This window comes from Shewanella sp., from assembly GCF_048265805.1.
In the GTDB taxonomy this organism is placed as follows: domain Bacteria; phylum Pseudomonadota; class Gammaproteobacteria; order Enterobacterales; family Shewanellaceae; genus Shewanella.
Genome location: NZ_JBLXAT010000008.1, coordinates 1 through 57,671, shown reverse-complemented (window position 1 = coordinate 57,671; position 57,671 = coordinate 1). Strand labels below are relative to the sequence as shown.

The following is a 57,671-nucleotide window of genomic DNA, read 5'->3' as shown; positions in this document are numbered from 1 at the left end:
AAGTTTTGCAGCCATATTTTTGAGTTGTCTGCACTGCGGTGATGGTTATTCTCAGCAAAGCATTGCACAAAGCTGTGAATATCATCCACCGATCTATCGAGCATTAACGATACCTCGGCAATTGCCGCTGCTATTCCTCGGTCTTCCGCGGAGGCAAATGCCGCTTGCCATATCTCAATATCCGTTTTGAATTCCATCCAAATATCTTGGTAATACCAAGTCTCAAGTAGGTATACCAATATAGGAAATTCGCCTCTTAACGCTGCGGTTCTATTCATGGTGTGAAGCTCTCACAAAGCGTTGCGTCGCCGTTGTTTGTTATGTGTGGTTCCAACATAGGTTTTAAGCCAATTTAAACCGTTGCAAAAATGTCGAACACGAACAAGATTATTAGATACTTTAACGCTCCACCAACCAATTTTCTGGCAACTTTATCACCATGTTTTCATGATCATTCTCAGGTGCATTTTGGGCACCCGCATCTAACAGTTGCTGAGGCAGCTAACTGCGGGCATGCTGGAGCATGGCAAAGTTAGCTAACGAAGAAATGCATGAGCTTAAAAAATCTCCGTAGGGCGTGGCCTACAGCTTCATCTGCTACATTGCAGTGTTTGCAAAGGGCTAACCATTCGCGGCAAACTACGCCTTGCATCTGAAAGCCGTGTCACGCAGAGCACGCACGGGACTTATTCGCACCTTCCCTAGCACAACATTTTTCAAGAAAATTAACCGGTGTTTCTCAGCGTTTTCCAATGACAAATGGTGTAATCACCAAACTAGATAAAAATGCATAAAATATTGGCAATATTGCAACACTAAAACCAGCAACCACACTTTCTGTTTCAAAGGGCGTGTGGCTCATTATCAAAGTGATGCCAAACATCGCTGTTAACCCCGCACTTAACCTGCATCAGCTTTTAGGTAACTGAAATCGGCGTTGGCTAACTTAGCTTTTTCAATGAACACCATCAGCATATCGCCATCGTGCCAGAGAAAATCTAACGCTTCATCGGAAGTAATAGTGAGCAGCGACAGCCACTCGTCTGACGGCGTTGGGTCATACGCTAAGCTATAAAAAAATGGATAACCCAACAGGTAATTTTCACTGTAACCGTCAAGCTCGGCTAAGTCATATAAGGCGTCAGTGTCAAACGGCCAATCTTGGCGTAAGTCTTTTCGCCTTGGAATTTCTACCCCCGTGCTGAACTGCAATTTTTTCGCGGCGGTAATTTCGGCTTGTGGGTATAACGTCAGTTGATCAATGCTGGGGTAGTAATAAGCCAATACATAACCGTCATCCCCCCAGAAAATCTCGCCGTCTTCATCGTAAGCGTATAGCAAGACCAGCAGGCCTGACGTGGGCAGTAAGCCGCTGCTATCGTGCATTTCGGCAAAGTTTATCTGGCCTAAAAAGCGATATTCGCCGAGTTCGTGTGTTGGCCAAACAAAGCCTTTCGGCAGCATGGGTTGACCGCCGAAACGGCTTTCATGTGATTTGGGCGCCTCAGTGGCATATGTGATATCAACGCTGGGTTTACTGATCGCCGCTAAATAATCGGCATGCGGCGCTAGCTCGGCATCGTGTTCAATAAAATGTTTCAGTATTTCTGCTTTCATGCTGCTCTCCTTGGCGGCTGGGTCAGATGATTAATGACTAAATGCGGGCTTACCGCTGGTTTAAACGGTCACACGCCAATTGCTCTCATTCTCGTTACTGCGCATTGGCATCAGGCTGGCGACAAAAGGTGCATATCTTGCTGGCGAATGCGCGCTAACAACGGTTCAATGGTTGTTAATGATGCAAAATGCAGCCAGCAAGTATCATCATCCCCTTGCTCATAAACCGCATTAAATTCGGGTAACACCAACGTCAATTGCGGTTCGGTGACTGAACGCAGTAAACGTTCGACGACTAAGTCTGAACTTTTTGGCGCCTTAAACATTAACCGGCCACCACGGCGATATTTTGCTTGATAGCATGGCGTGCTAGTCACTAATAGCTGATAAAATTCACGCCATTGTTGCGTCATCGCCGCTTGTTCACTGGCTGAACGCTCAGTAAATTGCTGGTTAAACTCAGCTTGAGAGAGCCAATGGCTGAACGGGGTTACCGCCAATGTTTCCCACTCGTCAATGCTCACCTCACTGCGCGCAGCGAGTAGCGAAAATTGCATGCTGAGTTGCTGCTGAGTCTGCGGTGCAACATTACGAAATGTACGTTGTGGCTGTTGCTGCATAAATTTTATTCCCATTAAAACTGACTAATCACAGTGGGGAGCAATTTTGCTAGCCAGGGCATCTCTTTCTCATAGGATTGCAGCAGTTCCTTGCCGTCATTTAGACATACCGTCACTAACTCAATTAATGCGGCTCGTTCATCACCTTGTCGGTAAAAGACTTCGGCACGTCTCACGCGAGTATAGGGCTCTCGAGCACCATCTGGATATAACTGCACATCGCGAAACGCTTGCTCTGCATCATCCAATTTATTCTGCAGTAAATACAAATCGCCGATCGCTGTAATCACTTCAGTACCTTCTTTAAAGCGATCTTTGGGTTCCGGAATCAATGAGAACGCCGCTTTGTATTGACTGAGAGCTAGGTCATAATCATGTTCACTGGCAAACATGTCACCGTCTTTCAGTTTGTTTTTAAGCTGATGTTGCCATGGTGCTAATGTCATAAAAATTCCTGCATTAAAAGCTTAAACCGCATCTAGAGCGAATGACGCTTCATAAATCACAAACCGTTGCTCGCTGTAGTGCTGCAGTTGCCCGTCATCATCTTCATCCTGCCACTGCACGAGGTAGGCGCATTCAATAAAATTGGCTGGCAAGGTAATACCCAATTGCTGGCAGATCGACGCATCATTGTGTGGTGGCGCAATAAAACGATTGAGGTAGTCACGCTCAAAGAACACCGTGACTTCGCTCGACCATAAACTAGGGTAACCAAGTAGCATAGCGACCCAGGACTTGCCCTGTTCCTCGGCTGGCCGTGCCGCCACCAGATGCTGCGCCGCCTTGATGAGTTGTTCCACCGACACGCGCTGCTATTCAAGCTTGGCGGTTGGGCCTTCGACCAACCTATCTAAGGTGGCCAGTTTGAAGTTGATGTACTTTGGCTCACGCTCGGGATAATCATCGACAAAACTGTCGGCCCAGCGGGCAAGTGAACGCAGATGCCGTGCCGGATTACGCACTTTCTGCAACGGGCGATGAATGGATAATCTTCGCATTAATCTATTCCTTTAAGGGCAGAGACTTAGTCAAAGTGATAACGGATGCCGTAGCGACTCAGCAATAGCTGTTCATCGTGACGCTTTATCTCTTCACTTGGCGGGCGAACAAAGCGGTTATGGCCGATTTTTTGGCATTCACACGCGGGGCGATAGCCGTGCGGTTGTTCGCAAAAGACAATGTTGTGCCGCACGCGCTCGCCATAGGGAGTCAACGCTGGAAATTGCCCCCCCTTCTCAACCACTAGCCGTTTGATGGCTAACATGGTGCGATACACTGGCGATGAGGCGTCCATCTCGGCTAGCGCTTGCTGCACAATATAAGGAATGGTCACGCCGCGATCGCTCATTTGGTGCACATCAGCGCCCCGCTGCAAGCACAATAACGCGTTCTCAAACTGCACATGCAACATGTCAAATAATGGCGTTTGACCAAATTTATCGGTCACGTTGACATTGGCGCCGTAATCTAACAGCACCTCGATGGCGTTGGAGTCTTGGCGATCGGGCACATCAAATAGTAGCGGCGTGCCGTAGGCGTCATAGCTATTGGGATCGACCCCCGCATCAAACAGCGCTTTTAGCGCTATGGCTTGGCGTTGGCGCATCGCGACATAACCGATTGTCATGCCTTCAGGGTTTATTCGGCTGTATGGATTGGGACAAATATAGTGATAGGGATTGGCACCAAGTGCCATCAACTCGGCAACGGCAATGGGGTTGTTGGCCATTACGGCAAATGCCAACGGCGTGACCGAATCGCGGCCGCAGGCATCAATGTTTGGCAACTGTTGCGCCAACCGCCGAATTTTGGCGCGGTTGCGACCTTTAATTGCATTCGCTAACGTTAATAACTCGCCAGTAAAGAACTTATTGGCGTAAGGCTTGCGGCGCAGCAGCATGTTAATCACACCATCACGCGGCAACCATTGCCACAACAGTTTTAATAGCTCTACAACGCTGTAAAAGTAGTAACGCATGCCAATCGAATCCCTGATTGTATTTGAGCGCGGCATAAATTAATGGCGGTGCCTTACTGCAACTGGCCATACCTATATACAATAGTGCCTACGCGAAATCGCCGCTATCTTGCCATAATGCAGGCCAGATCGCCATAATATGTCAAGGTTTCTGCGGTAAATTACTTGAATAATCATCGGCATAACCGTAAATGTGAGAAAACCAGCACAAGGCTGGTTTTCTATATTCATTGTCGCGAGAAACTTTACAGCACCCGTTTACGCAGCGCGTTACCTAAGATGCCACCGGCAATCATCACTGCTAAGAAGATCCAGCCTGACAGCGAAAAGTGTGCAATGGGGGTATATAGCGCGCCCACATTACAGCCATTAGCTAAGCGGGTACCCACGCCCATCGACAAGCCCGCCAACGCCAGCAAACCGACTTCCATCAAAGACAAAGGTAAGCGGGAGAAGCCACTCAAAAACCGACCAGAAAGCAGTAAGGAAATTACCGCCCCTGCGATAATCCCCAAGTTTTGCACAGTTACCGCATGGCTGAAAAACGGCATAGTAAAGGCATTCACTGATTTATGCGCAAATGCCGCCACAGTTTCTGGCGCCATGCCGAAGGCAATCAATAAGCGCCCAAACCACAAACCAAACGGCGTTGATGCGCCCCAACCGCCGCCAGTGACGCCCATCAATAACACAAACATCACCACGATGACGCTAATGCCCGTCACAGGCTTCCAGCGACTGACAAACAGTGCCTGATAAGTCGCCGCGCTAAATAGCTTGTGCTCAGCCAGATCAATACTACTCGGTGCCAATTGTTCAGTTTCTGACGCCACGCCGATATAACGGCCACTGCTGCGGCGTTGGCGCTCAAAACGGATCGCCAACCAACTCACAATGGCGCCAAACAACGCAGTTAATAGCAATGCGCCGACATAGCCACCGAGCGGGTCCCAGCTAAATAAATCGGGTAAAAAGACGCCTCTGCTACTGCTCGCACTGGCGAACCAACTGTCGCGGATCCAGCTTTGGGTCGCCTGTAACGGGAAGGCGATATATACCCCCATGCCGAAGAAAAATAGTGCTAATGCTGGCCGTAGCAGATTATTAGAGAAATAGGTCAATACGCCAGAGGCGCAGCAGCCAGCAATCGACATACCAAAACCAAACATCAAACCGCCCACTAATAGCCCGGTGTTGATGGGATTAACCGACAACTTAAGTCCGCTATGATCGCCACCAATCATCAGCGCGCTACAGGCCAATGCGGTCAGGAAGAATAGTAACATCAGGTTACGCAGCAGTTTGGTTGAGCCAGCGCGATAAGCGCGGTTAACACTGCCGGCAAACCCGAGTGATGCGCGGCTCAGGGCATAACCTAGCCCTAAGCCAACGAGTAGACGAAAGAAAATGGCGCTATCAAGCCAAATGCCGCCGCTGATCACAACCAACAGCAACAACAGCAAACCGCTAATATGCTCTTTAGGATTCATTATGACTCCGGAAAACCTATCGCACGGCCCTGTGCAGGAAATAGAAAATAGGACAAAAATAAAGCGGCATAATGTAGCGAATATTCGAGTTATTTAAAATAACTTTGTTAGACAAATAAGGAATAACGAAGTAGCAATGGCACTGACGATAGACTGATGATAGACAGTTAAGCCGCTGTCATGCACTTAACTCAGCAACGGGCGGCGTTTACGGCAAGCGATAGCCCTTGTAGCTAAAACCAATTATGGTGCGCTGACCAACCAGCAAGATCTTTTGCCCGTCTTCGAGCTGCTGCCAATCGTCTTTATGAATGCCACATACCGCAGAGAACAAGCCATCAAACTCTTGCAGAAAAATCTCGCCGTTACAGCCTTTGTTGTAATACCCGCTGGGTTTGTGGTCGATGGTCACAATCACCGCCCGCTCTTCTGATGGCAGCAACATGTGCACTACCGATGGAACACCGTTACAAATGCCCATAAACATCAATAATGGGATGCCTACCAGCATGCCAAACACCAGTTTCCACATACTGCCAATGCGCGCCTGCATCTGCGCACGATAGTGACTTTTAGGGTTTAACAGGCCAGCGAGCACCAGCAGGATAAGCAGTAAACTCAAGCCACCAGCAACCCAATAGAGCTTATCAATCAACCAAGTATCAATCAGTACATTGACAAAAATCCCAATCAGACCACAGAACAAAATCACCAAAAAGAAGCTCGTGCCGATTTTGGCAAGCAGCGGCGTACCGGGAAGGAAAAATTCAAACTTTCGCTGACGTTTGGCCATCGACTGCACCACCTTGTACTGAGTTCAAATTACGCGGGATTTACTTTATCGGCAGAGCTGCGATGGCGAATATCGCGGCGATACTCAGCCAGAGACAGGCACTGCACCGTGGTGCAATGGCTATCAATAAGCTGCTTCACCGCGTCGTTGACCACCAACATACTGGGATGATGACGGTTCGCCACCAGTGGATAGGTTAATGCAACATCAGCAATAAGCTGCATATCATAGAGATAAAACGGCCTATCTGCTGGCCAGCTTGCCATAGGGAGCGGCGCCCAATCTGACTTCGCCAGATCCCACACGGCTTGCCGATGTAATGGCCACAGCACGCAATAGTTATCACTGGACTTTCCGGCAAACACACAGCGGATAGGCAATAACACCAGCGCGTCAGGGGCCAACTGTTGAATGGCGTTGGCTAATGGTAACTGCATCACCCATAACGGCATATTGACTGGCACAATGGCATCTACCTGCTGTTCCGCCGCAGTAAAATGTAAGGTTGGTGCGCGCCATTGGTAAGGATCATCAAGATGCTTGAGCACACTGGGCGCCTCACCAGAGCGCTTATCGTAAACGCCGATAACGGCATTGCTGCTATCAGTGATAAATGTGGGGTAATACAGCATTTGCAGTAAAAATCCTTTTGGCAACAAGCGGCACATATCCATAGTGCTGCCTTAGCTAAACAAAATGGCCGCATAGTAGCACGGCACTCGCCATCACAGCGAGCGCCGTGCTCAGTTACGCATAGTTAGCAAAATAGCGCTTACAAATACTTAACCCACTGCCGCTGAGTCCGACGTTTAAATGCCGCAATGGTTTTGCTGGGCCAATATAAGGCCAGCACTAACGCGACGCTAATCAACCAAACCTGCACAATACTGCTCACGCCAAACAACTCACCATGATTGGCGCCCCAAATCGCCTCGGCGATTTGATACAGCAACAGCAACAAATAAAGATGCAGTAGATAGAAGAACATCGGCGCGCCACCAAATTGCGTCAACACCTTAGCAGCCGCTTGACTCCAGGGTGAACTGAGCCGCTCCATCTGCCGCAAACCTAAAAACATCAGCCCCAGTGTTAGCAACAAAAACGCTAACGATGGCGGATATTTAGTCAGGTTCAGTAGCGACATAACGCTGATGAGCAGCGTGTCGCCCTGCTGCCAAGGCAGGGTTTCACCATAAATATTGCCACCGCGTAACACCGCAAATAGCGCCAAACTGCCAACGCCTAATCGCAGTAACCAGCTTTGACGGGTATCGCTATCCATCACCTTGCTGTACAGCGGCCCGGCAAGATAACCAAACACAATCACACCAATCCACGGCAATAGCGGATAGCTCACTTTCACATTAAGCGAACTATCACTGATGAGATAACCACGGTCGTGCAAAATAGTCCACGCACTGTAACCCCATTCATTCGGGGCAAACTGGATCGGTGTTAACGCGTTATGACCAAACACCAAACCAATGGCGATAACCACTAGACTCCAGCGCGGCAGATATTGCAGCAATGCCAGTGCCACCATACTTAAACCAATGGCCCACATCACTTGCAGATACAAGGTGTGGTAATTGCCCATCCAACTGAAGGTAATTAAGGTCACTTCCAGCGCGATCAAAAATAGACCGCGTTTCAGCAAAAAGCCTGGCAGCGGCCGCTGTCCTGTAGGACCACTATGTTGATACAACCAAGCTGACAACCCAGTTAAGAACACAAAAGTCGGCGCACATAAATGCGCCGCTAAGCGACTGAAATATAGCGCTGGCGGTGTGGTGTTGATATCCATCGGATCGCTCACCTGCTGGTGCAGGAAAAAGCGCTCGCGCACATGATCCAGCACCATAATCACCATCACCAAGCCGCGCATCATATCAATACTATTGATACGCTGGTTGATGTTAGAAGCCATACGTGACACTCAGTTTGAAGTTCCGCGGTGCGCCCGGATAGACCCACAAGGCGTTGTAGCTGCTATCCACATAATCTTTATCAAATAGATTGTTTGCATTGGCAGTAACGCTCAGCGCATCGGTCATCTGCCAGCGGACAAACGCGCCATAAACTTGGTACGCCGGTAAACGAAAGCTCAGATCGGCTGCATCCCCTAAACGATCATCAACAAAGCGATAGCTAACTCCCGCACGCAAACTGGCATCGCTGATATAAAAATCACGGCTCAACACCAAAGATACATTGTGGCGCGGAATGTTTACCAGTGGGCTGCCTTTTGGGATCGGTACGCCCCAATCGGCATTAACGCTGTCGCTGTCGGTGCCAGTATCCAAATAGCTGTAAGATAACTGGGTATCAAACCACGGCGCTTGATAACTGGCATCCAACTCTATGCCGCGGCTACGCGCACTTCCCAATGGTGCTGAGTATCCGACATTGATAGGATCTGACACCAAAATGTTGCTCTTATGCGCATTAAATAGCGCTAATGTGGCTTGCAGAGCATTCGTCGTCAGCTTACTGCCCACTTCAAATGAACGGCTTTCTTCAGAGCCAAATGGTTGCCCTTGAGCATCTGTGCCACTTAGTGGCAAAAAGCCTTCTGAGTAACTGCTGTAAAAACTCACATTGTCATTCAGTGAATACACCAAACCTAAACGCGGGCTAAAGCGGCTATCGTGGCGCGATGAATCAACCGTGCTCACCATCTCAAGGATCTCTTGATTGATCACATCCAAGCGGACACCGAGCAACGCTTGCCAATGCTCAGTGATATCGATTTGGTCTTGAATGTAACCACCAACCGCCCGTTGATGCTCGCGGTTATCATAGAGCGGGCTCACCTCCGGTAATGGCTGACTACCGTACTGCGGGTTGTTGATATCAATGTCATAACTGCCTTTACCACCGCGATAGCGTGATAACGCCGTTTTCAGTTCATAACGGTAAGCATCAACTCCAAACAATAGGTGATGCGTCAACGCGCCCGTGGCCAGTTTGCCGTTTAATTCCAGTCGCACCGAACTATCTTCTGAAGCATAATCGCGGTAACGCCGTTGGCGTGTCAGCGTCTCACCATCGTCAAACACCGACTGCCGCGAGGCGGATAACTCAGTATCTGATGAGTAACCACGCAACGTAGAGTGACGGTGACTAAAGCCACCGGTGAGCTGCCAATCACCGTTAATAAAATGTTCAAAGGTAATTTGATGACCGGCCGCGTAAATCGACGTTGGACCGTCACCCGGTTCACCAAGGTAGCGCGAATTCGGCACCGTATTGAAATCGTTATTGAGCACAACGACACCGCGATCAAACAGTTGATCACGTTTGATCCATTCAAACTCATATAACACTGAAGTATCGTCCGACACTTGCCAGCGAACGGATGGCGTAAATGTGCTTGACCGTTTAGTCACTTCATCACGATAGCTGTCGCTGTCGCTATAACTCCCGATAATTCGCGCCGCAATGTTATCAGTCACCGCGCCAGTAATATCGCCTTCAATGCGCTGATTATCAAAGCTACCCCACTCGGTTTTTAAATAGCCTTGAGTCACATTTTGCGGTTTCTTGGTGATGATATTAACCGACCCGCCCGGCTCTGAACGGCCATATAAGGCAGAACCTGGGCCTTTAAGTACCTCAATATAATCGATAGAGGTCGTATCACGCGGACCGCTATAACCACGGCCACCACTAAAACCATTAATCAAATAGCCCGCTGGCATATTTTCGTTACCGGGAAAACCACGCAGCGAAAAACTGTCCCACATGCCGCCACTGTTATTCTGCCGCGCTGCTGAGGCAGAAAAATCCATCGCATCTTGCAATGAACCAGCGCTGACATCTTTTAGCAACTGAGTATCTAAGGTGGTAATCGCTTGGGGCAACTTCGAGGCTGGCACATCTCCACGATAAGCTTGGCGATATTGAATCGTCAGCCGTTCAATCTCTTGGCTATCAGTTGTGGTAGTTGTTTTCGAGCTTTCTTCCGCAATAACGGGCAATTGCGCGCAGCTAAGCAGCAGCGCAGCATAGATTTTACTGTACTTCATTTAGGGTTATCCTACTGATAATTAATATTAAATTTTTAATGAAATCTCAGAGGATGGGCGGAGCTCGGGCATGGCGCTGGCGAATACGCGGCAATTGCGGTGCTTGAGGTACAAGCGACACAATCTGAGTAGAAGGCACTTCAACCAGATGAAGTGAGGGAAACTCCGTTGGCGCAGCGCCAGTCAAGTGACCCGCATGACACAACAAACAATGGCTGTGATCGTGTGGTACAATGCTTTCTTCCAGCGAATGGGCAGCAGTCGTCGCTTGGAATAGCGTTAGCCATAATCCAAGTACAATCCAGAGCCAACGATGACGGCTGTTTCTCAACTGCTGCATACGAAAGAAAACAAAATGAATGAAATTTATCTCGGCAGGCACCCTACTGTGACTTAGCGCAATAGTCCAGAGAATCTTAAATGTAAATAGTAACTAACTGCATTAACTGACGTTGAAATAAACAAAATAATTTCTTTCCCTACCATTGAAAAGTCACTCAACTGCCCCATATTGATTTGTAGGCAAGCAAGATTGCCTACAAGTTGAATTTTGTGTGGATAACAAACTAAAGGAGGTCATTATGAAATTACGTCCTTGGAATCCTGCCGAAGAATTCGACAGCTTATTCAATCGTTTTGGTTCACTGATGGACTGGTCTAGTCCGATACTTTCAGGCCAACGTAGCTGGTTACCAGCAACGGACATCAGTGAAGATGACAAACAGTATCTTCTAAAAGTTGAACTGCCAGAAATTGGCAAAGACGACATCAACCTCAGCATTGAAAATGGCTACTTGGTGCTGACTGGTGAGCGTAAACACGAACATACCGATGACAAGCAACACCTGTCTGAACGCTATTACGGCTCGTTTGTCCGCCGTTTCGCGCTACCAGAAAACGTCAAAGAAGAGGCTATCGACGCTAAGTTTGATAACGGCATGCTGTATTTAACCTTGCCAAAAACAGCTGAAGCGCCAAGCAACCGCCAAAAAATTGAAATCCATTAAGGCGGCAGCAATACCGAGTTCCAACCATTACGCCACCTGGAAACAGGTGGCTTTTTTTATGTGCACACCGCACAATATATAATCTATTTTCAGGTAGTTGCACGATTCTATTAACATTTGAATTACTTACCTGAATAATGACAGAACAGATAACTGGATATCTTTTTTTAGCCCTTTTCACCAGCTAAAAATATGGTAGATTGCTTGCAGTTCAACATCACTACTCCCTTCGGGGTTAAGTTATGGTTAAACAACCAACAGTACGGTTGGTTGTCCGTTTCCTGCTTTGTGGCGTTGCGTGCAACACCAATACAAAGCCCGAATTTTCAGAGTGCGCCTATGTCATCAAATACATTGAAGTATCGCTGTCTAACTGGCTCTCAACGTCGTTCTTTCCTTGGCTTGTCACTACTGACTATGGCTACCGCGGGCATGATGTTCGTGAGTCAACTTTCTCACGCCGCAGGCTTAAAGGCTGTTCCCGCTCCCGGAGAAGAATTCAGTTATGCATGGCTTAAGGGATACGCGAGTGAGTTAGCTAAAAATCCTTACCAAAGCCACAAAGGTGAAATCCCAAGCAGTTTGACCAAACTCGATTGGGATGAATATCAACAGATCCATTTCCGTAAAGATAAAGCGTTATGGAAAGACGACGATGACAGTAAGTTTCGTGCAGAGTTGTTCCACTTGGGCCTGTATTTCGATACTCCGATTCAAATCTACCAACTCAAAGATGGTAAGGTTGAAACCGTCAAATATAGCGGTTCACTGTTTGACTACGGTAAGTCAAAGCTGAAATCGAACAAGCTGCCTGATGATCTTGGTTTTGCAGGTTTCCGTATGCAATTCGACGGTGATTGGCAACGTGACGTGATCGCTTTCCTCGGCGCTAGCTATTTCCGCGCTGTGGGTGAAGAGATGCAATACGGCCTGTCTGCTCGTGGCTTAGCCATCGACACCGCCATGGAAAAACCGGAAGAGTTTCCTATCTTTACCGATTTCTGGATGGAAGCGCCAAAGCCGGGTGAAGATACCGCTACTGTATACGCGCTGATGGATTCACCAAGTGTATCGGGGGCTTACCGTTTTGATATCACACCGGGTAAGCGTTTGAAGATGCGTGTTGATGCCGCCGTGTATCCACGTAAAGCTGTTGAGCGCATGGGCGTTGCACCGCTGACCAGTATGTACATGATCGGCGAAAACGACCGTCGCACTAACTACGACTGGCGTCCAGAGATCCACGATTCTGACGGCTTAGCTATGCACACAGGTACTGGCGAATGGATTTGGCGTCCGCTGGGCAACCCTGAAAACCTGCGTTTCAATGCTTATAGCGATGAAAACCCGAAAGGTTTTGGTTTGATGCAGCGAGACCGTAACTTTGATCACTACCAAGATGACGGCGTATTCTATGAAAAACGCCCTCACCTGTGGATCGAACCAATCGGCGATTGGGGTAAAGGTTCAGTACAGCTAGTTGAGATCCCAACACTGGATGAAACCTTTGACAACATTGTGGCATTCTGGAACCCAGACGCACCAGTCAAACCAGGCCAAGAGTTGCTGTTCAGCTATAACATGTACTGGGGTGGCACCGTACCTTACGAAGTTGATCACGGTGAAGTGCATGACACTTATACAGGTATTGGCGGTGTTATCGGTAAAAAACGCCAGTATTACAGCAAACGTTTTGTGGTGGACTTTAACGGCGGCGAACTGGATAAACTGGACAAAGATGTGGAAGTTAAACCAGTGATCACCACCTCAGCAGGCCGTGTTGAAATCACCTCTGCTCGCCCGCTACATTCGATTGACGGCTACCGAGCCATGTTTGATTTGGTCCCCCCAGATGATTCGACAGATCCAATCAATATCCGTCTGTATCTGGAAGCCGATGGCAAGCCGTTGACAGAAACTTGGCTGTATCAATGGAATCCGCCAGCTAAAGATAAACGCGAACTGCATAACGCAGGTCACTTGAAATAAGTGTTCCGGTTATAAAAAACGCTGCCACGGCAGCGTTTTTTATGCGCTAAATCCAAGCGACAACGCAACAAACAATCGTAGCGAAACTGCGGTCTAATCGGCACGACAACTTAGTCCATACTGTTTATCTATCCCTATGATTTTAAGAAAATAAAATTCATCCTGTACCCATATTCAAAAATGACATAATATGTCTTCTTTTTTATCGCTGTCTTGGAAGGCAGCACACCTGTTTTTGCACCCAGCCCGATGAGTTCTATCGTCGGCACAGTGAAAAGGATTTTTAGCATGCGAAAAAGATGCACGTTAATCAGCACCAGTATGTTATTGCTCAGCGCCTGTGGCCAATCAGTTCCCCCCAATAACGCCACGAGCTGCTTTAACCCAGAACTCTATCAAGCGGGTAATCAATACCTCACCGTAATAATGGAAGACGGCAAGCCAAAAGCGCCCACGCTAGTCAAACTGACAAAAGATGATACTCAGCCCTACCCTGCGGGTAAGGAATCTCGATTGATGCATGTCGCAATGGCCAGTATTTCCACCGTACTAACCAACCGAGTTTTCAGCATTGACGCCGCTAACTATCGCTACGCGCTGCTCAGTGAAGATTACCAAATAGATACATTTACCACCAAAATGCGAGCGGATAAGCATACTGCATCGATTATTGATTTTAACTTCGACACGCCAAACCAATCGCACAGTCGTGATGTCAGCTACGACATTGAATACATTAACGCTGATGATGCAACTGCCAACCAAACGACGACTCAGCACTCAAAAGCGACCACCACGTTTGTTGGCATTGAATCGATTACGACTCCCGCAGGTGAATTTGATACTTGCCGTATACAGACAACGCTCACTGATGCCGAAGGCAAACATGGCCAGGAAACAACCACTTGGTATGCGCAGCAATTAGGAATTCCGGTCAAGATAACGTCCACAATTGACGAGCGCGCCCCGATGGAAACCGTGCTAATTCAAGCCACTATTAACGGTAAAACTTTTACGCCAACGCCTGCCGATATTACCAAGCTGCAGCTAGCCGATGCCTTAGCTTTTGCTAAATAACAAGGATTGACGCCATGAAAACGCTCTTAGTTCCCAGCCTCATCGCCAGCACGTTAGTGCTGGCGGGTTGCGGAGCGCCAGATCAATCAGCGATGAGCTGTTTTAACCCGAATATCTATCAAGATGGCAACGAGTATCTCATGGTGGAACTCGCTGATAATCAGCCCACAAACTATCTGTTTACCACACTGCAAACAGGTAACAAGCCACAAAGTACAGGCAAAGACCCACTGCCATTGGGAAAAGAGTTGCAGCGAACCTGGCTGGTTAAGAGTGGTGAAGAAGGGATGGCTATCAGCCAAACACTCGCGATAGATGCTGAGAATAAAAATTTTGCCTTACAAAGTGGTGAGCAGGATTTCTTATCTAGCAAAATCAAGCGTGAAGCGGACGGTGCACCACAACTCATCGACTTTAACTTTGCCAACAAAGGTCAGTCACGCAGCAGCAATTTCAGTTACCTCACTGAAAGCACCTTGGATAATGACCCACCGCAGCACGTCACCTTAGATTTCAAGCAAACGACCACCTTTCACGGTATTGAGTCGCTCACCACGCCTGCTGGCACATTTAGTACCTGCCATATGGAACTAAAAACGGAAGTGAAAAATGCCGAGTATGGCAAGCGACATCAGTTAACCGTCAACACGTGGTACGCCCAACAGCTGGGTATTCCCGTGCAGCTGTCCGTCCTGTTTGAAGCGGAACCATCGCCAGATCAATATCAGCTGATCCAAGCCAAAGTCGATGACAAGACCTTTATGCCCACTCAGGCCGACATCGAAAAATTACAACTAGCGGAAGCGCTAAATTTCGCCAAATCATCAGGTTCAACACTATGAAAACACGTCTAATTGCCACCATTATTTGCAGTCCATTACTACTTACAGCTTGCGGAGGGTCAGAAAACTCAACCACCGGCTGCTTTAACCCGGCACTTTATCAAGCAGGCAATACCTTCACCTATATCAACTACCGCGATAATGCCCCCTATGACGTGATAGAGGTCTCCTATAAACCGCTGGCTGATGCCCCACAAGTAGAAGAACATGGCGTATATAAAGATCTGCAAGGCAAAACAGAGCAGCAATATGTTAAAACACTCACTGTTGATAAAGCTCATCAGCAAATATTGCAGCACAGTAACCGCTTTAGCAAAGATAAAGTCGAGTTTTTAATCGAATACACCCCTGCTCAACCAGACGTGTTAGAGGCAAATGCCACCACTGCTACACCTGTTACTACCGATTATGAAATGCGGGCATACATGCCCAGCGATCCCGACAACACAGCCACTCATACGGAAGAGCATAAGGTGACCACGTTTATTGGCTACGAGCAACTCACCACACCTGCAGGGACTTTTTCTACCTGTCACTTCACTGACACCATTCGCCGCCACGATATAGACAGTGACACAACAAGCGTAACCACGTCGCACCGTTGGTACGATGATAAATTAGGCATGCAAGTTCAACTCGCCAATGAGCAACAAACACGTAAAAGAGTGTTGGTTCAGGCACAAGTCAACGGTGACACGGTTTCAGCACCTGACGCGCGGCTCCAGCAAGTGCATATTAAACCGATAAACAACAGCAATGGGGTGTGAGGATGAAGCAAAGCTTTCTTGCTGTCATCGCCCTGCCACTGCAGGCAAGTTGTGGCAAAAGCATTCCAGAAACCAGTGCGCTCAACTGCTTTAGCACTGAGTTTTATCAGGCAGGCAATAGTTTTACGCTAGGGGCTGTTTATCTTTGCTGATTGTTTTTGCAGCAGGCAGCGCGTGATTTAGGCAAGGCAGGTGATGAAGATAACAGCGAAGAACACTATTGGTATGCCAAAGAGCTTGGAATTCCCGTTAAAATGTCGTCAAATCATAACGCTAGCGAGTATCTACTGATCCAAGCCGATGTGTCAGGTCAGCAGTTCTCGGCGCCAGCAGCGATATTAAAACAGTTAAAGCTTAAGCCTAACTAAGCACCAACGGGCAAGCGAGCAAGGACGGAATGCATGAAATACCCTTTGATACCGCTGGCCGCGGTTGTTTTGCTATGCGGCTGTGGTCCATCAATTCCAGAAAGCAGTGCCCTGCAGTGCTACAATCCAAATTTCTACCAAGCGGGCAACCAGTTGACCCTAGCCACCTACATTGATGGACGAATGCAAAGTGTCCAACAATGGCAGATGAAAGCAGCACAGTATCAGGGCCAAGCTGCCATTGTTACCGAGCTATCCACCAATTCACTGCAGCACCCACAGCAATTTCAGCGCTGGGCATCGCGGTATAATCAAGTCGATGCTGAGCAATCGCAGTTTCTCGCATTAGCGGTTGAGTTTAATAATCAGCACGAGTTTGGGCCTGTTAGCCGAGTATTCAGCCCAGCCGTTCCTGAAAGCTTTAACTTTATTACTGCGGGTGATGCCGTAGACACCCGCTACCAAACCACCGAACACAGCTTAACGTTTGGGGTTGAATTTACCGAGACCCAGCAATATCGACGCACTACGCGTTTTATGGGGATGGAATCGATCACCACACCGGCAGGTAGTTTTGATACTTGCCACCTGCAGTACACCAAACAGCGGCTATCTGCCACAGACGATGACCAAGAGCAGCCAGCTAAGGTCGAAGATGCGTGGTATGCCAAACAAAGCGGTATCCCCGTCAAACTGGCCAACACCGATGGGGTCTACCAACTGTTGTTAGAAGCCAACGTCGCTGGCATGCAGGTTTCGTTAGCGCCTGACATCCGCAGGCAGTTTAGCCTGCCTAGCGCCGCCGCAGCGCAGTAATCAACAACAGGCCACACAAGTTGATGGCCTTTCTTATTCTTGTTTGGCAAAATACGCGCCGCGACTTAACCAACTGCCGCCAATCGCCAAGACGCAACGTTAGTATATCGTTGGTCACGTTAGTCGTTATCTCTGCCACATTTGTTCACCACAGACGCCAAACACCCCACCAGTATAAAAAACTATCAACCAACGAATGTTCAGCATATTTATTGTGCAAATATTATATCTAATATCAGTAAATTTTGAATAACCGCATTTTATGTGATGCTGATCAACTAATTTACTACTGATACTCATTATCATTTGCATTAACTTTTCTAGATGATGCATTTCGCTTCTTACGTGGTTACAAGAACATGAAAAAACAGATACTTTCTCCTATCGCTTTGGCTATTACTGCCGCAATATTCGCAACGCCTTCTTTCGCAGACCCTGCAAAAACTAAAATCGATGAAGTGATTGTCGTCACTGCCAGCGGCATGGAACAGAAATTGGTTGACGCACCTGCCTCGGTTTCAGTGATCAGTCATGAAGAGTTAGCCCAACGCAACTATCATGACTTAGCCGAAGCGCTGAGTGGTGTAGAAGGTGTCGATATTCGTAGCGGTACAGGTAAGACTGGCGGCTTGAATATCAGTATCCGCGGCATGCCAAGCAGCTACACATTGATTCTGGTGGATGGTGTACGTCAATCTGCCAGCTCAGATGCCACACCAAATGGCTTTGGCAGCATGAATACTGGTTTTATGCCACCACTGAACGCCATTGACCATATCGAAGTGATCCGTGGCCCAATGTCGACCCTGTATGGTTCAGACGCCATTGGTGGTGTAGTCAACATCATAACCAAGAAATATGCCGACCAATGGGCTGGTAGTGTCAACGTGAGTCACTCAGTTCAAGAAGATGATAAATGGGGCGATAGCACCAATGTGGGTTTCTATACCTCTGGACCGCTGATCAAGGATAAGCTGAGCATCACTCTGCGAGGTAATAGCCAGCATCGCCAAGGCACCAGTATGGAGTCACTGAGCGAAACTAGCGCCACGCGGACCCCCTTCCCTACCGAAAGTGATCGTTACACCTTAGGTAGCCGCCTGAACTATAAGATTAATGCCAATCATCACCTGTGGTTTGATGGTGAAGTCGCCCGTCAAAAGTTCAACAACGAAAATAGCCAACTCGGTCCAGTGGGTACATCAGGCGGTGGCTATGAAGATATGTTGCACTACGAGCAAAACAAATTCGTTGTGGGATATGATGCTGAATTTGATTTCGCGACTTGGAAATCTAACCTGCTGTATGCCACAACCGAAAACAAAGGTCGTGTCTTAACGGGAAAAAGCTTACCTGCAGACTTGGCCTACATGATCGGCGACGCACGTGAGTTGAAAAACCGTAACATCATATTCAACACTAAACTGATTGCAGGTCTTGGCCAAGACCATTTGCTGACAACCGGTTTCGAATACTGGAATGCACGCATGGAAGATGGCATCGTGTTGGCCACCAGTGGCGAAACCTTTGAGCAAGACAACTACTCTGTTTATGCCGAAGATCAGTGGCAAGCGCTTGCACCGCTGCAAATCACTTTTGGTGCGCGTTACGAGAAACATGACGACTTCAGTGGTCACGTCAGCCCACGCGTTTATGCAGTTTATGACGTGAATGAAAATTGGACCGTCAAAGGTGGTGTGAGCACTGGTTACAATACGCCGTCTTTGAGCCAAATTCACGATGGTGTGAGCGGAATTACCGGCAACGGTACGGTCAATACTGTGGGTAACCCAGAGCTAGAACCAGAAAAATCCACCAACTACGAAGCGGGCGTTTACTATGAAAACGCCAGTGAATTTAATGCCAACGTCACCTTCTTCTACAACAAGTACAAAGACGCTATCAATAGCTACGATATTGGAGAAAACACCACCTCGTTCCGTAACATTGGTCGTGCCCGAGTTGAAGGGGTTGAATTTGCTACCTCGTTCCCAGTATTGATTGATAACTTACGCTTTAACTTAAACTACACCTACAACGATACAGAGCAAGAAGGCGGCGAAAACGATGGTGCGCCATTCAACGCCACCGCTAAACATATGGCTAATGCGCGTTTGCAATGGCAAGTGACTGATGATTTCAGCGCCCGCATTTCTGCGGAATACCATGGTGAAATACCTCGTTACACTAGCTTGTATGACAACCTGACTAACACGCAGCAACTGGTCAGCGATGCGTTAGGCGCCAACATGAAATCATGGACAGTAATCGATTTGGGTGCAACGTATAAGTTCAGCGACAGCATTACTGTGAACGCCAATATCGACAACTTGTTTGATAAAGACTTCTCAGAAGTGCAACTGTACGGCTCAGGCCGCTCTACCGAATATGCGGGTGAATATTTCAGTACTTCACGGTCAACCACCGGTTACGTCAACCCAGGCCGTAACTACTGGGTATCATTAACTTACAGCTTTTAAGCTGAGTGAATGAGTTATAGAAAGCGGAGCCCCAAAAGCTCCGCTTTCTTGTTTCTGTTTCTGGCTTTGCTAACTGCGGTAACGCCTAAGCGTCGGACAGTGTGACGCATCAACGACCATCAAACATGCGGCCAATTCCACCTAAGACAGAGCCTTCTCCGCGATCGCTGCCCCCCATTGATGGTGCGTGGGCAATAATTCGATCAGCCATACGCGAGAACGGTAAACTTTGTAGCCACACAGTGCCATGCCCTTCTAACGTGGCTAAAAACAGCCCTTCACCGCCGAACAACATCGACTTTAATGACCCCGCACGTTGAATGTCATAATCAATACCTGCGGTAAAACCAACCAAACAGCCAGTATCGACCCGCAACTTTTCGCCACGCAGTTCTTTGCGGATTAAGGTGCCGCCCGCATGAATAAACGCCATCCCGTCACCTTGAAGGCTTTGTAAAATAAAGCCTTCACCACCGAAGAAGCCCGCTCCTAGGCGTTTATTAAATTTCATACTGATACGTGTGCCGAGTGCTGCAGCCAAAAAGCTGTCCTTTTGCAAAATAAGCTCGCCACCCACCTCATCCAAATCAATCGCCAAAATGGTGCCGGGATAAGGGGCGGCAAACGACACCCGCTGCTTGCTATGTCCGTGGTTGGAAAAGTGGGTCATAAACAAACTTTCGCCAGTCAGCATACGTTTACCCGCGCCCATCAGTGTCCCGAAGAATCCCGATTCAACCGCCGAACCATCGCCCATGCGCGCTTCAAATTGGATACCTGACTCCATGTACGTCATCGCCCCTGCTTCCGCAATCACGGTTTCGCCGGGATCTAACTCCACTTCGACCAACTGCATACTCTCGCCAATAATTTCATAATCAACTTCGTGACACTGTTTGCTCATGACAATTCCTCTTAGGCTAAGACGTTTATAACGGATTCAATACGGGGCGGGCTTAACGCTTCGTCTTCATTTTCTAACAATACCAAGCATGAGCCCCCCAGCCCAAATGTGGCTGTTACTGGCCGAATCGTTACCACTCGCCAGCCCTGCTCACGGTATTTATCAAGCTGTAAATTTAACGCTTCAAGGTTTAAACGTCCGGACCAAAAATGTTTCTTTCTAAACTCCACCACACGTTGCATCAATGGCTCCCTGCACACCTTTAGACATAATATGTCGCAATTTATGACATAAAATGTCGAACCGTGCAACAGGAAATTCCGAATGTTGATGGTGTCGGCGAAAAATGCTGCGGATGTGCCTATTGCGGACGACAGCCGCTTTTGATTATGCTCGCTTTTTCGCAGTTATCTTAGAAAATCATGCTGAACTACTCGTTGTTAAGTGTATTTATTCCCACCTTTTTATTGGTTTCTGCCACACCAGGCATGTGTATGACGCTCGCCATGACCTTAGGTATGCAGGTTGGCCTAAGGCGTACCTATTGGATGATGCTCGGCGAAGTCACCGGTGTTGCATTGGTCGCGTTAGCGGCCGCCTTAGGTGTTGCAGCGGTTATGGTGCAACACCCCGACGTATTTCAATTAGTTAAATGGCTGGGTGGGGCGTACCTTATCTGGATTGGTATCAGCATGTGGCGCGCCCCCGCGACACTCATGGCAGCGCAGCAACCGCGAGATGTCGGCAGAATCACACTGATGTCGCAGGGCTTTATTACCGCGATCGCCAATCCTAAGGGTTGGGCTTTTATGATTTCGTTATTGCCACCATTTATCGATAGCTCAATGCCGATAGCGCCACAGTTAACCAGTTTAATTGCCATTATCATGGTGTCGGAATTACTGTGCATGACAGCCTATGCCACAGGCGGTAAGGGGTTAAGGGCCGCACTGAGCCAAGGCAATAAAGTGGTTTGGCTTAACCGCATTTCGGGAGTGCTGATGATGCTCGTCGGTGTGTGGTTAGCGTTAGATTAGCGTTTTAAAAAAAGGAGAACTATTCATGGAAGTACAACAACTGCAATACCAAAGCATTGGGGTGGTTCATAGCCCGTTCACTCAACAAGCGGGCACACCGGTGCAACCGTCACATGATAATGCCACTCAGGGTATTATTGAGGTTGCACCGCAGTATCTGGATGCCCTGCTAGATTTGGATGGCTTTTCACACATTTGGGTGTTGTGCCATTTACATCAAGCCAAACCAGCCAAACTATCGGTAACGCCCTACCTTGATAATAAGCCGCATGGTTTGTTTGCGACCCGCGCACCGAGCCGCCCCAATCCGATTGGCATGTCGTTGTTACGGCTACAAAAGATAGAAGATAATCGCTTGTATGTCGTCGATTTAGATCTACTGGATGGCACCCCCGTGCTCGATATCAAGCCGTTTGTCAGTCAATTTGATAATCGTGAGCAAAGCCAATGTGGCTGGTTTGACACCGCAGCTGATCATGTTTCAACAGCGGATGATCGCTTTGTGTAGGTGAGTTTCGAGTTTCGAGTTTCGAGTTTCGCGTTTCGCGTTTCGCGTTTCGAGTTTCGCGTTTCGCAAAATTATCGCTGACGCGTTAACATACGTGGCTATTGATTGATAGCCTGTTCATCGCTCAGTGAGTGTTGGTTGGGTGTCGTCCCTGAAGTATGTTGGGCAAGATGATAACCATTGATCGCCGTACCGCTGTAGCTTTGCTTGTGGCAGGAGCTATGTTTATGCAAATTCTAGATGCCACTGTCATAACTACCGCCCTGCCTGCCATTGCAGCCGACTTTGCCACCGCGCCTGCGCACCTATCATTAGGCGTTTCAGCCTATCTGATTGCTATGACAGTGTTTATTCCTCTGAGCGGCTGGGCTACCGACCGTTTTGGCGCACGCTATGTATTTGCAGGGTCAATTATCGTATTTGCTGTGGCGTCGGTGCTGTGCGCCCTTTGCCAAGATCTGACCCAATTTACCCTCGCGCGTATTTTACAGGGCATGGGCGGAGCGATGATGGTGCCAGTTGGCCGTTTGGTGGTGCTACGCGACACGCCAAAATCGGAGATGGTGCGCGCTATCGCAATTCTGACATGGCCAGCGCTAGTAGCTCCGTTGATAGGACCCGTATTAGGCGGTTGGATTGCGAGTCACTGGAGTTGGCACTGGATATTTTTGCTTAACATACCGCTGAGTGTACTCGCGTTGTTAGCGGCGTGGCACCTCATCCCTAATACTGAGCGGTCTGATAAGGGATTTGATATCAAAGGCTTTGTACTCAGTGGCCTAGGTTTTGGGCAGGTAATGACCGGTATTGAGTTCAGTAGCCGCGATGATATTTCCTTGGGGCTAGCGCTGTTACTCATAGTAAGCGGTTTGCTGTTGTTGGCCCTGACGGTCAAACATCTGCGTCAAGCCGCGCAGCCACTATTTAATCTCGCGCCCATTGCCGTGCGCACATTTCGGGTATCGATTGTTGGCGGGTCACTGTTCCGTATCGCTATCTCGTCAGTGCCATTTCTGCTGCCGTTAATGTTTCAAGTGGCATTTGGCTTCAGCGCCGTAACTTCCGGCGCCCTGCTGTTGTGGTTATTCGCTGGCAACCTCGCCATGAAACCTGCAACAACGGCCATTATGAATCGCTTTGGCTTTAAAAACGTGTTGGTCATAAATGGTTTGATGGTGGTGCTCGGCTTTGTTGCCATGGCCTATATCAGCGCCGCCACACCAAAATGGCTGATTGCCACGTTGCTATTTATCAGTGGCATGAACCGCTCGATGCACTTTACGGCGATGAATACGATCGGCTTTGCCGATATACCTCAACCGCAAATGGCTAATGCCAATACCCTGCAAGCGGTGATTATGCAGATGAATTTTGGTGCAGGTATTGCGGTTGGTGCGCTGAGTTTGTCACTCGCAAGTTTATTGAACGGCAGCAGTAGCGCCACGGCATCAGCCGCAGATTTCGCCTTATCTATGTGGTTTATCGCTGGTATTGCGCTATTGGCAATTATTGATTGCGCCTGTCTACCCGCTAATGCCGGTGCTAGCGTGTTGAAACGGCGGCAAAAATAGCCGCCGATTAGCAGAAAAGATATTAAGCGCGAACTAATTTAACGGCCGTGCCATAGGCAAGCATCTCCGACATGCCTTGCATGATGGCGCTAGTGGTAAAGCGCACATTAATCACCGCATCGGCGCCCTGCGCCTTGGCGTTGTCGAGCATACGGTCAATGGCTACCTGCCGCGCTTCGGTAAGCATTTCGGTATAGCCGACAATCTCGCCACCGATGATGGTTTTTAACCCCGCCATAATATCGCGGCCGATATGTTTGCTACGTACCACATTGCCCGTAGCGATGCCAAGTGTTTCAGTTACATGAAAACCGGCAATTTCCGCGGTTGTTGATAGTTTCATTTACACCTCCATGACGATAATAAAAACCTTGTTAGCGTCTCACGCTCAGCAAGTTATTGGGCTTAATCTCATCGCTCACTTGCAGTGCGGGATCGATCGCCAGCAACTGCTGATAGATATCTGGACGAAACTGCTTTAATCGCGCGAAGCGACGCTGATGATTGGGTTCTAGCGATACACAGGCTCGTAAGATCTCCGCCGTGCCAGGAAATAGCTGACCATCGATATAACTTTTGTCGAGCGCGTAATCCAGCGCATCTGGGCCATAACGGTTACTGAATGGATCGACACGCGCTTGCAGTAACAGCTCAACCAGCTCTGGCGCTGATTCAAAAAACACGCTGTATAGATTGACGTTATTCTCATCCGTCTGGTGCAAGTCAAAGCCTTGTTCAATCATATCGCGCAACAGTGTGGCTGAAACACCATCAATGGCACGGATGCTGGATGGTGCCACAGGTTCGACACGACTATTCCAATAGGGTATCAACTCCGGATTATGGGGCAGTTGCATCAGCATAATGCTGGTATCTGCCGCATCCAACGAGGTATTTTGTAATAATTCCGCTAGCGCTGTAACGCTGTCTTGTTGAAGCATGGCTTGCCGAAGCTCACGATAATGCGATGGTTTCAGCGGCGTGTGCGCAAAACTTTCCCGGAAGATACTCACTGATTGCGGTTCTCGATTCTGTAGCGCATCGAGTAGTGCCTCCCCTTGATATTGCTCCTTCAAACGCTTGATTTGCTCGTTCGTTTGTTCAGGCGACCACAACAGTTCCGCACTCAAAAGGTCTGCATCGAGGCTGCGGCAGTGGGCAAAGTTATCAGCATACTGTTGTCGTAAAGCGCTACGCTCGGCAATAATGTCAGAGATGACCTCGTCTGACATCGTGGCTGGCTCAGCCAACGCTGGCATAGTGGCATGTTGGCTGAGCAGATAATTTTTAACCCGCTCATCGAGTGCCACCCAAGCAATATCAAATACACGTGAGCCCATTTTCTCGCCAGTTTCATCAGTAGTGCTGGCAATTTTGTAGCCGTTTTCCACTAAATACTGCACTGCGGCTAAGGTGTTATCAGCATCGTTCTCACCCCAACGGCGATGAGAAAGCGCTCGCTCAATTGGCCCCACGAGTCCGTCAATCTGTGTCGGTACTACGCCATGTTGTGCTAACAACGCTAGCAAGGGCACATCTAAGGTGTATGCCGCATAGTCAGCGATATTAAAAAAGGGCGTCGTGCTCATAAAGTTGGTCACTAATGGCTGAGCCGCAAGCTGCTCGGCAGGAATACGGTCTAACAACACGGCCAATTTATCTGGCGGAACACTGCCACGCAGCATCATGCTGACGAAATCACCGCTCGACAGCTGCACGTCGGCTAGCTGCTCATCAAACTGCTGCGTATCAAGTGACAAAAGCGGTTCAATTCGCTGTACCACCTGCTGAAATTTTTTATCTGCCACTTGCTCCATCTGCGCCATTAAACGCTCTTTTTCGGGCAGTGACTTAAAGTATTCCGAGAGTTGCGCATCGCTTTCATCCACCTCAGTGATTTCGTTGGCATACCCCAGCTCGTTGTACGCTTGAAAACGTTGGGCAAACATCAACTGACGTAAGTAAGTGCCCGATTCCTCGCTGGGAGTTTGTAGCACCAGTTGCTGCACCGAGGCACCATTGTTTAGCGCATCAATGAGCACTGTAAACAACTTGCCGGCAGTTGGATCCGGTATTTGCTGCTGTTGATCTAATGCCTGCCAACACTGCTCAGCTAATACTTTAGCGGTGGATGCTTGGGGAACAGCAACTCTGGGCTCAGCAGCCGCCAGCTGTTCATCTGGGAACGCTGTAGGAGAATGGCTAGTGATAGTCTGTTCGTTGGCGGCACTTGATGTAGGACGTTCATACCACCATAACCACGCTATTGCGCCTAGCACCATCACCGCAATACCGCCCCCTACTCGCTTATAGTTCAAGCGTTATCTCCTTAAATAATCTGCGTGACCTATGTTTAAACAATCCGATGCGACAGCTACATTGCACCATTTCCTCAATTTTCGCTAAGCGTGGTGCACAAGGTAAGGTGCGAGCAAGTCTTCGCGACACTCTGGATTTATTCGCACCTTACTTAGCTTTAACATCATAACCTTACCACTAACTGACAACCAAAATGTAACATTGAATATCGTTGTCATCGGCAAGACATAAATCTGTCACAAACACCGCTTTTGTCATATCGGCTTCACAAACCACTGCTAGTCTGCTACGGCGATAACTTGATGTTATACACCAAGTAAATTAACCATTCTGCGCTGTATGCTTATTGCTTTTTGAGGCGGCGAGTGCTTAGCTTGCCTTGTGACAAGCCAATGCTCGGCGGCGTTTCATGTACTCAGTATTCAAGGAATTTATCTGTGTCTCCATCGTCCGAAAAGTTTTCCATCGATAAAGAGCTATCGTGGTTATCGTTCAATGAAAGAGTATTGCAGGAAGCGGCTGATAATTCCGTGCCGTTAGTCGAGCGGGTACGTTTTTTGGGAATTTACTCCAGTAACATGGATGAATTTTTCCGCGTCAGGGTGGCCGCTGTGCGGCGTTCTATGTTGCTGTCAACACTGCAAGAAGGCCGTAACCTCAGTAAGCACTTGATGGCCAAGATCCAAACCAAGGTGGTCTTACTGCAGGAACGTTTTGACGCCATTTACAGCGAGCTGATGCGGGAGCTGGCACGGCGCAACATCTATCTGATCAATGAGCAGCAACTGAGTGATTTCCAAAGTCATTGGCTGCGCGCCTATTTTCGCGATCATCTTAAACGCCATATTGCACCGCTGATCATCCACAACAATACCGACCTGATCAAACACATCAATGATAACTCCACCTACTTGGTAGTGTGCTTATTTACGCCAGAGAGAAAACAGTATGCGCTGGTAGAAGTCCCGACAAAAAATGTTGAACGCTTTATTCAACTACCACCAGAAAAATCGAAACTCAAAAAACATCTTATTTTGCTCGATAACATCATCAGACACTGCGTTGATGAGTTGTTCGCACCATTTTTTGAATATGACCATATCGAAGCATTTTCGATGAAATTTACCCGAGATGCTGAATTCAATCTCACTGACGAGTTGGAACAAAGCCAACTGGAAAAGCTGACTATCGGCCTCAAGCAACGGTTAACAGCGGAACCCGTACGTCTCGTGTATGACCGTGAAATGCCTGAGCACATGCTGGCCATGTTGACGACCCATCTCAAAATCTCCAATACCGAGTGTATTATTCCCGGTGGCCGTTATCACAGCTTTAAAGATTTTATCGGTTTTCCTAACCCTGGTCGTAAGCACCTCGTAAATAAGAAGATTGAGGCGCTCGATTGCGCCATCTTTAAACACTTTCCGAATAAGTTCGATGCGATTCAGCACCGCGATATTCTGGTGCACTACCCGTACCATAAGTTCTCCCACTTTACCGAGTTAGTACGCCAAGCAGCGTACGATCCGAAAGTGCGCTTCATTAAGCTGAATATTTATCGCGTAGCAAAGAAGTCTCGCATTATTCAGTCACTGATAGACGCGGTGAAAAACGGCAAGCAGGTGACGGCCATTGTGGAGCTGCGGGCACGCTTCGATGAGATGAATAACATTGAGTGGAGTCGAGAATTGGCTGAGGCCGGCGTCACGGTGCATTACGGTATTCCAAGCTTAAAAGTGCATTCAAAACTGTGTTTGATTGGCCGTGAGGAGCCGCAAGGCATTCAGTTGTATGGTCATGTTGGCTCCGGCAACTTCAACGAGAGCACCGCCAAGGTCTATACCGATGTGTCGCTATTTACCGCTAACCAAGAGATTTGTAGCGAAATCGGTCAAGTATTCGAATTTATTCAACACCCCTATAAGCGCTTTGATTTTAAACACTTAATTGTATCGCCTGTGAATGTTCGCCCCGAGCTCGAACGGTTAATTGATGCCGAAATCGCCCAAGCGAATATTGGTAAAAAAGCCGCGATCACACTAAAACTTAATAACTTGGTTGATGAAGTGCTCATTCAGAAGCTGTATCAAGCCTCTGCGGCTGGCGTTAAAATTAAGCTACTGATCCGAGGCATGTGTTGCCTGCTACCCGATATTCCCGGTGTCAGCGACAACATTGCGGTATACAGTATCGTTGACCGTTTTTTAGAACATTCGCGCATTATGTTGTTTTACGCTGGCGGTGAAAATAAGCTGTTTCTCTGCTCTGCCGATTGGATGAGCCGCAATATCGACAACCGCGTGGAAGTCAGTGCCCCCGTGTATGACCCTGCGCTAAAAGCGTTATTGATGGATATCCTCGCGCTGCAGTTTGCGGACAATACCAAGGCGCGTATTATAAACAAAGAACAAGGTAACCTCTATAAATCTCGCGGCAACAAGCGCAAGGTGCGCTCGCAAATGGCGGTGTATCAATATCTAGCCAACGCTGAGAAGAAATTTCAACAACAGCTAATAAGCGCCACTTCTGCAGAAGAGAGCGTGTCAGGAGTGCAATCTTGAGCGATTCGTCAAAACACTTTGTTGCCGTAGATATGGGATCAAATAGCTTTCATTTGGTGATTGCCCGCGAGCAAGACGGCAGCATTCAGCTTCTGCACAAAGAGAAGCAGTTAGTGCAATTGGCGGATGGCTTAAATGACGACAACATCTTAAGTAGTGAAGCGATTGAGCGCGGTCTTGCTTGCCTGCGCGACTTTAAACAACGTTTTTCTGCCGTACCTGGGCCAAGAGTGCGCTTGGTAGCAACCCACACACTACGTGTGGCGAGAAATCGCGAGCAGTTTATTCGCGCCGCCTATGAGATCCTGCCCTACCCGATTGAAGTTGTGTCCGGACATGAAGAAGCACGTTTAATCTACAACGGCATTGTGCATAGTCAGGTGTTAGCCGCCAAAAACATTGTGATTGATATCGGTGGCGGCTCAACGGAAGTGGTTTTAGGTAATCGCACCAACGCTACACGGCTGTCTAGCCTTCGGTGTGGTTGTGTTAGCTACAATCAGAAGTTTTTTGCCGGAGGCGCACTCACTACGGAGGCCTTCAAACAAGCGATGTCTGCGGCAGATAAACAGTTTGCCTCACTCTCTAAAGAGTATTTTACTGGTGACTGGGAACTTACCTTAGGCAGCTCTGGTAGCGTCAAAGCGATCTGTGAAGCGATGCTACAGTTTCACGGTGATGAACTGATCACCTTGCCCCGCTTAAAGCAACTAAGGCAGCAGCTCATCAATTGGGGCCACGTCGACAACATAGTGCTCGACAACGTTGAGAAGAAACGCACCCATCTATTAGCGGCAGGTTTAGCTATTCTTACCAGCTTTTTCCGCCGTTTACCCATTAGCTCGCTCACCTTTGCCAACGGCGCGCTGCGTGAGGGGGTGTTGTATGAAATGGCAGGGATTGAAACCTACAGTGATATTCGTCAACGCACGGTAGACAGCTTAGCCCAGCTATATCACGTCGATTTACCTCATGCCGAGAAAGTACGCTTGACCCTGCTGCACCTGTTCAATGCAGTTGCCGAAACATGGCAACTGCAGCATTGGCAACGTACGCTCACCTACAGTGCGATATTGCATGAGATTGGCATTCATATTAATTCGCGAGCTCATCACAAACATGGTGCCTATATTATTGCCAACAGTGATTTACCGGGATTTGGTGAGGCGCAACAGCAGATGCTGGCGCTGCTGATTGGCAATCAGCGCAAAAAGCTCGATGTCGAGCGTATCAACCAATTAGAAGCGCCACTGAAGCTCACTACCGAGCGCTTGATCTGTTTAATTAGGTTGGCGGTATTATTAAATTTGGGCAGGGTTTCTGGCCGATTATCCATTGCCAAAGTCACGGCTGCCGCTAACGAGATATCGCTAACCTTTGCCGAGCCGCGCCATCGTTTTAGTCTATTTGTAAAAGATCTACAACGCGAACAGAGACAGTTAAACAGCTTAAATATTAAGCTCAACTTTAGTTTTATTTAACGCTAAAAAATATATTAGCGCCGCATTATTACCCATATCAGCAAGACGTTATTAAACAATAGCTACTTCCATAGAGGTAGTTATTACTTACATTAACATGCTTATTTAATAACCACGCATCTGCCAAATACTCACCATCATTCACAGTTCAATTGTGATTAACGTCACTAATTGCATAAATTGAAGTACAACAGCACATCATGAATTATATTCAAGCTAATATGAAAATCCTTTAAAACAAAAATTAGAACAACCATTACCAATACTAACTAAGCTTTTTGAAAAACATTAACTTACCTAGAAACAGCATCAAAACCATCTATTTGGCAACGGACAAGTCAATTCGCACTTATCGAAATTAGCTGTTAATAATCAAAAGATTAATCAAAACGCATAGTGTTTCAACTTGGTTAAAATATGAATAAAAACCCACAAAAAAAGAAACAAACACAAAACACCTAAACAATTTAAAACCATATTTATACATAATCAAATCAATTGTTAATCACTTTAATATAAACTCGCAACATACAATCGAATATTCAAACAGAACTTTATCTCTAGCATCAATGAAAAACCTATTCAATAAGTGAACGTACCCATCACTTAAGTATCAGCATGAGTGAACATTGCCACGTTGAAATTTAAACCTTGAGTGTTATATTCCTCTCTTTTCATTTTTACCTATCCAAGTTCAGGATATTTATAAATCAGGCAAACTGATTCAAATAATAATTATGAGGGAGAATATGCCGAGTAAATCTCGTCTAGCAGACGTAATTGCTGTGTCTTTATTAGGCACTGCAGCACTATCAACATCTGCAATTGCTGCTGATGAAGCAACAGCAAATAATAACCAACAGTCTTACGAACGAATTGAAGTCACTGGCTCACGTATTGCGCGTGAAAACGCTTATGCCCCGACACCAGTCACTATGGTCACTGGCGACGAACTATTAGGTAGCGGTGTCACCAACATTGGTGAAGCATTGAACCAACTGCCAGCGCTAGGCAGCACCATGTCACTGGCAAACTCCGGTGGCAGCTCAATTGGTACTGCTGGTCTGAACATTCTGGATCTGCGTAACTTAGGCACATCACGTACATTGGTACTGGTAAACGGTAAACGCCACGTATCAAGCCAAGCAGGTACTTCTGCAGTTGACGTAAACACCATTCCAAGTGCGTGGATTGAACGAGTAGAGATTATTACCGGTGGTGCCTCCGCCATTTATGGTGCTGACGCCGTAACGGGTGTGGTGAACTTCATTCTGAAGAAAAACATCACCGGTTTAGATATCAACGCCTCTATCGGTACTGCTGATGACTCTGATTTCAACAAAAAGCGGTTCTCGATCTCTTACGGCCAAGACATTGCTAATGGCCGTGGTAATGTGGCGTTTGCAGCGGAATACTCAGGTCAGAATGACCTGTGGGCAATGGACCGTGATGCGACTAAAACGTCATACGCCAGCATGGCCAATAATGCCCCTGGCCGCGTAGATGATAACAACCCAAATAACCCAGATTACATCCGTACTGCGAATTCTGGTTATTACACCATGGGCAACGATGGTCGTTTCAACTTAGATGGTTGGAAGCGCTTTAACCGCGACGGTTCATTCTCTCGTGTTGATTTAGGCAGCAATCAATACAGCAACTACTGTACTGATTGTGACTCTATTAACCTAAACCAATTCAACGAGCTGCAACCAAAATTTGACCGTTACAACCTGAACTTCAAGAGTAACTTCGACATTACTACCGAAGATAGCATCTACTTTGAAGCGAAATACTCTCGCACAGAAGCTACCAGTGAATTCCAACCTGCGTTCTTCTTTGGTGATCCAACCAATACTGTATCTATTGACAACGCATTCGTTACCCCTGAACTACGTGATTTGATGCAAGCACAAAACGTTGACTCATTGGTCGTTAACCGTTTCATGACCGATACTGGTCTACGTATTGAAGACGACACCCGTGAAACCCAACGCTATGTGCTGGGCGCTAAAGGCTTGATTGGCGATGATTGGGATTACGATGTCTACGCCATTTATGGTCAAACTGACCTAGAACGCACCAACAAAAATAACTTGATCTACGACAATTACACCAACGCACTGGACTCGGTACGCGATGCCGATGGTAATGCAGTATGCCGCAGCGAGGCCGCGCGCGCAGAAGGTTGTACCCCGATCAATATCTTCGGTTTTGGTGCACCTAGCCAAGCCGCGATTGACTACATCAATGTCGATCTCACTGGTACGTCTACCATCAAACAAACGGTTCTGAGTGGCAGCCTGTCTAACTCTGCGTTGTTTGAACTGCCAGCAGGTTACGTTGGCTTCTCGGCAGGTGTTGAATACCGCAAAGAAGAAAGCGAAACCAAAGAGCCAGATTTTGATAAAGAAACCTTCTTTAACGTCATGGGCAACGATGTGGGTTCATTCAATGTCAAAGAAGTGTTTGCTGAGCTATCGATTCCACTGCTGTCTGACTTGCCATTAATCCGCCAACTGGATTTGGACCTTGCGGGTCGTTATGCCGACTACAGCACCATTGGTGATGCCACTACTTGGAAAGCCGGTTTAAGCTGGGAAATTAACGACGAACTGCGTATGCGTAGTACCTATGCTCGTGCGATTCGTGCTCCTAACATCAGTGAACTCTATGGTGCCGCAAGCCAAAACTTTTTCCGTATCAACGACTCATGCCGTTTGGATAACCTCAACGATTTGGATGACTCCAGTACTCGTGCAGCTAACTGTGCCGCCTTGGGCGTACCAGCCAACTTTAACTCCAACTACGATGACAAGTCACTTGAAGGTGTAAGTAGCGGTAACCGCGATCTTGATCCTGAAAAATCTAAAAGTGTCACCTTGGGTTTGGTATATCAACCTAACTTTATCGATAACCTAGCCCTGACAGTAGACTACTGGAATATAACCATTGACGATGCCATCAGCAGCATTGCTGCCCAAGATATCGTCGACAAGTGTTTAGATTCAGAAACGGGTGTAAACAACCAATATTGTTCCTTGATCACTCGTGATCCTACCAGCCATCAAATCACCAATATCCAAGTACAATCATTAAACTTGGCTAAATTGGAAGCGGCGGGTGTAGATTTCGACTTAAGCTATTCGTTTGATATAGCGGGCGGGACGTTGAGCACTAATTTGATTGCGACAAAACTGATCCGTAATCGTGAATTTAGCTTCCAAGATGATGCAAGCAGTTACGAAGATTTGGCAGGAACGAAAGGCTTGCCTAGCTGGCAAGGTAACTTGCGCCTGAAATATGACCGTGATAACTGGGAAGCTACTTGGCGCACCCGTTATCTTGAAAAAGTTGATACATACAGTGCACAAGATTTTGCGCGTAATGCCAACCCAAGCAATCTGCTAGATTACGGCACTTACGTTATCAGTGAAATGGCTATCGGCTATAAATTCGATAACGGCTTAGGTATTAAATTTGGCATAGACAACGTGTTCGACAAGGCATTGCCTTACGGCACTATCGGTACCGATGAATATACCGCCATGTACGATAACGTTGGCCGTTACTTCTACACCTCTGCCAGCTTTAGCTTCTAATTTATGGCGTAAACGCTTGTGTTAAATAGCGCTGTGTAAACATCAAACACCAACCATGATCTTGTTATGGTTGGTGTTTTTTATTGCGTCATCGCCCTAACATAAATTTCCTGTTTGTCTAAGTGAATTGCCTAAAATAGCAGCAAACGTTTGAGCAATATCACATCTATCATTTACATCTTATTAACCATGAGGTTATTTTGAGTTATATCAAATAATTAAACGGTAAAGTTCATACAATAGCAGCTACAGTTGTTGACTCTGACTTAATTGAATCATGGATGGCATTATGTTTGATATTACACTGTTTGTTGGTGTTACCACCTTAGCGGTATTACATCTGGTGTTTGCTTGGAAAGCCTTGAACTCGACGTCAGTTATAGATCAGAAAACACGGTCAAGTTGGACGCTGTTGAGTTTTATCTTGGGGCCGGCAGGTTACTACTTTTATTTAGGCACCATTCCGTGCGAACTCATCGACGGCGAGTAGTTCAACATCGCCTATAGGCGCCGATGAACGCCGTTAAAATGAGGGCTTACGCCCGCTAACACATCCTGCCTTAATTCAGGTTTGCTGAATATATACCACTACAACGGTCATGTTTGCAGACAATATATGAACAATATTTGTCCGGCATGTTACAGCCCTATTCTCCTAAGGTATAAACCTTGAAAACTGGCGGGTCATGGCGTAAAAGTCTAGTTTTATAGTGTTTCATCGCCGAAACCCAACAAGGAATGTTGATTATGGAGATTACTAATGCCTGCAGTGCCCTTGCTACCATTCAAGTCGGAGTGGCACGCTCTGATGGCAGATTGTCCATCAACAGCAAGCAGTTAACCTTTGAACCGCTGAATAAACAGGTAGGATTTGGCCCCTATTGCCTCGAACGAGAACAAATTCGCAGCGTTCGACACAACATCCTTCGTGAACAAACCATTACCAATCAATTACAGAGCGCGCTCGAAATCGAGCTTAATAGTGGCGAGACCTACCAATTCATCATCGCCGATACTGATAAATGGCTCAGCCTACTGCAACCACGAGGTTGACCTTCTCCCACAATCATCTTTTCAATCACGCCATGACGTGCTCCCCGATTCATGTCAAGATAGTCGCCCGACCATTGTCGCAACATTTTTAAGGGCCAAGCACATGAAAACCATAGGTTTACTCGGAGGAATGAGCTGGGAAAGTACCCAACACTACTACCAACTGCTCAACGAAGGTATAAAACAACAGCTTGGCGGACTGCATTCTGCCAAAGTCGCAATGGTCAGTGTCGATTTTGCCCCCATTGCTGAGCTTGCAGCACCAAGACGATTGGCGGCAGCTTGGTCACATTTTGATAAACGCTGCGCAGCAAGTACAAGCGGCTGGTGCAGACGCGTTAGTCATTTGCACTAACACCATGCACAAATTAGCTGATGAGATTGAAGTGCAGCTAGCCATCCCGCTACTCCATATTGCCGATGCTACAGGCATCGAAATTCAACAACGAGGCTTCAAAAAGGTCGCTCTGCTTGGCACTGCGTTTACCATGGAGCAGCCATTTTATAAACAGCGGCTACAAGACAAATTCGGCATTGAGGTCATCGTCCCTGCCGCCGCGCAGCGGGATGAAATCCATCGTGTGATTTACCAAGAACTTTGTCTAGGTAACATCAACCCTGCTTCAAAACAGCGTTACCTACGGATAGTGGATCAACTCACGGCTGATGGTGCTGAGGCCATTATTCTTGGCTGTACCGAAATAGGCATGTTGATACAGCAGCAAGACCACAATACGCCTTTGTTGGATAGCACCGCGATTCACGCCGCCAGTGCGGTAGCGTTTGCGCTGAGCGAATAAAGGCCACCATTGCGATAACATTAAGGACGATAAGATGTTTGGTATTCATGATCTGCCGTTATTTATTCTGTCAGGTTTTCTACTTAATCTCGCCCCAGGGCCAGACTCACTGCTAATTATGGCCAAGACGGGAGCCCGCGGTTGGCGGGCTGGCAGCGTGACCGCTATCGGTATCTGTAGTGGCATGTTTGTGCACATTATTGCCGCCGCACTTGGCTTATCTGCGCTACTCGCTAGCTCGGCGTTGGCTTTTACTGTGATTAAGATTGCTGGCGGCGCTTACCTTATCTATATGGGGGTAAAAGCGTTACTGAGTAAGGCAGCTAGCGATGCATCGGCTCCTGCGGCAAACCTTGCGCAAAACTATCGACAAATGTATCTACAAGGGTTCATGACCAACGCACTTAACCCCAAAGTTGCGCTGTTTTTCTTAGCCTTTGTGCCACAGTTTATTGCGCACGACGCGAGCAATAAGGCACTCGCATTTATCGCCTTAGGGCTGATATTCTGTGTCAACAGCCTGATTTATTGCCATATTCTGGTAGGACTGACAGCAATTGCTCGCCAAAAAATCAAAAGTAATGGCAAAATTAGCACGATACTCAATAAAGTGCTCGGCACGCTGTTTATCTCGCTCGGTATTAAATTGGCGTTAGCCAGCCGCAGTTAGTCACAGTACAGCTTTAACTCAAGCAGCAATTCTTCGCGCATTTGCCTTTGCTGCCCAACCACAAACAGACTCATTAAGAGGCGTTTATGAAACTTTTACATGGGGTGATTGCCCTTTGTGCGGTATTTTTTCAACTATCAGCCGCTGCCCAAAATGGCCCAATTGTGCAAACTCAAGCGGGTCGAATTCAGGGCTTTAGCGAAAACAATGTCGATACCTTTCTTGGTATTCCCTACGCTAGACCGCCATTAGGCGAGTTGCGCTGGCAGCGTCCGTTGTCGGCCAAACCTTGGCGCGGCATCAAGCAAACGACCGAGTTTGGTCCGTCTTGTATGCAAGCGCCGGTGAAAGGCTTTATTCGTGAATTCAGCGAAGACTGTCTCACCATGAATATCTGGCGCCCCAACAATGCCAAAGGCCCATTGCCAGTGATGGTATGGATCCATGGTGGTGGTTTTGTGATGGACAGTGCCGCAACCGATGTTTATCACGGCCAAGAGTTCGCTAAGGCTGGGGTGATTTTGGTGAGCTTTGATTATCGTATGGGACGACTTGGCTTTTTTGCCCATTCGGCGTTAGAAGGCAACCTGTTCAAAGGTAACTATGGTCTGATGGATCAGATCAAAGCGCTGCGCTGGGTGCAAGACAATATTATCCAGTTTGGCGGCGACCCGCGTAATGTGACGGTGTTTGGTGAATCCGCTGGCGGCATGTCGGTGAATATTTTGCTTACCAGCCGTTTCGGACGAGATCTGTTTAACCGAGCCATTATCCAATCTGGCGGTGGTCGAGATGTCATGCTGGGGCTAGAAAGCTGGCAACAAGCAAAACAACAGGGCGAAACCTTTGCTAAGTCAGTCGGCATTGAAGGCTCCGATGAGGCGGCATTAGCCAAATTACGCGCCCTCCCCGCTGACCAACTAGTGGGCAACTTAGGCCTGTTTAACCTGCCACAAAATGCCGCAACCTATAGCGGCCCGATGATTGATGGCCAAGTCATCGAGCAACCTTTAACGACGTCATACAGCAAAGGCGCATTTGCCCGTATGCCGTTGATGGTCGGAGCTACCGACGCCGATATCGGTTTTGTAAACCGTAAAGTAGAGACACGTGAAGACGCATTAGCAGTGTTTGGCGCTAAAGCAAACGCAGCAGATAAAGCGTACCCAGCCCAACTGCCGCCGATGGCTCTGGCAGGCCAAATTGCGACCCAACAAGCGATGATTGAACCAGCCCGTTATGTCGCGCGTACCTTTGCCGCCAATGACTTACCAGTATGGCAGTTCCGCTTTGGCTATGTCGCTAGTGCCAATCAAGGCGAATGGCCCGGAGCGTTGCACGCCAGCGATATTCCATTTGTGTTTAACACCATTGATGCCGCCTACGGCGATAAAGTCACCCCAGCCGATCAGCAAGTCGCCGATACTCTGCTGCAATATTGGGTAAACTTTGCCAAAACGGGTAACCCAAATGGTGATAAATTACCGCAATGGCAACAATATAACGCTCAAACTGACCAGATTTTGTGGGTCGCCCCAGAAGGTGCCGCGCACATTGGTAGTGTGGTAGATCCGCAGCAAGCACAACTCGATTTGATTAGCGAACTTGCTGAGCAGTAACAACCGCTAAGGCTCAGCCCACGCTTGAGGTGGAAGTGTTAAGCGTCACAACAAAAAACAGCAGCCAAAGAGCTGCTGTTTTTTATCTCACGAGGGCAAGCAGCAAAAACAACCAGCAAAGGTCAACAGCCCCTGGGGGTCTACTCCACTTTAATAGCAGGTTGTTGCCAAGCTTTAGTCCCCCACAAGGGCACCGTTGATAATGAATGCTTGTGGCTGCCGTTCGTTTCTTTGGTGGAGTACGACAGGTAAATCAAGGTTTGATGTTCGGCATCGTAAATACGCCGCACCTTGAGACTCTTGAATAAAATACTCAGCGATTCCTTAAATACCACCTCGCCCGACTTACTCTTATCGATATTGGCGATATCCGCAGCACTTATCTCACCCGTTTGTCGACATGCAATGCTCATATCAGATGGGTCGGCCAAATCTAAATTGGCCTCAATGCGGCTAATGTGACAGGTTACCCCGGCAATTTTCGGGTCTGTGACGGCATCAACCACCACATCTTTGGTGGTAAACCAACCAAGGCTGACTTTACCAACATCGTCACCGCAGCCTGCTAACGTCAATAACAGTAATGGTACGCTCCAGAGTTTATAGCTCATACATATCCTCATTTAGTGGCTGGCCGTGATGCGCTCTTAGCGCAAGCAATAAGCGTTAGTGTAATCATCCCAGCTTTTGCATCGCAATGGTTGCCGTGGCCGCTTCAATACTCACGTAGCGCTGGAAATTGGCAGACATAGAGTAATACCAGTTAGCGCTGTTTATAAGGCAACGCCTGCCACAGCTGGTCCATGTAATGTTGATTTTGCAGCATTTCATCTTGGCAAAACTGCTTGATAGCTCGCTCAAATGCCGGCTCGGCGATCATATGCCACGAGTAAGTTTTCACCGGTTCGAACCCACGTAGTACCTTGTGTTCGCCTTGCGCGCCCGCATTAAAGCAGGCCAATTGATGTTCAATACAATAATCGATACCACGGTAATAACAGGTTTCAAAATGCAAACCGTCGTACTCTTCTAGGCAGCCCCAATAGCGGCCATACAAGGTATCGCTAGCTGGGGCGTGGAAATACAGAGCACAAGCTACAGCTTGTTCATCACTATCGCCATGGGTGCACACCAACAACAATTTCACGCTATCCGCCATCAACTCAGACAGCGATTGAAAGAACGCTTGATTGAGATAGCCACCATGGCCGGAACGTTTTAAGTAGGTCATGCGATAGCACAGAAAAAAGCGCTGCCACACCGTAGCGCTGATCTCACCGCCACTGCGCCAACGATAATCCCACTCCGCTACTTGGCGCCGCTCTTTGCGAATATTTTTGCGTTTAGATGAGGTTAACTGCGCGAGGAAATCATCAAATGACTGATACTGCCGATTATGCCAATGATACTGGCAGCCTTGCCGCGGCAATAATTGCGCTTGATGTGTAGGTGCTTCGGCTGACGCACTCAGTACGGCGGGTTGTTGGCTGCTATGTTGCCATTCCTGCGATTCCGCCTCAGTCATAAAAAGACCATGCCAGCTCGAATGCTCTGCCAGCTCGTTTTGCAACACTTGCGTGACCAAGCTAAATACGGTTGACCGCTCAATTCCTGCTTTAATTCCCAACCGCGCGCCAGTAGCGGGGGTAAACGGTATGGCGCTAACTAACTTGGGATAATAGGCCAGTTGATATTGGTCATAAGCATCAGCCCACGCCCAATCAAACACATATTCACCGTAAGAATGTCGTTTGCGATACAACGGCATCAACGCGACGGGTTGCTCATTGTGCAACAACACCAGATGCAGAGGCTGCCAGCCAGCATCAAGGCTGACACAGCGACTTTGCTCCAAAGCGAGTAAAAAGCTATGGCGATTAAATGGCGTATCGGGCTGCATCAGCTCATCCCAAGTCGCGGCATCGATCTGGCTGATATCGTTAACCAGTTGCCAACTCCATCCACTCTCACGCACGGCGACATAACCTTCTACTGCTATCACAGGATTTTAAAACTACCCGTTTCAGGCCATGGAGTCCAGCCGTAACAGATGCTTGCACGCTATCGCTACCTCATTGAGATGACTAAACTATTATTGATGTTCACCCACTGGTTGAACACGCCTGAGCGGAGAAACGAAAGCCGTGCACAATGACTTAGTTACAAACAATTACGCAATCGGTTATTGGCACAGAGTCACACGCTAGTTACTATGCGCCACAAGAACATTACGCACTCCTTATTCACCTTGTTTTTATGAGGTTATTTTGACAATAACGACCAAGGGAACCCCATTTCCCGCTGCGTTACCCCTGTATCTGCTGCTGCCAATGTTAGCGGCAATTATGGCGATTACTCCGCTGACGATTGATATGTATCTACCAGCAATGTCAGTGATTGCCGATAGCTTTCATACCAATGTGACCCAAGTACAACAGTCACTCAGCGTCTATCTGGCGGGTTATTCGATGGGTATGCTGACATTTGGGCCGCTGGCAGATCGTATTGGCCGGCGACCTTTGGTGCTTATTGGTTTGGCAGGGTTCGCCATCACAACCTTGGGATTAGCGCTTTCCACTAGCCTAACGCTGTTTATGTTGCTGCGTTTTGTGCAAGCATTTCTCGGCTCGGCGGCAACAGTGGTGGTGCCCGGCTATGTGAAAGAGATTTATGGTGAAAATACCGCGAAAGGCATGTCTTATGTCAGCTTGATTATGATGATTGCGCCGTTAGCGGCACCTACCATCGGCAGTATTATTTTAGGTTTAGGCTATTGGCAGCTGATTTTCTTTTTATTGTGCAGTTATGCGGCACTACTGTTTGTGCTGGTTGCGTTCAAGCTGCGCATGCCTTCCGATCGCGACACCAGTGAGCGCAGTCAAAAGTCGTTTTTACGTAACTACGGTGTGGTATTTTCCACCGCTGGAGTTAAACCCTACTTGGGCAGCGGTTTACTGTGCGCTTTCGCCTTTTTTAGTTACCTCACCGCGTCGCCATTCGTGTATATGGAGGTGTTCCAGCTAAGCCAGCACACATTTGCATTGCTGTTTGGTCTTAACGTGGGAGCGCTCGCACTCGCCAACCTGCTGAATTCTCGTATTGTGGTTAAGCATGGTTCGCGCAAGATGTTGGCATTAGCAACCGTCAGTGCCACCGTGTTTAGCGCCGCCTTACTGGCGGTGAACATGCTGGGGCTGGATTATCACTTCACCATCGTGCTGTTAGTCCCGTTGATGGCGTCTCTCGGCATCATGTCCGTCAACAGCGATGCCATTGTTTTGATGAAATTCAAACAAGAGACCGGCACCGCGACGGCGGTAATTGGTACGCTGCGCTTTGGCATTGGGGCTCTGGCTGGGCCGATTCTGGCGTTCTTCTATACTGGCACAGCTATCCCATTCTGTTTATTGATGTTTTTAGCGATTACCGGTGTCGGCATCTGCCAGTTATTTACCTTCCCCGGTACATGGCGCCCCACGCGCAATTAACCTTTCCTCACAGCCACCATCAGCGGTGGCTGTTTTTTAGCGCAAATTTTAAGCGGTTAATTTGTTATTCATTCGTTAACTGCTTGCATCTCGAACAAATTTTCATAAGATGGATGCCTGTCTCAACGACAGACAAGGACTCACAACCTTACAGGGTTGCGCTCAATGCACTGAGTTCAGGGTGGTGAAGAGTACCCTCTTCACTCTATTTATTAGCGATTACCGTCGCTGTAAAAGTTACTGTTTACCGTAACGGTATCTTATTGAGGAATGACAAATGGAGATGCTTTCTGGCGCCAGCATGATCGTCCGCTCGTTGATCGACGAAGGCGTTAAACACATTTTCGGCTACCCCGGTGGCTCTGTTCTAGATATCTACGACGCGCTACACGAAAAAAAACAAATCGAACATATTTTGGTACGCCACGAACAAGCAGCAGTGCACATGGCCGATGGCTATGCACGTGCCACGGGTAATGTTGGCGTGGTGCTGGTGACCTCTGGCCCCGGTGCAACCAATGCCATTACTGGTATTGCTACCGCGTACATGGACTCCATTCCCATGGTGGTGTTATCAGGCCAAGTGCCAAGTAACTTGATTGGTAACGATGCTTTCCAAGAATGCGACATGATCGGTATTTCACGTCCTGTGGTAAAGCACAGCTTCTTAGTGACCGACCCCCGCGAAATCCCTAGCATCATCAAGAAAGCATTTTATATCGCTTCTACCGGTCGACCAGGCCCGGTAGTGGTCGACCTGCCCAAAGATTGCTTAAACCCAGCGCTGCTGTACGAATATGAATATCCGAAAAAGATCAAAATGCGTTCGTACAACCCAACGGTATCTGGCCATAAAGGCCAAGTTCGCCGCGGTTTACAAGCGCTGCTGCAAGCCAAAAAACCTGTGCTATATGTCGGTGGTGGTGCAGTTATTTCTGAAGCCAGTGAACGTCTAACCAAATTAGCAGAGCGCTTAAATCTGCCGGTGGTGAATACGCTGATGGGTTTAGGCGCCTTCCCTGGTACCCACCATAACAATTTAGGCATGTTGGGCATGCACGGTTTGTATGAAGCCAATATGGCCATGCATAACTGTGATTTAATTTTCGGTATCGGTGTGCGTTTTGACGACCGTACCACCAACAATGTCGCTAAATATTGCCCGAATGCCACTGTGGTGCATATCGACATCGACCCCGCGTCAATCTCCAAAACCGTGCACGCCGATATTCCGATCGTGGGCTCAGCAGAAAATGTATTGGCTGATATGTTGGAGTTGCTGGATGACGGTGCTGAAGGCGAACAAGACACCGCAGCAATTGAGCAATGGTGGCAGCAGATCAGCCAATGGCGTGAGCGCCAATGCTTGAACTATGAGAAATCGGCCGAGCGCATCAAACCACAACAAGTGATTGAAACTCTGTATAAATTGACCAAAGGTGATGCTTACGTGGCGTCAGACGTAGGTCAACACCAGATGTTTGCAGCCCTGTATTATCCGTTCGATAAACCACGCCGTTGGATTAACTCAGGTGGTCTGGGCACCATGGGCTTTGGCTTACCTGCCGCCATGGGCGTTAAGATGGCACTGCCCGACGAAACCGTGGTGTGTGTCACCGGTGACGGCTCGATTCAGATGAATATCCAAGAGCTATCAACCGCATTGCAATACGGTGTACCAGTTAAAATCATCAACTTGAACAACCGCTTCCTTGGTATGGTGAAACAGTGGCAGGACATCATTTACGCTGGCCGTCACTCCCAGTCCTACATGGACTCAGTGCCAAACTTTGCCAAAATTGCTGAAGCATACGGCCATGTGGGCATTGCGATTACGCATCCCGATGAGCTGGAAAGCAAACTGGCGGAAGCCTTGGCAATGGAAGATCGTCTGGTATTTGTTGATATCAGCGTTGATGAAACTGAGCACGTCTACCCGATGCAGATCCGTGGCGGCTCAATGAGCGATATGTGGTTGAGCAAAAAGGAGAAATGCTGATGAAACGCCGAATTATTTCTGTACTGATGGAAAACCAACCCGGCGCTTTATCACGTGTGATTGGCTTGTTCTCACAGCGTGGCTACAACATTGACACGCTCAATGTAGCGCCCACTGATGATGCCACGCTGTCGCGCCTGACCGTAACGGTGTTTGCCGATGAGTCGATTCTGGAACAGATTGAGAAGCAACTGCACAAGTTAATTGATGTGCTCAAGGTATCGAACATCACTGAATCAGCCTACATCGAACGTGAGTTAGCCATGATTAAAGTGCGTGCGGTTGGCGATATGCGTGAAGAGGTTAAACGCATGGCGGATATCTTCCGCGGTCAGATCGTTGATGTCACCTCCAGCTTATATACCATCCAGCTGGCGGGCACCTCTGAAAAGCTCGATTCATTCATCGCCGCAATGGCCGAAGTGACTAAAGTCATCGAAGTCTCGCGCTCTGGCGTAGTGGGTTTAGCCCGTGGAGATAAGGCGATGAAAGCCTAATTGCCCCATAAATAGCAGCATTATGCGGCTATTTATCACTGTCACAAACATGTCATATTACTAAGGCGCCACTCGGCGCCTTATTTTATTTCCATTACATAACAGCAAGTTAACTATTTCAGCCTAGCTACTTTCAACTTAAAAACCAGCCAAAACGTCGTAATTTCCGCGTTATTACGCAGCGCTGTCACATAGCTGTCATTTAACGGTGACAAACTGCTTCGCGTCAACTAACCAACGACAAGAATGTCAAATTTTAGGATTGATATATGAATAACTTGCTTAAGGGTGCGCTGTTTGGATGTGCCATCGTTTGTTCAACTTCAGCATTCGCTGACACAGTAATCAACGGTGCTGGTGCTACCTTCCCATACCCTGTTTATGCAAAATGGGCAGAGCAGTATAACAAAGAAACTGGCGTCAAACTGAACTATCAAGCAATCGGTTCTGGCGGCGGTATCAAGCAAATTATCGCAAAAACGGTTGATTTCGGTGCATCTGATGCACCACTCAGCAAACAAGACCTAGACAAGCAAGGTCTGGTACAGTTCCCAGCCGTAATGGGTTCAATCGTTGCGGTAGTTAACCTGCCAGGCGTTAAAGCAGGTGAGCTGAAACTGTCAGGTGAAGTACTGGCAGATATCTACTTAGGTAAAGTAAAAAGCTGGGATGACAAAGCCATTGCAGCCTTGAACGAAGGCGTGAAACTGCCTAAAACCCCAATCTATACCGTTCACCGCTCAGACGGTTCAGGTACTACCTATAACTTCACCGACTATCTGACTCGCGTAAGTGGCGATTGGAAATCAAGCATCGGTGTAGGTAAAGAAGTGGCGTGGCCAAAAGCGGCTAACCAACTAGGCGGTAAAGGTAACGCTGGTGTGGCTAACTTTGTTAAACGCACCAAAGGCGCTATCGGTTATGTTGAATTTGCTTACGCAAAAACTAACGACCTCGCTTACACCCAGCTGAAAAACAGAGACGGTCACTTTGTACAGCCAACCATGGCAGCGTTCCAAGCAGCAGCGGCTAACGCTGACTGGGCGAATGCTCCTGGCTTCAAACTGATTCTGAACGACCAACCTGGTGCGGATTCATGGCCAATGACTGCAGCAACTTTCATCCTGATGCATAAAGAACAAGCGAACGCGACAACAGCCAAAGACGTGCTGAAGTTCTTCGAATGGTCTTATGCCAACGGTGATGACTTAGCGGCTGAGTTGGAATACATCCCGATGCCAGACAACGTTGTAAACATGGTTGAAACCATGTGGCACAGCGATATCAAGGCAGATGGCAAAGCAGTTTACTAAGCCACTGTAATGACACTAGCCCTCACGCAGCTGTGTGAGGGCTAAGCCATTTCTGAAAAGTTGAGATTTATGAGAGCAATTTCAATAGTGGATTTTCCTTGGCAAGGTGACACCCTGTTCCGCCGCGCTTGTTTTATCAGCGCCGGACTGATTTCAGTACTAATGTTCTGCATCATGCTGTCACTGGTGATGGGCGCATACCCTGCCCTCGCCAAATTTGGGTTGTCGTTTTTTACCAGCACCGACTGGAACCCAGTCACCGAAGAGTTTGGTGCATTAAACGCACTTTACGGCACGGTTGTTTCTTCGATTATCGCCGTTGCCCTTGCCCTACCTGTCGGCATCGGGGTAGCAATTTTCCTGTCTGAGCTGTGTCCGGCGGCGATTTCTAAACCGCTGTTTATCGCCATTGAGCTGCTCGCGGCCGTACCATCGATCATCTACGGCATGTGGGGCTTATTCGTGTTTGCCCCTTGGTTCTCTGATGGCTTCCAAATTTGGGCCAGCGAACACCTCTCAGATGTGCCAGTGCTCGGCACCATTTTTACCGGCCCGCCAATGGGCGTGGGTTTGTTAACCTCCGGCATCATTCTGGCATTTATGATTCTGCCAATCCTGACATCACTGATTAAAGAAGCGCTGTCTACAGTGCCTAAAGTGCTGCGTGAAGCGACTTACGGTATCGGTGCCACCCAATTTGAAGTGATTGTAAAAGTGCTGCTGCCAGCGATTAAAGGGCCGATCTTCGGCGCGCTGATTTTGGCATTGGGACGTGCACTGGGCGAAACCATGGCAATTACCTTCGTTATCGGTGGCGCACAAAGCATTGATGCCAGCCTGTTTATGCCAGCCACATCAATCTCGGCATCAATTGCTAACCAATTTAACGAAGCCACCGGCGATATGCACATCTCTGCCCTCATCGGCCTTGGCTTAGTCCTGTTTATGATTACTTTTGTGGTCATGGGCACCGCTCGAGTAATGCTGCGGAGGAAAGCTAAATGATCCGCAAATTTAAAAACCAGTTATTCAAATTAGCTTGCTTGGTATCTACGGGCATCGGCCTAGGGATTTTGATTTTGATCCTGTTCACCCTGTTTCAAAAGGGACTCGCGGGAATGAATCTGGCCTTGTTTACCGAAGTCACCCCAGGCCCAGGCGGCGAAGGTGGCCTGCTTAACGCCATTGTCGGCAGTGTGATTATGACCGGCATCGGCATTCTAATCGCCACACCGATTGGCATTTTGGCAGGGACTTGGTTGGCCGAGTATGGACAAAACTCCAAAACGGCTGACAGCATCCGTTTTCTTAACGGCATGTTGATGAGTGCCCCATCGATTTTGATTGGCTTGTTTGTCTACGAAATCGTGGTGGTAACCACTGGCCACTTCTCCGGCTGGGCGGGCGCTATCGCCTTGGCGATTATCGCGTTGCCTGTGATTATCAGTACCACCGAAGAGATGCTCAAGCTGGTGCCAGTACAGTTGCGTGAAGCAGGAGCAGGCCTCGGTACGCCAAAATGGCGCGTCACCCTGCAACTGAGCTATCGCGCGGTAGGCACCGGTATTGTCACCGGCATTTTGCTGTCTATCGCCCGTATCAGTGGTGAAACCGCCCCATTGCTGTTCACGGCGCTGAACTCAAGTTTTATGTCGGTAAATCCTAATGAGCCCATGGCCAATTTACCGGTCACCATCTATCAATACGCCATGAGCCCTTATGAATCTTGGAACCAACTGGCTTGGTCCGGCGCACTGCTTATCACCATGGCGATTCTGTTATTAAACGTAATGTCACGTGCATTACCACAATTGAAAAAGCGGAGGTCCTGATGAGTCAGGTAGCCCAATTGAAAGATTACCAACAACCACTGTCGCAAGCGTTGGTAAAGCGCATGGATATCAAAGACCTAAACTTCTTTTATGGCAAAGATAAACGGGTACTTTTCGATGTTACTATGCCGGTCTATGAAAACCGCGTGACCGCCATGATCGGCCCGTCAGGTTGTGGTAAATCGACCCTGCTGCGTTGTTTAAACCGCATTTATGAGCTGTACCCAGGTCAATATGCCGAAGGCGATGTGACCTTAGGTGCTGACATCAAAGTGCTCGACCGCCGCGTTGACCTTAACGACCTACGTGCCAAAATCGGCATGGTGTTCCAAAAGCCAACACCGTTCCCGATGACGATTTACGATAACATCGCCTTTGGTATCAAGTTGTACGAACGTCTGTCACGCAAAGAGATGGAACACCGCGTTAAAGAAGCGTTGGAAAAAGCGCAGTTGTGGGATGAAGTGAAAGACAAACTGCACACCGACGCCTCTGGTTTGTCAGGCGGCCAGCAACAACGTTTGTGTATCGCCCGCACTATCGCACTGAAACCCGATGTGATTTTGATGGATGAACCAACATCGGCACTCGACCCGATCGCCACCCAAGGTATCGAAAAGCTGATTACTGAGTTGCGCCGCGATTACACCATCGTGATTGTGACCCACAACATGCAGCAAGCTGCGCGCATCTCGGACTACACCGCGTTTATGTACTTGGGCGAGTTGATCGAGTTTGGTGAAACTGAGCAAGTATTCAACCAACCGCGTAATCAACGCACCAAAGATTATGTCAAAGGTACTTTCGGTTAATTCGTTAAAAGATTAACCGCATAACTACACACTAAAAGCTAAAACCCTACTCAGTAAAAGGGGCATGAGTTTGAAACTCATGCCCCTTTTTATTGCGCGATGAAAAAGCCGTATGGCTCAAGCGTTACATCACGCGTCATGAACAGTGTCGACGATGGGAACGATTTTGTTGATTACCGCCGATATTTTTGATCTTCTTTTGGAAATTCAGGTTCATACGTGACACCCGCTTTATGCAGCGCCGATGCGGCACGAAACGCAATCCGCGCCCAGCGCTCTTTAGTTTCATCATCGACGTTATCAGGGATCTTGCGCCACTCATTACTCAAAAAAGCGATATCGTCTGGCGTTAACCACAGTGCCATACGGCCTTGAGCCAATTCATCTTCTGGATTAGTGGGATTCATATCAGTCCTTGAAACAAGCGGGTAAAGATTTTGGGGTAACAATCAGTGTGGTTACTCATCAACGAATGACTATATTTAAGCCTTCACTGGCTGTGGGCGCTTCAAAATATTGGCTAACTTGGTGGAACACCGCTTCGGTATCAAAATTGGCACGCTCTGGTTGTGCCAAACGCCGTTTAGCAATCTGCACTAAGCACTGTGCATCGGTGAGAGATACAACAACTGGTGCTCGCAATGAATATCACGGCATAACGAGAGAAACCAAGCGCGTTGTTCCGTGGTATTAGCAGGAAAATCCATCACCACATTCGTGCCGACATTGAGCACCGCTTGTACGTGTTTTCTCACAAACGGTTTGATGAGCTTGGCGTACTTTAAGTAATCATCGAATGCAGTGATTTGCGCGGGAAAGTGCGCCGCTAACCACTCATCCTCAGAGATAAGCACCGCATTATTTTCAGCGGCAATTACTTGAGATATTGTTGACTTACCAGCGCCCATCTTACCACAGAAAAAGAACAGTTTTCCCTTGTTTTTCATACCACTCCTTTGCACTACATCTTACAAAAACCATTGAGATTGATGGCGGTTTTTATCAAGAAAGCCAACACCACGCATCATAAGCCTTGCCTCAATCACACGACGTGATGTGTCACAACCCCACTAACCCGTCGCATTATCAGCATAACTTGCAACGTCGGCCAAACACTTAGACCAATCAGCGGCACTCGCCATAAAAATCTTGGCGGTAGGTGCGATATCAACGGCTGAATCTAAACTACCTGCTGGTACCATCACCCAACCGTTAACTGTCGTCGGTACGGCCGAACCGCAGTGATGACAGAAACTTTTTACATGACATGAATTGGCATGTTGGTAGATTTTGACATCCCACTCACCAGACAACCACGTTAATTGTCCATTCGCGAACAGATTAGCAGCATGAGCACTCCCCGTGTCTTTTTGGCAGTGATGACAATGACAAAGGTAAAAGGATTGAAATTCGCCACAGAGTTCATACGTCACGCTGCCACACAAACAAGCACCACGGTGTGTGATTGTCACTTGAAGATCTCCTTGTTGTTTAGTGCGCTTGTTTCCTCAAGGTAGAACATGTCGCACCGCCTAGATACTCGGTGATTAACATCGCCATGCTGTCCCTCAATTGTGGTGGGCCGCTGTCCGCCATATCGTTATGGCGTGCAGCAGGAAGTTGCACTACACAACTGCCAAATTGTGTTTGCTCGGCCGTCGTTGGCAATACGCCAGCATCAGCGGGAAAATCGCTGCCGCGAATCGACAACACACCAATAGTTTCACTTCTCGGCAATGGCACACGGCGGTTATCCAGCGTTATCACAGTTTTGATATACGGTTTGCCTTCATTGGCAAGCCACGCGGAAATATCACCGCCATTGGAATGACCAAACAACAGTAGTGAGTCAAAATCATAATTGGGGTATTGCTCCTTAAGCGCCGTCCGAATGAACGCCAAGGTTGCTGCACCACGGCGCCAATTCTCACTGCGCGTTTGATAAAGGTTCCCCGTAACAGACAGCGGAGGGTCTAGCGGCAGCTCATGAGCAATCGCAACCGTTAAATACCCCAGTTTATTTAATGCATCCGTGGCAAAGGTATATTGAGTGTGACCCATGCCATAACCAGAGCTGACTAAAGCAACTGGGCATTGATGCTTAGCGGTACAAGCCTCTTGATGCATGGGCGCAGAGATCTCCACAGGAATTTGTCGCTGACGCGCTGCATCTTCAATGATTTTCGCATCAGCGGTGTGGAGCAAACACAGGTAAACCACGACAAGCTCGAATAAATATTTCACTTGAGTCCTTGGTCTGTTGCAACAAAGTATCTACCAGATATCTATACCTTTCAGGCAAATACCTCGACAAAATAACGTTTACACCTCAAACAATTTGTCAGCCACAAACGGGTTGTGCTGGCGTTCATCGCCAAAGTTCGACATTGGGCCATGACCCGGCACAAATTCAACCTGCTCGCCCAGAGGCCACAATTTTGTACGAATAGAGTCCAGCAAGGCTTGATGATCAGAGCCGGGGAAATCAGTACGACCAATCGACCCACGGAACAGCACATCACCCACCCACGCCATATTGGCGGCAGTATCAACAAACACGATATGGCCGGGCGTATGGCCGGGACAATGCAGCACTTGCAGCTTGATATTGCCAAGCTCAACGGTGTCACCATCATCTAAGAACTGTGCCGGTACAAATTTATCAACCGATGGAAAGCCAAACTTCTGGCTCTGCATTGGCAGATTTTCCAGCCAAAAGCTATCGGCTTCATGCGGGCCAATAATCGCCACGCCAGTCGCTTTTGCTAACACTGCGGCACCACCGACATGGTCAATATGGCCATGGGTCAGCAAAATTTTATCTAAGGTTAAACCATGCTCAGCAATGGCCGTTTGAATACGGTCAATATCACCACCTGGGTCAACCACTGCGGCTTTACGGGTTTGCTCACACCAGATCAGGCTGCAATTCTGTTGAAACGGCGTGACAGGAATAATCTGAAATTTCATAGGTCAAAGCTCACTTTACTGAGACTAATTAGCAGTAATCAACATCTTAACTGCCGAGTAATGGCAGCAGTCTACCGCCTTTTACGGTAAATATCTGCCCAACGAATCGCCAATGGCTGCCGCCAATTCACAAAATCAAGTAGTATGGCGCCACTCTGTACGCTGCACGAAAAAGATAACCATGACAGCACTTAACCCTATTGAAGGCGCGGTAACCTTAAAACACTTTTTTGAACTACCGCTTAACTATCAACAGCCCGGCACCACTATCCAAGTATTTGCCCGTCAGATGCGCGGCCTGCAAGCAGGTGCAGCGGAACTGCCATTTTTGGTATTTTTCCAAGGTGGTCCCGGCTTTGGTGCTCTGCGTCCAGCGGCCAACAGTGGCTGGTTGAAGCGCATACTAAAAGACTATCGTGTGCTATTGCTCGACCAGCGCGGTACAGGACTCTCCTCACCAATCAGTTATGCCAGCTTGGCGCACCTTGATAGCGCCCAACAAGCAGAGTATCTCAGTCATTTTCGTGCCGATAATATCGTGCGTGATGCGGAAGCGATTCGCGCGCAGCTGTCTCCGGATACACCGTGGACAGTGTTGGGCCAAAGCTTTGGAGGTTTCTGCATTTTACGTTATTTAAGCGCGGCACCAGAGGGACTGCGCGCCGCACTGATCACTGGCGGTATACCCAGCGTGAGCCGCAGCGCTGATGAGGTTTACCAAGCGACCTTTAAACGTACTTTACAAAAAAATAACGACTTTTTCAGCCGTTTTAGTGACGCCCGCCAGCTCACCGATAACTTGGTAACCTACCTACGCCAACACGATGTAACCTTAGCCAACGGCGATAAACTCACCGTAGAAATGCTGCAATTAATCGGCATCAATCTGGGCATGGAGCAAGGCGCAGAGTCGGTCTATTACCTGCTGGAACAAGCGCTGATAGAGACACCGAGCGGCCAAACCTTGAACCCACTGTTTTTGGCGCAGTTCAACCAGATGCTCAGCTACCACACCAACCCCATTTACGCGATTTTGCACGAGTCGATTTATTGCCAGCAGCAAGCGTCCGCTTGGGCGGCACACCGCGTGCGCCACACACTTCCGGAATTTGCTAGCGATGCCGAAGCGATTTTATTTACCGGCGAAATGGTGTTCCCGTGGATGTTTGAGCAGATTGCATGGCTAAAACCCCTGCAAGCAGCGGCAGAAAAACTAGCTGCCAAAACTGATTGGCCGATGCTGTATGACATCGAAAAACTGCAACAAAATACCGTGTCAGTCGCGGCAGCAGTCTATAGCAATGACATGTACGTGGAGCGCCAATTTAGCGAAGAAACCGCTGCGTTAGTGCCGAATCTACGAACTTGGGTCACCTCAGAATATGAGCATAATGGCCTGCGGATGGACGGTGAACACATTGTCGATAAATTGCTAGCGTTGATTAGCGGTAACAAACTGCGTTAATCCACCGTGTCTTCAGCGGGACACGCGCCCGTCCCGCTGTCCGCGCCCCCAAAAACAGCCTTCTCCACATGGCATTCCTCCTTGTTGCTACCCCATAAGCAAGGATTAGTTTTATTCATTCCCATTTCATGCCAAACACCCCCCATTGCCAACATAGCGCGCTCAAACAGGGTTAATGTGGTTGACACCCATAAGTTTTTTAGCCAAAAAATCAGCAATATTGTTACCCACGTCAACCTCACGTTAATTTGTAACCTTTAAATTACACACTTTGTAAAGATTTTCCCGATTGACGCAGCGACTTTGTTAAGGCTTTATGTACGCTGATGAACAACATCAAATAAAGTATACAAAATTCATAATAAGAAAATTGCATTGAGGAAGTTGTATGAAGTTATCCCGCCCCCAAGGGTTTAAACTCAGCCTACTGCATATGTCGCTAGTATCGACACTAGGTCTTGCCCCCGCACTCTTTGCTCATGCAGCGGAACCTGCTGAGCAACAAACATCCACCATCGAACGTTCAGCCATTGAAGGCAGCTCGGGCGATATTGAAAAAATCACTGTCACGGCGCGCCGCAAAGCTGAAACCTTGCTTGAAGTCCCTATGTCAGTCTCTGCCGTATCGGCCGCCGAATTAGCAGACCGTGACATTACCTACGCCGAAGACTTGTATCGCACCCTAGCTGGCGCAGCAATGCCAGGCAACCAATTGATTTTACGTGGTTTAAGTGGCGGTAACGATGCCGCACCAGATACCACATCCACCTTTGTGGATGATGTGCCGTTCAACTACACCAACCTGACCGACATCGACCGAATTGAAGTCTTACGCGGCCCGCAAGGTACGCTTTACGGTTCTAATGCTATTGGTGGCACAGTAAGAATCATCACCAAACAGCCACAACTGACAGACTTTGAACTGTTCGGCTCATTACAAGCAGGTAAAGAGCAACATGTTGATGGCACCAACAGCAATTACTCCATGGGCGTAAATATTCCGTTGGTGAATGACAAGCTGGCACTGCGGGTGAATTACAACCGAGGCACTGAGCAAGGCCAGATGGTCAACATGAGCACCGGCCAGCAAGCGGATAGCAATGATACTTTGCTGCGCAGCAAACTACGTTGGCAGGCCACACCAGAGCTGAATATTGTGGCTGGCTACACCTACATTGAGGAAAAAAGCCGCGGCACCTCTACCGGTGATCTCGCCACCCCAGGCTACTATTACGATTACTCGGCCACGCAAAATGCGGCGGCGCCTTATGGTTATGATATTGATATTTTTACCGTAGATTGTGATCCAAACGCCAACCGTGCGGCCTGCCACGGCGATGCCAACAACAGCGTGCCCAGTCGCTACCAAGTTTGGCAACGTATGGACGCATGGAGCAAAGATAAAACCGATATCTACACGCTGAACATCGATCATGACGATCTATTTGGCATTGCCACCTTGAGCTATGCAGGGTCTTATCGCCAAACCAAAAGTGATTCGCTAGATGATTTCGCGTTTCTCGATTTCTATAACATGATGGACGATTGGATCATCAACGACACCAAGGACAAACGCCAAACTCACCAGTTGCGTCTGCAAAACTACGATACTAGCAGCCGCTGGTCTTGGACGGTTGGTGCCTACTACGACAAATCCACCACCCCCTATTCGCCACACGCGCAAGATGAATTCTTCAGCGGCAGCGACATTGATTCAGCGCTATTTCTGGCGATGTACGGCGCGGATGGCCGTCAAATCGGCTTAGATAACTGGAACGATCCAACACTGATGTGGAACCTGACCTACTATGACGATTCCTCCCGTGAATTAGCGTTCTTTGCCGATACCTCATACCTGTTTGATCTGGGCAGCTACGGCGATTTAGAACTCAACGCCGGTGTTCGTCGCTTTGATTTACGCGACCACACCAGCTACGCGCAACTTGGTATGTGGGGAACAGGCTCCAGCGAAACCAATGGTAAAGAATCAGGTAATCGCTACAAATTCAGTGTGTCATGGCGACCAAACAACGATCTCTCAGTCTACAGCTTGTACTCTGAAGGCTATCGTCCGGGGGGCAACAATGGCCCGCTGCCAAGTTTGTGTGGCGATGACCCAAGTGCCGTCAACCATAAAGACCGTTACACCTCTGACCAAATCAAAAACTATGAAGTGGGTGTTAAATCGCGCCTATTCGGCGGCAAAGTTGACATCGCCGCGGCGGCCTATCAGATCGATTGGACCGACATGAAAACCAGCGTGTATATGGAAACGTGTGGTTTCTCTTACACCGCAAACGGTGGTCAAGCACGCTCTCGTGGTTTGGAACTGGAGTCTACCGCTTGGTTAACTGACGACCTGAAGATGCTCTTCAACGCATCGTATACCAACGCGGAAGTCACCGAAGACAACGCAACTATCTCCGCTCACAAAGGCGACGATATGACCATGGTACCTAAATACAATGGGTATCTGGCGCTGGATCAAGGTGTTGAATTGTTTAACCGTCACGCCAATGTGCGTATGGATTATTCATTCTATGGCAGCTTCAAGAGCCACTTCGCCGCCCGTGATGAAGATATTTCTCCGGCTTATGGTTATGTCAATCTGTCAGGCCGTATGGAGTTGAACGAAAACCTCAACCTAAGCCTGCACGTGAACAACCTATTTGACCGTGAAGTGACCACCTATCGCCGCGCCATGCTACGCGACGAAGACGATACCTTGTCACCACTGAACGTGAACTATCTAGAAGGCCGTAGCTTCACCATCCGCTTAGATTACATGTTCTATTAAGCGATTCTTGCGCTATTCAGAGGGCAGCAATGCCCTCTGCTCCTATTTTTGAAGAAGCGATATTTATGAAACCTGCACATTACCTTAGCGCTGCCATTATCAGCGCCATCGCGGGGCTATCCTACTCCGCCTACGCCGCAGAGTCGGTATCGGCACCCGTTGCCAAAAAAGTCCCACACGAACTGGTTACCAACGGCCATAAACGCATTGATGATTACTATTGGCTGCGGGATGACACGCGTAAAAATCCTGAGATGCTGAACTATCTCAACGCCAACAATGCCTACGCTGATGCCAAAATGGCCGATACCAAGGCGTTACAAAGCCAGCTGTTTGATGAGATGAAGTCGCGTATTCCGCAAAACGATAGCTCACTGCCGATTAAATCCGGCCATTATTTCTACGCCAGTGAAATGGTGGGAGACAATGAATACCCCATCTACGTGCGCAGCACCACGCTAGACGGCAAAGATAAGCAAACCGTGTTAGACATTAACCAACTTGCTAAAGGCCACGCATTTTTTTACTTATCAAATGTTGAACCAAGCCCCAATGAGCAACTGCTGGCCTACACCGCCGATACCGTCAGCCGCCGCTTATACACCGCTAAAATTATCGATTTGAGTAGCGGTAAAGCCCTGCCTGACGAATTGGTGAATATCAAAGGCGATATTGTCTGGGGCAACGACAACCAAACCCTGTATTACATCAAGAAAAACCCAACCACTTTGTTAGGTTACCAAGTTTATCGCCATGTCCTCGGCCAGCCGCAATCAGCTGACGAGCTGGTGTATGAAGAGCAAGATCTGTCCTATTACACCTATCTGACCAAGAGCAAAGATAAGTCGACCATCTACATTTCGCACCGCGCTACCGAAGCAACTGGGGTGCATCTGCTGGATGCCAACAATCCACACGCTAAACCGATCGCTTTTACTGCGCGTGATCCGCAACTCATGTATGAAGTGCAAAAGCATGGTGACGATTTCTACATTCTCACCAACTTGGGCGCGAAAAATTCACGCATCATGAAAGTAGCCGCCAATCACCTTGGTGATAAAGCCAACTGGCAAGAAGTGATCCCCGGCAGTGAACATTCGCAAATTCAAGCATTTGAACTGTTTGATGAATATTTAGTGTATGAAAGCCGCAAAGGCGCGCAATCACACATCACAGTGGTATCGCTTAACGACGGTAGCCAGCGCGAAGTCGCCTTTGATGGCGAAGCCTATTCACTGCATCTATACGGTAACAAAGAGCTAGATAACAGCGCATTACGCCTGAAATACAGCAGCTTCACCACGCCGACCATAGATTACGATGTGGACTTAAAAACCCTAAAACTCACCCAACTGAAACAGCAACAAGTATTGGGTGATTTCGATGCCAGCAAATACCTGTCTAAACGGATTTTTGTTAAAGCACGTGACGGTGCCCAAGTGCCAGTCACCTTGGTTTATCGCAAAGATACTAAGCTGGATGGCACTGCCCCACTGTATCAATACGGCTACGGCTCTTACGGCATCAACATCGACCCCACCTTCAAACCTGAATTGGTGAGCTTGCTAGATCGCGGTTTTGTCTACGTGCTAGCACATATTCGTGGTTCGCAAATGAAAGGTCGCGGCTGGTATGAAGATGGCAAGAAACTCAACAAAAAGAACACCTTTAACGACTTCGTTGATGTGACCAAAAGCTTGGTTGCTCAAGGCTACGGCGCTAAAGATAAAGTGTTTGCCGTTGGCGGCAGCGCCGGTGGTTTGTTAATGGGTGCGGTAATTAACCAAGCACCGGAACTCTACAATGGCGTGGCCGCGCATGTACCGTTTGTTGATGTCGTCACCACCATGCTGGATGAATCAATCCCGCTGACCACCAACGAGTACGACGAATGGGGTAATCCGTCACAGCCTAAGTATTACGACTACATGCTGTCGTATGCCCCATACGACAACGTGAAGAAACAAGCCTACCCTAACCTGCTAGTCACCAGCGGTTTGTTTGACTCACAAGTACAGTATTACGAACCTGCTAAATGGGTTGCTAAGCTGCGTGATTACAAAACCGATGATCACTTGCTATTGTTCAAAACCGATATGGAATCTGGCCATGGTGGTGCATCCGGACGCTTTAACGCGCTGCATGAAACCGCATTGGAATACGCCTTCTTCCTTAAACTGCTAAACCAAAAGTAAGCGTTTTTAACCACCTTTCAGAAGTGTTGGCGCATCCACAGTGATGCGCCTTTTTGCTGGTTGACTGTGGAGACATAACTACTCAATAAATACTCATGCAGAGTAAAACAGTGGCTATTCATTGTTTAGTGGCATAGCAAAAACCCAAATCCCCAAGCTCATGGTGCAAATGCTTCTGATACAAATAGGCTAACGCGTTAAGTGCAATTTTTTGAGTGTTGATAGCCACATTTCGTTGGTTGGCAAGGAAGGTTAAAAATTGTGCGACCTCTTCCGTTCCCATTGTTTCAGGGTGACGCTTGT

Annotated in this window: 53 protein-coding genes and 2 pseudogenes (1 of these 55 running past the window's edge); 29 read left to right on the top strand and 26 right to left on the bottom strand. The window is 48.1% G+C overall.

Going from position 1 to position 57,671, the window contains the following annotated elements; genetic code table 11:
• The 13 genes from ACN0TT_RS07620 to ACN0TT_RS07560 all read right to left on the bottom strand — a co-directional run.
• Positions 1 to 278, bottom strand: partial view of a hypothetical protein gene (locus ACN0TT_RS07620; protein ID WP_417761549.1) — the 5' portion only. It extends 40 nt beyond the left edge of the window; the window shows 278 of its 318 coding nt (coding positions 1–278); the start codon lies at positions 276 to 278; its stop codon lies off the left edge, out of view.
• A 622-nt stretch (positions 279 to 900) separates the two neighbouring features.
• Positions 901 to 1,617 (bottom strand): YwqG family protein, encoded by a 717-nt coding sequence (locus tag ACN0TT_RS07615; RefSeq protein WP_417761548.1) that lies wholly within the window; start codon positions 1,615 to 1,617, stop codon positions 901 to 903.
• Between the two features lie 110 nt (positions 1,618 to 1,727).
• A complete protein-coding gene (locus ACN0TT_RS07610) occupies positions 1,728 to 2,237 on the bottom strand; it encodes a hypothetical protein (RefSeq protein WP_417761547.1) in 510 nt (169 codons plus the stop codon).
• Positions 2,238 to 2,251: 14 nt separating this feature from the next.
• On the bottom strand, positions 2,252 to 2,683 hold the full coding sequence (locus ACN0TT_RS07605) for a tetratricopeptide repeat protein (RefSeq protein ID WP_417761546.1): 432 nt from the start codon (positions 2,681 to 2,683) through the stop codon (positions 2,252 to 2,254).
• 21 nt (positions 2,684 to 2,704) lie between these two features.
• Positions 2,705 to 3,040 (bottom strand): DUF3916 domain-containing protein, encoded by a 336-nt coding sequence (locus ACN0TT_RS07600; RefSeq protein WP_417761545.1) that lies wholly within the window; start codon positions 3,038 to 3,040, stop codon positions 2,705 to 2,707.
• Between the two features lie 12 nt (positions 3,041 to 3,052).
• A complete protein-coding gene (locus ACN0TT_RS07595; RefSeq protein ID WP_417761544.1) occupies positions 3,053 to 3,238 on the bottom strand; it encodes a hypothetical protein in 186 nt (61 codons plus the stop codon).
• A 26-nt stretch (positions 3,239 to 3,264) separates the two neighbouring features.
• Complete coding sequence (locus ACN0TT_RS07590) at positions 3,265 to 4,218, bottom strand: ankyrin repeat domain-containing protein (protein WP_417761543.1); 954 nt, start codon at positions 4,216 to 4,218, stop codon at positions 3,265 to 3,267.
• A 245-nt stretch (positions 4,219 to 4,463) separates the two neighbouring features.
• Positions 4,464 to 5,708 carry a YeeE/YedE family protein gene (locus ACN0TT_RS07585; RefSeq protein WP_417761542.1) on the bottom strand — a complete coding sequence of 415 codons (1,245 nt, stop codon included), beginning with the start codon at positions 5,706 to 5,708 and terminating at the stop codon, positions 4,464 to 4,466.
• Positions 5,709 to 5,916: 208 nt separating this feature from the next.
• Positions 5,917 to 6,501, bottom strand: coding sequence for a hypothetical protein (locus tag ACN0TT_RS07580; RefSeq protein ID WP_417761541.1), 585 nt, complete (start codon positions 6,499 to 6,501; stop codon positions 5,917 to 5,919).
• 29 nt (positions 6,502 to 6,530) lie between these two features.
• A complete protein-coding gene (locus ACN0TT_RS07575) occupies positions 6,531 to 7,175 on the bottom strand; it encodes a hypothetical protein (RefSeq protein ID WP_417761540.1) in 645 nt (214 codons plus the stop codon).
• Between the two features lie 98 nt (positions 7,176 to 7,273).
• Entirely contained in the window at positions 7,274 to 8,428 is a 1,155-nt protein-coding gene (locus ACN0TT_RS07570) for a DUF1624 domain-containing protein (protein ID WP_417761539.1), read from the bottom strand.
• Positions 8,418 to 10,529 carry a TonB-dependent siderophore receptor gene (locus ACN0TT_RS07565; protein WP_417761538.1) on the bottom strand — a complete coding sequence of 704 codons (2,112 nt, stop codon included), beginning with the start codon at positions 10,527 to 10,529 and terminating at the stop codon, positions 8,418 to 8,420. Before ACN0TT_RS07565 ends, ACN0TT_RS07570 begins: the two co-directional genes overlap by 11 nt.
• 46 nt (positions 10,530 to 10,575) lie before the next feature.
• A complete protein-coding gene (locus ACN0TT_RS07560; RefSeq protein ID WP_417761537.1) occupies positions 10,576 to 10,869 on the bottom strand; it encodes a hypothetical protein in 294 nt (97 codons plus the stop codon).
• A gap of 241 nt (positions 10,870 to 11,110) precedes the next feature.
• Here ACN0TT_RS07560 and ACN0TT_RS07555 point away from each other — a divergent pair, with 241 nt between their 5' ends.
• The 8 genes from ACN0TT_RS07555 (at position 11,111) to ACN0TT_RS07520 (ending at position 19,875) form a co-directional block, all read left to right on the top strand.
• Complete coding sequence (locus ACN0TT_RS07555; protein ID WP_417761536.1) at positions 11,111 to 11,536, top strand: Hsp20/alpha crystallin family protein; 426 nt, start codon at positions 11,111 to 11,113, stop codon at positions 11,534 to 11,536.
• A 339-nt stretch (positions 11,537 to 11,875) separates the two neighbouring features.
• Positions 11,876 to 13,525 (top strand): glucan biosynthesis protein, encoded by a 1,650-nt coding sequence (locus tag ACN0TT_RS07550; protein ID WP_417761535.1) that lies wholly within the window; start codon positions 11,876 to 11,878, stop codon positions 13,523 to 13,525.
• A gap of 288 nt (positions 13,526 to 13,813) precedes the next feature.
• Positions 13,814 to 14,602, top strand: coding sequence for a hypothetical protein (locus ACN0TT_RS07545; RefSeq protein WP_417761534.1), 789 nt, complete (start codon positions 13,814 to 13,816; stop codon positions 14,600 to 14,602).
• 14 nt (positions 14,603 to 14,616) lie between these two features.
• Entirely contained in the window at positions 14,617 to 15,444 is an 828-nt protein-coding gene (locus ACN0TT_RS07540) for a hypothetical protein (RefSeq protein ID WP_417761533.1), read from the top strand.
• Positions 15,441 to 16,211, top strand: coding sequence for a hypothetical protein (locus ACN0TT_RS07535; protein ID WP_417761532.1), 771 nt, complete (start codon positions 15,441 to 15,443; stop codon positions 16,209 to 16,211). The genes ACN0TT_RS07540 and ACN0TT_RS07535 overlap by 4 nt, the downstream gene beginning before the upstream one ends.
• Before the next feature lie 158 nt (positions 16,212 to 16,369).
• Entirely contained in the window at positions 16,370 to 16,579 is a 210-nt protein-coding gene (locus ACN0TT_RS07530) for a hypothetical protein (protein ID WP_417761531.1), read from the top strand.
• 33 nt (positions 16,580 to 16,612) lie between these two features.
• Positions 16,613 to 17,395: a hypothetical protein gene (locus tag ACN0TT_RS07525; RefSeq protein WP_417761530.1), complete on the top strand. Its 783-nt coding sequence runs from the start codon at positions 16,613 to 16,615 to the stop codon at positions 17,393 to 17,395.
• Between the two features lie 359 nt (positions 17,396 to 17,754).
• On the top strand, positions 17,755 to 19,875 hold the full coding sequence (locus ACN0TT_RS07520; RefSeq protein WP_417761529.1) for a TonB-dependent receptor: 2,121 nt from the start codon (positions 17,755 to 17,757) through the stop codon (positions 19,873 to 19,875).
• Between the two features lie 109 nt (positions 19,876 to 19,984).
• On the opposite strand, the gene ACN0TT_RS07515 is transcribed toward ACN0TT_RS07520, so the two are convergent.
• Together ACN0TT_RS07515 and ACN0TT_RS07510 are read right to left on the bottom strand one after the other, a co-directional pair.
• Positions 19,985 to 20,779, bottom strand: coding sequence for a TIGR00266 family protein (locus ACN0TT_RS07515; protein WP_417761528.1), 795 nt, complete (start codon positions 20,777 to 20,779; stop codon positions 19,985 to 19,987).
• Between the two features lie 11 nt (positions 20,780 to 20,790).
• Positions 20,791 to 21,021, bottom strand: coding sequence for a DUF4177 domain-containing protein (locus ACN0TT_RS07510; protein WP_417761527.1), 231 nt, complete (start codon positions 21,019 to 21,021; stop codon positions 20,791 to 20,793).
• A gap of 180 nt (positions 21,022 to 21,201) precedes the next feature.
• Between ACN0TT_RS07510 and ACN0TT_RS07505 the strand changes: the two genes are divergently transcribed.
• The 3 genes from ACN0TT_RS07505 to ACN0TT_RS07495 all read left to right on the top strand — a co-directional run bounded on the left by ACN0TT_RS07505 (position 21,202) and on the right by ACN0TT_RS07495 (position 23,895).
• Positions 21,202 to 21,816, top strand: a complete 615-nt coding sequence (locus tag ACN0TT_RS07505) for a LysE family translocator (RefSeq protein WP_417761526.1) — start codon at positions 21,202 to 21,204, stop codon at positions 21,814 to 21,816.
• Positions 21,817 to 21,841: 25 nt separating this feature from the next.
• Positions 21,842 to 22,324, top strand: a complete 483-nt coding sequence (gene tsaA, locus ACN0TT_RS07500; RefSeq protein WP_417761525.1) for a tRNA (N6-threonylcarbamoyladenosine(37)-N6)-methyltransferase TrmO — start codon at positions 21,842 to 21,844, stop codon at positions 22,322 to 22,324.
• A gap of 158 nt (positions 22,325 to 22,482) precedes the next feature.
• Positions 22,483 to 23,895 carry an MFS transporter gene (locus ACN0TT_RS07495; protein WP_417761524.1) on the top strand — a complete coding sequence of 471 codons (1,413 nt, stop codon included), beginning with the start codon at positions 22,483 to 22,485 and terminating at the stop codon, positions 23,893 to 23,895.
• A 22-nt stretch (positions 23,896 to 23,917) separates the two neighbouring features.
• On the opposite strand, the gene ACN0TT_RS07490 is transcribed toward ACN0TT_RS07495, so the two are convergent.
• Both ACN0TT_RS07490 and ACN0TT_RS07485 read right to left on the bottom strand, forming a co-directional pair.
• Positions 23,918 to 24,238 carry a heavy metal-binding domain-containing protein gene (locus tag ACN0TT_RS07490; RefSeq protein WP_417761523.1) on the bottom strand — a complete coding sequence of 107 codons (321 nt, stop codon included), beginning with the start codon at positions 24,236 to 24,238 and terminating at the stop codon, positions 23,918 to 23,920.
• Between the two features lie 31 nt (positions 24,239 to 24,269).
• A complete protein-coding gene (locus ACN0TT_RS07485; RefSeq protein WP_417761522.1) occupies positions 24,270 to 26,213 on the bottom strand; it encodes a hypothetical protein in 1,944 nt (647 codons plus the stop codon).
• 438 nt (positions 26,214 to 26,651) lie between these two features.
• On the opposite strand from ACN0TT_RS07485, the gene ppk1 reads away from it, so the two are divergent.
• The 8 genes and pseudogenes from ppk1 to ACN0TT_RS07445 all read left to right on the top strand — a co-directional run bounded on the left by ppk1 (position 26,652) and on the right by ACN0TT_RS07445 (position 38,000).
• Positions 26,652 to 28,775 carry a polyphosphate kinase 1 gene (ppk1, locus tag ACN0TT_RS07480; RefSeq protein ID WP_417761521.1) on the top strand — a complete coding sequence of 708 codons (2,124 nt, stop codon included), beginning with the start codon at positions 26,652 to 26,654 and terminating at the stop codon, positions 28,773 to 28,775.
• Between the two features lie 32 nt (positions 28,776 to 28,807).
• Entirely contained in the window at positions 28,808 to 30,256 is a 1,449-nt protein-coding gene (locus tag ACN0TT_RS07475; RefSeq protein ID WP_417761628.1) for an exopolyphosphatase, read from the top strand.
• A gap of 749 nt (positions 30,257 to 31,005) precedes the next feature.
• Positions 31,006 to 33,858 (top strand): TonB-dependent receptor plug domain-containing protein, encoded by a 2,853-nt coding sequence (locus ACN0TT_RS07470; RefSeq protein WP_417761520.1) that lies wholly within the window; start codon positions 31,006 to 31,008, stop codon positions 33,856 to 33,858.
• 289 nt (positions 33,859 to 34,147) lie between these two features.
• Positions 34,148 to 34,348: a hypothetical protein gene (locus ACN0TT_RS07465; protein ID WP_417761519.1), complete on the top strand. Its 201-nt coding sequence runs from the start codon at positions 34,148 to 34,150 to the stop codon at positions 34,346 to 34,348.
• Positions 34,349 to 34,605: 257 nt separating this feature from the next.
• Complete coding sequence (locus ACN0TT_RS07460; RefSeq protein ID WP_417761518.1) at positions 34,606 to 34,911, top strand: hypothetical protein; 306 nt, start codon at positions 34,606 to 34,608, stop codon at positions 34,909 to 34,911.
• A gap of 103 nt (positions 34,912 to 35,014) precedes the next feature.
• A pseudogene (locus tag ACN0TT_RS07455) lies at positions 35,015 to 35,711 on the top strand (aspartate/glutamate racemase family protein).
• A gap of 34 nt (positions 35,712 to 35,745) precedes the next feature.
• Positions 35,746 to 36,381, top strand: a complete 636-nt coding sequence (locus ACN0TT_RS07450) for a LysE family translocator (protein WP_417761517.1) — start codon at positions 35,746 to 35,748, stop codon at positions 36,379 to 36,381.
• Between the two features lie 86 nt (positions 36,382 to 36,467).
• Positions 36,468 to 38,000, top strand: coding sequence for a carboxylesterase/lipase family protein (locus ACN0TT_RS07445; RefSeq protein WP_417761516.1), 1,533 nt, complete (start codon positions 36,468 to 36,470; stop codon positions 37,998 to 38,000).
• Between the two features lie 140 nt (positions 38,001 to 38,140).
• Here ACN0TT_RS07445 and ACN0TT_RS07440 read toward each other — a convergent pair whose 3' ends face one another.
• Together ACN0TT_RS07440 and ACN0TT_RS07435 are read right to left on the bottom strand one after the other, a co-directional pair.
• Positions 38,141 to 38,611, bottom strand: a complete 471-nt coding sequence (locus tag ACN0TT_RS07440; RefSeq protein WP_417761515.1) for a CreA family protein — start codon at positions 38,609 to 38,611, stop codon at positions 38,141 to 38,143.
• Between the two features lie 152 nt (positions 38,612 to 38,763).
• Positions 38,764 to 39,975, bottom strand: a complete 1,212-nt coding sequence (locus ACN0TT_RS07435) for a GNAT family N-acetyltransferase (protein ID WP_417761514.1) — start codon at positions 39,973 to 39,975, stop codon at positions 38,764 to 38,766.
• 292 nt (positions 39,976 to 40,267) lie between these two features.
• Between ACN0TT_RS07435 and ACN0TT_RS07430 the strand changes: the two genes are divergently transcribed.
• The 7 genes from ACN0TT_RS07430 (at position 40,268) to pstB (ending at position 47,941) form a co-directional block, all read left to right on the top strand.
• Complete coding sequence (locus ACN0TT_RS07430) at positions 40,268 to 41,488, top strand: multidrug effflux MFS transporter (RefSeq protein WP_417761513.1); 1,221 nt, start codon at positions 40,268 to 40,270, stop codon at positions 41,486 to 41,488.
• A gap of 277 nt (positions 41,489 to 41,765) precedes the next feature.
• A complete protein-coding gene (locus ACN0TT_RS07425; protein WP_417761512.1) occupies positions 41,766 to 43,487 on the top strand; it encodes an acetolactate synthase 3 large subunit in 1,722 nt (573 codons plus the stop codon).
• Positions 43,487 to 43,984, top strand: a complete 498-nt coding sequence (gene ilvN / locus ACN0TT_RS07420; protein WP_238895062.1) for an acetolactate synthase small subunit — start codon at positions 43,487 to 43,489, stop codon at positions 43,982 to 43,984. The genes ACN0TT_RS07425 and ilvN overlap by 1 nt, the downstream gene beginning before the upstream one ends.
• 269 nt (positions 43,985 to 44,253) lie before the next feature.
• The gene (gene pstS / locus ACN0TT_RS07415) at positions 44,254 to 45,297 is read left to right on the top strand and encodes a phosphate ABC transporter substrate-binding protein PstS (protein WP_417761511.1); all 1,044 of its coding nucleotides are present in this window, start codon (positions 44,254 to 44,256) and stop codon (positions 45,295 to 45,297) included.
• Between the two features lie 69 nt (positions 45,298 to 45,366).
• Positions 45,367 to 46,302 carry a phosphate ABC transporter permease subunit PstC gene (pstC, locus tag ACN0TT_RS07410; RefSeq protein ID WP_417761510.1) on the top strand — a complete coding sequence of 312 codons (936 nt, stop codon included), beginning with the start codon at positions 45,367 to 45,369 and terminating at the stop codon, positions 46,300 to 46,302.
• Entirely contained in the window at positions 46,299 to 47,129 is an 831-nt protein-coding gene (pstA, locus tag ACN0TT_RS07405; RefSeq protein WP_417761509.1) for a phosphate ABC transporter permease PstA, read from the top strand. The genes pstC and pstA overlap by 4 nt, the downstream gene beginning before the upstream one ends.
• A complete protein-coding gene (gene pstB, locus ACN0TT_RS07400) occupies positions 47,129 to 47,941 on the top strand; it encodes a phosphate ABC transporter ATP-binding protein PstB (protein ID WP_417761508.1) in 813 nt (270 codons plus the stop codon). Before pstA ends, pstB begins: the two co-directional genes overlap by 1 nt.
• A 173-nt stretch (positions 47,942 to 48,114) precedes the next feature.
• Here pstB and ACN0TT_RS07395 read toward each other — a convergent pair whose 3' ends face one another.
• The 6 genes from ACN0TT_RS07395 to ACN0TT_RS07370 form a co-directional block, all read right to left on the bottom strand.
• Positions 48,115 to 48,348 (bottom strand): hypothetical protein, encoded by a 234-nt coding sequence (locus tag ACN0TT_RS07395; protein ID WP_417761507.1) that lies wholly within the window; start codon positions 48,346 to 48,348, stop codon positions 48,115 to 48,117.
• Between the two features lie 58 nt (positions 48,349 to 48,406).
• Positions 48,407 to 48,538 carry a hypothetical protein gene (locus ACN0TT_RS07390; protein ID WP_417761506.1) on the bottom strand — a complete coding sequence of 44 codons (132 nt, stop codon included), beginning with the start codon at positions 48,536 to 48,538 and terminating at the stop codon, positions 48,407 to 48,409.
• Positions 48,538 to 48,888: an AAA family ATPase gene (locus ACN0TT_RS07385; protein ID WP_417761505.1), complete on the bottom strand. Its 351-nt coding sequence runs from the start codon at positions 48,886 to 48,888 to the stop codon at positions 48,538 to 48,540. Before ACN0TT_RS07385 ends, ACN0TT_RS07390 begins: the two co-directional genes overlap by 1 nt.
• 123 nt (positions 48,889 to 49,011) lie before the next feature.
• Positions 49,012 to 49,413, bottom strand: a complete 402-nt coding sequence (locus ACN0TT_RS07380; RefSeq protein ID WP_417761504.1) for a GFA family protein — start codon at positions 49,411 to 49,413, stop codon at positions 49,012 to 49,014.
• A 19-nt stretch (positions 49,414 to 49,432) separates the two neighbouring features.
• Complete coding sequence (locus tag ACN0TT_RS07375; protein ID WP_417761503.1) at positions 49,433 to 50,185, bottom strand: alpha/beta hydrolase; 753 nt, start codon at positions 50,183 to 50,185, stop codon at positions 49,433 to 49,435.
• 78 nt (positions 50,186 to 50,263) lie between these two features.
• A complete protein-coding gene (locus ACN0TT_RS07370) occupies positions 50,264 to 50,911 on the bottom strand; it encodes an MBL fold metallo-hydrolase (protein ID WP_417761502.1) in 648 nt (215 codons plus the stop codon).
• Between the two features lie 181 nt (positions 50,912 to 51,092).
• Here ACN0TT_RS07370 and ACN0TT_RS07365 point away from each other — a divergent pair, with 181 nt between their 5' ends.
• The 3 genes from ACN0TT_RS07365 to ACN0TT_RS07355 all read left to right on the top strand — a co-directional run bounded on the left by ACN0TT_RS07365 (position 51,093) and on the right by ACN0TT_RS07355 (position 57,368).
• The gene (locus ACN0TT_RS07365) at positions 51,093 to 52,376 is read left to right on the top strand and encodes an alpha/beta fold hydrolase (protein WP_417761501.1); all 1,284 of its coding nucleotides are present in this window, start codon (positions 51,093 to 51,095) and stop codon (positions 52,374 to 52,376) included.
• Between the two features lie 388 nt (positions 52,377 to 52,764).
• A complete protein-coding gene (locus tag ACN0TT_RS07360; RefSeq protein ID WP_417761500.1) occupies positions 52,765 to 55,173 on the top strand; it encodes a TonB-dependent receptor in 2,409 nt (802 codons plus the stop codon).
• A gap of 65 nt (positions 55,174 to 55,238) precedes the next feature.
• Positions 55,239 to 57,368 carry a S9 family peptidase gene (locus ACN0TT_RS07355; RefSeq protein ID WP_417761499.1) on the top strand — a complete coding sequence of 710 codons (2,130 nt, stop codon included), beginning with the start codon at positions 55,239 to 55,241 and terminating at the stop codon, positions 57,366 to 57,368.
• A gap of 121 nt (positions 57,369 to 57,489) precedes the next feature.
• Here the strand turns inward: ACN0TT_RS07355 and ACN0TT_RS07350 are convergent.
• Positions 57,490 to 57,671: pseudogene (locus tag ACN0TT_RS07350) on the bottom strand (phage integrase N-terminal SAM-like domain-containing protein); the annotation flags it as partial.

Excerpts from the sequence above, each read along its gene's own strand:
- pstC (WP_417761510.1), top strand. The coding sequence starts at position 45,367 with ATGAGAGCAATTTCAATAGTGGATTTTCCTTGGCAAGGTGACACCCTG.
- ACN0TT_RS07425 (WP_417761512.1), top strand. The coding sequence starts at position 41,766 with ATGGAGATGCTTTCTGGCGCCAGCATGATCGTCCGCTCGTTGATCGAC.
- ACN0TT_RS07440 (WP_417761515.1), bottom strand. The coding sequence starts at position 38,611 with ATGAGCTATAAACTCTGGAGCGTACCATTACTGTTATTGACGTTAGCA.
- pstS (WP_417761511.1), top strand. The coding sequence starts at position 44,254 with ATGAATAACTTGCTTAAGGGTGCGCTGTTTGGATGTGCCATCGTTTGT.
- ACN0TT_RS07475 (WP_417761628.1), top strand. The coding sequence starts at position 28,808 with ATGGGATCAAATAGCTTTCATTTGGTGATTGCCCGCGAGCAAGACGGC.
- ACN0TT_RS07490 (WP_417761523.1), bottom strand. The coding sequence starts at position 24,238 with ATGAAACTATCAACAACCGCGGAAATTGCCGGTTTTCATGTAACTGAA.
- ACN0TT_RS07510 (WP_417761527.1), bottom strand. The coding sequence starts at position 21,021 with ATGCAACGTGTGGTGGAGTTTAGAAAGAAACATTTTTGGTCCGGACGT.
- ACN0TT_RS07590 (WP_417761543.1), bottom strand. The coding sequence starts at position 4,218 with ATGCGTTACTACTTTTACAGCGTTGTAGAGCTATTAAAACTGTTGTGG.
- ACN0TT_RS07595 (WP_417761544.1), bottom strand. The coding sequence starts at position 3,238 with ATGCGAAGATTATCCATTCATCGCCCGTTGCAGAAAGTGCGTAATCCG.
- ACN0TT_RS07565 (WP_417761538.1), bottom strand. The coding sequence starts at position 10,529 with ATGAAGTACAGTAAAATCTATGCTGCGCTGCTGCTTAGCTGCGCGCAA.
- ACN0TT_RS07505 (WP_417761526.1), top strand. The coding sequence starts at position 21,202 with ATGCTGAACTACTCGTTGTTAAGTGTATTTATTCCCACCTTTTTATTG.
- pstB (WP_417761508.1), top strand. The coding sequence starts at position 47,129 with ATGAGTCAGGTAGCCCAATTGAAAGATTACCAACAACCACTGTCGCAA.
- ACN0TT_RS07495 (WP_417761524.1), top strand. The coding sequence starts at position 22,483 with ATGTTGGGCAAGATGATAACCATTGATCGCCGTACCGCTGTAGCTTTG.
- ACN0TT_RS07540 (WP_417761533.1), top strand. The coding sequence starts at position 14,617 with ATGAAAACGCTCTTAGTTCCCAGCCTCATCGCCAGCACGTTAGTGCTG.
- ACN0TT_RS07615 (WP_417761548.1), bottom strand. The coding sequence starts at position 1,617 with ATGAAAGCAGAAATACTGAAACATTTTATTGAACACGATGCCGAGCTA.
- ACN0TT_RS07450 (WP_417761517.1), top strand. The coding sequence starts at position 35,746 with ATGTTTGGTATTCATGATCTGCCGTTATTTATTCTGTCAGGTTTTCTA.
- ACN0TT_RS07365 (WP_417761501.1), top strand. The coding sequence starts at position 51,093 with ATGACAGCACTTAACCCTATTGAAGGCGCGGTAACCTTAAAACACTTT.
- ilvN (WP_238895062.1), top strand. The coding sequence starts at position 43,487 with ATGAAACGCCGAATTATTTCTGTACTGATGGAAAACCAACCCGGCGCT.
- ACN0TT_RS07575 (WP_417761540.1), bottom strand. The coding sequence starts at position 7,175 with ATGGATATGTGCCGCTTGTTGCCAAAAGGATTTTTACTGCAAATGCTG.
- ACN0TT_RS07535 (WP_417761532.1), top strand. The coding sequence starts at position 15,441 with ATGAAAACACGTCTAATTGCCACCATTATTTGCAGTCCATTACTACTT.
- ACN0TT_RS07465 (WP_417761519.1), top strand. The coding sequence starts at position 34,148 with ATGTTTGATATTACACTGTTTGTTGGTGTTACCACCTTAGCGGTATTA.
- pstA (WP_417761509.1), top strand. The coding sequence starts at position 46,299 with ATGATCCGCAAATTTAAAAACCAGTTATTCAAATTAGCTTGCTTGGTA.
- ACN0TT_RS07460 (WP_417761518.1), top strand. The coding sequence starts at position 34,606 with ATGGAGATTACTAATGCCTGCAGTGCCCTTGCTACCATTCAAGTCGGA.
- ACN0TT_RS07525 (WP_417761530.1), top strand. The coding sequence starts at position 16,613 with ATGAAATACCCTTTGATACCGCTGGCCGCGGTTGTTTTGCTATGCGGC.
- ACN0TT_RS07560 (WP_417761537.1), bottom strand. The coding sequence starts at position 10,869 with ATGCAGCAGTTGAGAAACAGCCGTCATCGTTGGCTCTGGATTGTACTT.
- ACN0TT_RS07550 (WP_417761535.1), top strand. The coding sequence starts at position 11,876 with ATGTCATCAAATACATTGAAGTATCGCTGTCTAACTGGCTCTCAACGT.
- ACN0TT_RS07555 (WP_417761536.1), top strand. The coding sequence starts at position 11,111 with ATGAAATTACGTCCTTGGAATCCTGCCGAAGAATTCGACAGCTTATTC.
- ACN0TT_RS07585 (WP_417761542.1), bottom strand. The coding sequence starts at position 5,708 with ATGAATCCTAAAGAGCATATTAGCGGTTTGCTGTTGTTGCTGTTGGTT.
- ACN0TT_RS07545 (WP_417761534.1), top strand. The coding sequence starts at position 13,814 with ATGCGAAAAAGATGCACGTTAATCAGCACCAGTATGTTATTGCTCAGC.
- ACN0TT_RS07370 (WP_417761502.1), bottom strand. The coding sequence starts at position 50,911 with ATGAAATTTCAGATTATTCCTGTCACGCCGTTTCAACAGAATTGCAGC.
- ACN0TT_RS07580 (WP_417761541.1), bottom strand. The coding sequence starts at position 6,501 with ATGGCCAAACGTCAGCGAAAGTTTGAATTTTTCCTTCCCGGTACGCCG.
- ACN0TT_RS07515 (WP_417761528.1), bottom strand. The coding sequence starts at position 20,779 with ATGAGCAAACAGTGTCACGAAGTTGATTATGAAATTATTGGCGAGAGT.
- ACN0TT_RS07360 (WP_417761500.1), top strand. The coding sequence starts at position 52,765 with ATGAAGTTATCCCGCCCCCAAGGGTTTAAACTCAGCCTACTGCATATG.
- ACN0TT_RS07395 (WP_417761507.1), bottom strand. The coding sequence starts at position 48,348 with ATGAATCCCACTAATCCAGAAGATGAATTGGCTCAAGGCCGTATGGCA.
- ACN0TT_RS07605 (WP_417761546.1), bottom strand. The coding sequence starts at position 2,683 with ATGACATTAGCACCATGGCAACATCAGCTTAAAAACAAACTGAAAGAC.
- ACN0TT_RS07570 (WP_417761539.1), bottom strand. The coding sequence starts at position 8,428 with ATGGCTTCTAACATCAACCAGCGTATCAATAGTATTGATATGATGCGC.
- ACN0TT_RS07610 (WP_417761547.1), bottom strand. The coding sequence starts at position 2,237 with ATGCAGCAACAGCCACAACGTACATTTCGTAATGTTGCACCGCAGACT.
- ACN0TT_RS07355 (WP_417761499.1), top strand. The coding sequence starts at position 55,239 with ATGAAACCTGCACATTACCTTAGCGCTGCCATTATCAGCGCCATCGCG.
- tsaA (WP_417761525.1), top strand. The coding sequence starts at position 21,842 with ATGGAAGTACAACAACTGCAATACCAAAGCATTGGGGTGGTTCATAGC.
- ACN0TT_RS07520 (WP_417761529.1), top strand. The coding sequence starts at position 17,755 with ATGAAAAAACAGATACTTTCTCCTATCGCTTTGGCTATTACTGCCGCA.
- ACN0TT_RS07445 (WP_417761516.1), top strand. The coding sequence starts at position 36,468 with ATGAAACTTTTACATGGGGTGATTGCCCTTTGTGCGGTATTTTTTCAA.
- ACN0TT_RS07385 (WP_417761505.1), bottom strand. The coding sequence starts at position 48,888 with ATGAAAAACAAGGGAAAACTGTTCTTTTTCTGTGGTAAGATGGGCGCT.
- ACN0TT_RS07470 (WP_417761520.1), top strand. The coding sequence starts at position 31,006 with ATGCCGAGTAAATCTCGTCTAGCAGACGTAATTGCTGTGTCTTTATTA.